The following is a 57,671-nucleotide window of genomic DNA, read 5'->3' as shown; positions in this document are numbered from 1 at the left end:
CGAACCGTTCGCAGCGCTCGACGAGCAGACTCGCATGACCATGGGTGACGAGCTGCTGCGGATCTGGGCTGCGACCGGCAAGACCGTCGTGTTCGTCACGCACAGCCTCACCGAAGCGGTCTATCTCGCCGACGAGGTCATCGTGATGTCGGCGCGGCCCGGCCACATCGTCGACCATCTCCAGGTGCAACTGCCGCGGCCCCGCACCTACGAGATGCTGAGCGGCGATGCCTTCGGCAGCTTGCGCGACCGCATCTGGCGGCACATCCGCAAAACGGCATGAGGCGGAGATGAGCGCAAGGCTGAGTGCGAAGACGCTGCGACATCTGATCGTGATCGGCCTCATCGCGCTGTGGGAGCTGTTGCCGCGCACCGGTCTCATTCCCGAACTGTTCCTGCCGTCGCTGTCGTCGACGCTGATCGCCGGTTGGACCGACGCTGCCGAATACGGTCACGCGCTCGCGGTGACGCTGTACGAGGTCGTGGTCTCCATGGCGTTCGCCTGCGGCGGGGGCATCCTGTTCGGCGCCATCGTCGGCAGCCTGCCGCGCCCGCGCGTCCTGATCATGCCGATGGTATCGAGCCTCTATGCGGTGCCGCTGGTGATCCTCTATCCCGTCTTCACGGTGTGGCTCGGCATCGGCTCGGAGTCCAAGATCGCGTTTGCCTCGATCTACGGCTTCCTGCCGACCATGCTCGCCACCGCCGCCGGCATCCAGACCATCGACCCGCAGCTCCTGCTCGCCGCGCGCAGCATGGGCGCCACGCTGAGCCAGCGGCTGGTTCGCGTCATCATCCCCGCGGCAATCCCGACGGTGCTGTCGGGCCTGCGCGTGGGCGGCGCGCTGGTCATCGTCGGCGTCGTCGTCTCGGAAATGCTGATCTCCTCGGCGGGCATCGGCTATCTGATCTCGCGCTATCGCACCATCCTCGACAGCCCGCACGTGTTCGCGGGCGTGCTGCTCGTGCTGTTCCTTGCCATCGCTTTCAACGCGGCGATCCGGGGGATCGAGCGCAAGGCGGCGATCTGGCAGACCGGCACCCGTGCTGGCCAAGCCAATGACGAGATCGCGGTGAACGCGATGCAGCCGGCGACCTGAGGTATTGGCGTGTACAAGCTGACCCTGACATTCGACAACGGCCCCGATCCCGACGTGACGCCGCGCGTGCTCGACGTCCTCGCCGAGCGCGGCATCAAGACCACCTTCTTCGTCATCGGCGAGAAGCTCGCCGACACCGCGCGGCGCAGCCTTGCGGTGCGTGCGCAGGCTGAGGGCCACTGGATCGGCAATCACACCTTTACGCACAGTATTCCGCTCGGTGAGCAGCCGGATCGCAGGACAGCCGAGAAGGAGATCGGTCGCACGCAAGGCCTGATCGGCGACCTCGCGCATCCGCAGCGCTGGTTCCGGCCGTTTGGGGGCGGCGGCAATCTGGATACAAGGCTGCTGAAGCCCTCCGTCGTCGATTATCTCACCCGCAACAAGCACAGTTGCGTGCTCTGGAATTCCATTCCTCGTGACTGGGACGATCCCGATGGCTGGACCGCGCGTGCGCTCGACCAGTGCAGCCGGCAGCCCTGGACGCTGATGGTGCTGCACGATCTGCCGACCGGGGCGATGGACCATCTGGAGCGCTTCCTCGACCGCACGGCCGCGGCCGGCGCCCACTTCCGCCAGGACTTCCCGCCGCAATGCGTTCCGATCCGCAATGGCGAGATCGCACTTCCGATTAACGACTATGTTTCCACCATCGAAGAGAGTGTTTGACTGATGAAAGTTGCAAGCTTCACGATCGCCGGCACTGCAAGCTATGGCATCGTCACCGACAAGGGCGTCATCGATGCCGGCAAGCGCCTGAAGGCCTGGCCGACGCTGAAAGCACTGCTCGCGAAGGGATCGCTCGACGAATTGAAGAAGCTCGCCGGCGAACAGCCCGACTATGCGCTGCAGGACGTCGTGCTGCTGCCGACCATTCCCGATCCCGACAAGATCTTCTGCATCGGCGTCAACTATGCCACGCATCTGGCCGAGAGCGGCCACCCGACCCCGGCGCATCCGATGATCTTCACCCGTTTCGCCAACAGTCAGGTCGGCCATGGTCAGCCGATGATCCGGCCGCTGGAATCCGAGCGTTTCGACTACGAGGGCGAAATGGCCGTCGTTATCGGCAAGGCCGGCCGCCGCATCTCACGCGAAGCCGCGCTCGGCCATGTGGCCGGCTATGCCTGCTACAATGACGGCAGCATCCGCGACTGGCAGCGCCACACCTCGCAGTTTGCGCCGGGCAAGAATTTCGCCGGCACCGGCGGCTTCGGGCCCTGGATGGTCACGACCGACGAATTGACCGATGTGACCAAGCAGACCTTGATCACGCGTCTCAACGGCGTCGAGGTGCAGAAGGCCCCGATCTCCGATCTCGTCTTCGACGTGCAGGCCCTGATCGCCTATTGCTCGACCTTCACCGAGCTCGTTCCGGGCGATGTCATCGTCACAGGCACGACCGGCGGCGTCGGCGCCTACCGCACGCCGCCGCTGTGGATGAAGGGCGGCGACGTCGTGGAGATCGAGATTTCCGGCATCGGCGTTCTGCGCAACCCGGTGAAGGACGAGGGACGCGCGGCCTGAACAGCGCGCTCAACAATAAAAAGAAAGAGAACTCCCATGTCGATGCCCAAGCACATCCTCCCGACCACGGTGGTCGGGAGCTATCCGCAGCCCGAATGGCTGGTGAATCGCGCCATGCTGTCGAAGGTGGTGCCACGCACGCGCCTGCACGACATGTGGCGGCTGCCTGCGGAGCATCTGGAGGAAGCACAGGACGATGCGACCATCGTCGCGATCCGCGACATGGAGCGCGCCGGCATCGACATCGTCACCGATGGCGAGATCCGTCGCGAGAGCTACTCCAACCGCTTCGCCACTGCGCTCGACGGCATCGACGGCGACAATCCCGCCATGATCGTGGCGCGCACCGGCAACACCCAGACCCCGGTGCCGCGCGTCGTTGGTCCCGTGAAACGCAAGGGACCGGTGGAACTGCACGACATGCAGTTCCTGCGTGAGAATACCGATCGCGCCGCGAAGATCACTCTTCCGGGCCCGTTCACGATGAGCCAGCAGGCCAAGAACGAGTTCTACAAGGACGACGAAGAGCTCGCGATGGCGCTCGCCGAGGCCGTCAATGCCGAGGCGCTCGACCTGCAAAAGGCAGGCGCCGACGTGATCCAGCTCGACGAACCCTGGGTGCGCAACAATCCCGAGCTCGCCAAGCGCTATGCCGTCAAGGCGATCAACCGCGCGCTGAAAGGCATCACCGTGCCGACCGTCGTGCATCTGTGCTTCGGCTATGCGGCGGTCGTGCCGGGTTCGAACAAGCCGGCCGGCTATTCGTTCCTGGCCGAGCTCGACGACACCGTTGCCGACCAGATCTCGATCGAGGCGGCGCAGCCGAAGCTTGATCTCGGCGTGCTCAGGGATCTGTCGTCGAAGAAGATCATGCTCGGCGTGCTCGATCTCGGCGATCCCGCCGTCGAGAGCGTCGACACCGTCGCCGACCGCATTCGCAACGGGCTCAAATACGTCTCACCGGATCGTCTGGTTGCGGCGCCCGATTGCGGCATGAAATACATGCCGCGCGCAACCGCGTTCGGGAAGCTCAAGGCGATGTGCGACGCGGCGGCCAGGGTCCGGCAGGAAATCAGTTAGCGCCCCCGGGCGGCGATGGCGGTCATCTCGAGCTTGACGCCAGGCCCGAGATCGGCCACGCCGATCGCGGCGCGCGCCGGCAGATGGGCTTCTGCGAAGTGCGCCTTCCAGGCAGCATTGAACGCCGCCTTTTCCTTCAGATCCGTCATGTAGATGGTCACCTGCAGGACATTGGCCAGATTGGAGCCGAGGCCCTCCAGCAGGCGCGCCAGCTGTCCGAGCACGTCACTGGCCTGGCCCGACATGTCGAGGCTGGTGTCCTCGGGAACGATGCCGCCGATGTAGAGCACACCGTCATGCTCGACCACTTCGTGGAGAAGTCCTTCGTAGGGCAAGACGCGCTTGATCATGATGAGTCCGATGGTCCTGTGAGCATGGGGCCCGCTCCGCTTGCTGTAACACCGGCGATGCCAATAGGGAACCGGCTGGCCGCGTTGATCGCACGACGCACGGGAGCCCAGCGTTTGCGTGAGCCTCGTCACGATGACATGGGGATGTGGATCGGTATATTGCCACCTGAGCACCATGAAAACGGCCAGCCTCGGCCGGAACAGGATCAGACGATGGACGATGCGATTGGCTTCCCCGACCCCGGCCTCGACTTGTCGGACGGCTTCAAGCCGCACACCTCGCATTGGGGCGTGTTTTCCGCGCGTCAGGGCGAAGCCGGACTCGAGGTCAGGGCTTATGCGGGCGATCCTGATCCGAACGGCATCATCGAGAATTTTCCCGGTGCACTCCGCCACCAGGCGCGCATTGCGCAGCCCGCGATTCGGCGCGGCTGAGCTCGAGCGCGGTCCCGGTCCGGACCATCGCCGTGGCCGCGACGAATTCGTCCCGGTGAGCTGGGAGAAGGCGCTCGACCTGCTCGGCGACGAGCTCGGCCGCATCCGCGACACGCGCGGGCCCGGTGCCGTGTTCGGCGGTTCCTATGGCTGGTCGAGCGCGGGCCGTTTCCATCATGCGCAGAGCCAGGTGCACCGCTTCCTCAACATCGCGATGGGCGGCTATGTGCGTTCGGTGAACTCCTACTCGTCGGGCGCCTCCTCGGTGCTGCTGCCGCAGATCATGGCGGGTTACGAGGACATCACCAAGCGCAACGTCACCTGGGAACAGATCGCTGCCGACACCGAGATCGTGCTGGCGTTCGGCGGCATGGCGCTGAAGAACTCGATGGTGGCCGGCGGCTCGATCAGCAAGCATGTCGAGCGCGGTGCCATGGCAGCTGCGCGCCGGCGCGGCTGCGAATTCATCCTGGTCAGTCCGTTGCGTGAAGACCTGCCCGTCGAGGCCGGTGCCGAATGGATGACCTGCGTGCCCAGCACCGACACCGCGCTGATGCTCGGCATCGTTCACACCCTGGTCGCGGAGAACCTGCAAGACCAGGCCTTCCTCGATCGCTATACCGAGGGCTGGCCGGTCTTCCTGCGCTATCTCACCGGCGAGAGCGACGGACAGTCGAAGAGCGCCGAATGGGCCGCCGCGATCTCCGGTGTCGATGCGGACACGATCCGCACGCTCGCGCGCCGCCTTGCCGGAAAGCGCGCGCTCATCACCGTCTCCCATTCGCTGCAGCGCGCCGAGCATGGCGAGCAGCCGGTGTGGATGGGCATGGTGCTGGCGGCAGCGCTCGGCCAGATCGGCCTGCCGGGAGGCGGCTATGGCTACGCGCTCGGGGCGATCGGCTATTATGGCCGCCGCGTCAACGACGTGCCTGGGCCGACGTTGGGGCAGGGCCGCAATGGCGTGCGCGATTTCATTCCGGTGGCGCGCATCGCCGACATGCTGCTCAATCCCGGCAGCACCTATCGCTACAACGGCGAGACGCGCACCTATCCGGACATCCGTCTCGTCTACTGGGCCGGCGGCAATCCCTTCCATCACCACCAGGACATCAACCGCCTGCGCAAGGCAGTTGCGAAAGTGGACACGTTCGTCGTGCACGAACTCGCCTGGACTGCGACGGCGCGGCATGCCGACATCGTGCTGCCCTCGACCATGACGCTGGAGCGCGAGGACATCGGTTATTCCAGCAACGACCCTCTCACGGTCGCGATGCACCGGATCGCCGAGCCGTTCGGACTTTCGCGCGACGACTACGATATCTTCGCCGATCTCGCCGAACGTCTCGGTGCGCGCGAGCCCTTCACCGAGGGCCGTACGTCGAGGGAGTGGCTCGAACATCTCTACGAGCCGACCCGCGCCTCGCTCGAAGCGCGAGGTCTCGAAGCGCCGAGCTTCGAACAGTTCTGGCAGCGCGGCAGCCTGGTCGTGCCGCAACAGCCCGATGACGGCGGCCGGCTGCGCCATTTCCGCGATGATCCGGTCAATCATGCGCTGTCGACGCCGAGCGGCCGCATCGAGATTTTCTCTGCGAAGATCGCGGGCCATGACGACGCCGATTGTCCAGGCCATCCGGTCTGGCTCGACAAGACCGATATGCCGACGCCAGCGGCACCGTGCTTCCTCGTCGCCAACCAGCCGGTGACGCGCCTGCACAGCCAGCTCGATTTCGGCGGCCATTCGCTGGCCGCAAAACATCGCGGCCGCGAGGTGGCGCGCATGAACCCGGTTGATGCGGATGCGCGCGGCATCAAGGACGGCGACATCATTCGCCTGTTCAACGAACGCGGCGCCTGTCTCGCCGCGGTCCACGTCACAGACGGCGTCGCGGCCGGCGTGGTGCAGCTTCCGACCGGTGCGTGGTATGACCCGATGGACCCCGAGGACGACGCGCCGCTCTGCGTCCACGGCAATCCGAACGTGCTGACCCGCGACCTCGGCACCTCGTCCTTCGCACAGGGCTGCACCGGGCAGCTGACAACGGTCGAGGTGGAGAAATTCACCGGGAATCTGCCGCCGATACGGGCGTTCGATCCGGTGTAGGGAAGCGTCCATTTTTCCTCCGTCGTTGTGCTCGCAACGACGATGTGAAGAGGGAGGGTATCGCATATTCTGCTCTCGTGCGAATTCGAAATCCTCCTCGCAAGGCGAAAGAACCCCACCGCGTGGCACTGCTAAGGCTTCGTGACCTCATCAAAGGACACTAGACATGACCAAGGCAGACCTCCAGAGCCCGACCGATCTCGGCGCCAACGCCAACCGCGACATTCCCGCCGCGCTGCGCGCGCTGCTCGCCGACGTGTTCGCGCTCTATCTGAAGACCAAGAATTTCCACTGGCACATGTCCGGCAGCCATTTCCGCGACTATCATCTGCTGCTGGACGAACAGGCCGACCAGATCTTCGCGATGACCGACGACATTGCCGAGCGTGCGCGCAAGATCGGCGGTACGTCGCTGCGCTCGATCGGCCATATCGCGCGTGAACAGCGCATCCTCGACAACGATGCAGAGTACGTGGATCCTCAGGACATGCTGGCCGAATTGCGCAGCGACAACCAGCAACTGACGCGGGAGATGCGGCGCGTGCACGAGCTCTGCGACGAATATGGCGATGTCGCCACCGCAAGCCTGATCGAGAACTGGATCGACGAGTCCGAGCGCCGCATCTGGTTCCTGTACGAGTCCGGCCGCACCGGCCCGCACGCGTAACGCCTCGCGTTGCGATCAAAAAATGGGCCGTCCTGTGGGTGCAGGGCGGCCCAGAAGGCTCACGGGCCCGGGAGGAACAGGGCTCGAGCCGGCGCAAATGGCGGCACTTGCGCCAAGTTGAGAAACCTATGCGGCAGCACCGGCCAGCCAGTTGTTCTCCGACGCAGCACGCCGCCGCGGCAGCACCTCGGTGGCCGGCCGCTCGTTCTTGCTGGCGAGGCGCCAGCGCGCCGGAGACTGGCCGCTGATGCGCTTGAACACGGTCGAGAAATGCGCCTGGGTGCTGAAGCCGACGGCGAGCGCGATTTCGGCCAGGGGCCGGCCGGTCGTCGCGAGCATCCGCTTGGCATGCTCGATGCGGTGATTGAGCAGATATTCGCGCGGACGATAACCGGTCGCAGCGCGGAATTGTGCCGCGAAGTGCATCCTGGAGAGGCCCGCGACATTGGCGAGCTCGGACAGGCTGATGCAGCGGTCGAAATGCTCGGCGATGTATTGCTCGACGCGCCGCAGCCGCCATTTCGGCAAGGCATTGACTTTGGCGCGCGGCGGCTCCAGCCGGGTGAGATGCATCGCGAGGGTCTGGCCGACGCAGCGCGCGAACTCGTTGTCTGCGGCATGGCCGCGCTCCATCAGTGCTTTGGCGAGTTCGGCGGCAAGTGGATCGCGCAGCAGCACGAGGTCATTGAGGCTCTCGGCGGCGGATGGCTGCGCCGGAAAATGATCGGCCGAGATATGGAAGTGCAGGAAAGCGCCGGGAGCGTGGAACTGCACGGCGAGAGGCTTCGACGGCGCGCTGACATAGAGCGTGCCTGCGGGCATCGTGCCGTCGAAAATGAGTTGGCGTTCCCGGGTCAGCTTCGCGCGCGTGGTCTTCAGGGCGATGCCGACGAAATAGTGATCCTCCGGCGTCGTCGCCTGGTGCGACGAGCTGTCCCGAGCATCTTCCCATCGTGAGATGGTGATGTCCTCGGCGCCGCGTTCGACCTGACGCCATCCGCTTTCCAGGGCGATTGCCTGCGTCTGCGAGACCTCGCTGTCCCGCAGGCTGGCCGGAAGTTCAATCCAGGCATGCGCCGCTTGCAAGTCGTTGAACATCGCTCGTCCCCTCTCTTCGTGGCCGCTGGCGGCGACCGGCGATTTCTTTGAACCCATGCTGTCCATGGTCAGAGAATAGGCGTGAGCCGGACAAGAAGCCCGTTAGTGGTGATTAGGAGGTGTTAGATTTTGTGCGACGCAGATGGTGTGACAGCCCGCCGCAGAGCGTTTGATTTTGCCCAACTTTTCAATTGTTTGCGCGTATTGGCGCAGTGTGAGCACGCTGCAATGGATCAGGTGCGATTGATGCGCCGGTGCGAGCTGCGGTCGTCCCCCTGCTGGACCGCGCATCAATGGCGACTATAGTTGCCACGCATTTGAATGAAGTGGTCGTCAGAATGAGTCAGAAGTGACCGAGCTTCCGGCAGGCGCCGGAGCGAGCCCTGATCTCGATATCGTCTTGTTTGGACCGTTTTCCTTGCGGTCGCGGCTGCTCGAAAAGGACGGTGTTCCAGTCAAGCTTGGCAGCCGCGCGATGGATATCCTGCGCCTGCTCGTCAGCCGCGCCGGCGAAGTGGTGCCGAAGAACGAGATCCTCAGCTACGCGTGGTCGGGGCTCGCCGTCGAGGAGATAAGCCTTCGCGTCCATGTCGCGGAGCTGCGCAAGGTGCTTGGCGACGGCAGGGACGGAGCCCGCTACATCACCAACGTTCCGAGCCGGGGCTATTGCTTCGTCGCGCCCGTGCAACGTCGCGAGCGTAATGCGGCTCCGGTACCCGCGTCCCGTGCACCTGAAAGAACGGTCCCTGCTGCAGCCTTGCCGCACAGGCTGGACCGGATGATCGGTCGCGATGACGTGCTGCCGGAGTTGTCGGCCCGTCTGCTCGCCGACCGCTTCGTCACGCTGCGCGGGCCGGGCGGAATCGGCAAGACCACCGTTGCGACCGCGCTCGCCCACGAGATGTGGGAGGCTTTCGAGGGCAATATTCATTTCCTCGAATTCGGTCCGTTGAAGGACGCTGCGCTGGTCGCGAGCACGGTTGCCGCCGCCCTCGGTCTCGTCGTGCATCACGACGATCCCTCGGGCAGCATCGTCAATTTCCTGCGCGGACGGCGGCTGCTGCTGATCCTCGACAGTTGCGAGCACGTCATCGACGAGGTCGCGCGTCTGGCGGAGAACATCTACCGCGAGGCGCCCGCTATCGCGATCCTCGCCACCAGCCGCGAGTCGCTGCTGGTGGAAGGCGAGCAGATCTTCGAGCTGGTTCCGCTGCCGGGCCCGCCACAAGGTGCTCGCCTCAGCGCCGATGAGGTGCTGAATTATCCGGCCGCACGTCTGTTCGTCGATCGTGCCGCCGCCGCGGGCCATCGCGGCGATATCACCGATGAGGATGCCGAGGTTCTCGCCGAAATCTGCAGCAAGCTCGACGGCATTGCGCTCGCAATCGAGCTCGCCGCCGTCCGCGTCGGCGTCTATGGATTGCGCGAGATGGCCGCGCTGCTCGACTCCAGGCTCAAGCTCGAATGGCGCGGACGGCGGACGGCACCGCCGCGGCAGCAGACGTTGGGCGCCACGCTCGACTGGAGCTTCGGCCTGATCGGCGAGAGCGAACGCACGGTGTTTCAGCGGCTTGCCGTCTTCGCTGGCCCCTTCACGCTCAAGGGCGCGATCGCGGTTGCGACCGACGATGGCGCACCGGCTGACCGCGTCGTCGATGCTCTGGAGCAACTGGTGGCCAAATCGCTGTTGTCGGCGCAGCCGGATGGCGCCTCGCGGCGCTATCGCCTGCTGGACGCCACGCGCGCCTACGCCATGCAGAAGTTGGCCGACGGTGGCGAGGCGGACGCGATCGCACGCCGTCACGCAGCCTATGTTCAACGCACACTCGAAGCTGGCATGGCCGGGCAGGGCGGCGACCAGGCCGCCCGCCTGCAGGAGCGCGCGAGCCTGCTCGCCGATGCCCGCGCCGCGCTGGAATGGAGTTATGCCGGCGAGGACGGCACCACCTTGCGTCTTCCGCTTGCCGGCAGTGCCGCGAGGCTGTTCGTCGAGCTCAACCTGCTGAACGAGGCGCGGATCTGGTCCGGCCGTGCGCTTGCCGTGCTCGATGACGCCAATCGGGGTGGCCGATGGGAGCTTGAGCTGCAATCGACGCTCGGTCACGCCTTCATGTTCACGGAGCGCAACAGCGAGCAGGCCGAGGCGGCGCTCCGGCGCGGGCTGGAGATCGCGGAAGCACTTTCCGATCACGCCAATGCGTTCAGGCTGCTGTCGCGACTGAATATGTTCTATCGCCGTACCGGCGACTACCGGCATCTGGTGCCGACCGCGCTTCAGGCCGAGCGCATCGCGCGACGGATCGGCGATACCGCGGGCATTGCCGGCAGCAAGGCGTTGCTCGGCGTATCCTATCATCTCGCGGGGGACCAGGCCGAGGCGCAGGCCCATCTTGACGAAGGCGTGCGTGACGATGCCGCGCTGCGCGGGACGCAGCCCGGGCATTTCGCCTATGCGCGCACGCCGCAGATTCCGCTGGCGCGCGTATTATGGCTGCGCGGACTTCCCGATCGGGCGCTCGACTGCGTCCGCCCGCTGGTCGGCGCCGCCGCGCCGCGCGACGTCGTGATGCATTGCATCGCTTTATGCTGGTCGTCCTCGGTGTTCGGCTGGACCGGCGACTGGGCCGCCGTCGAGACCATGACGGGGCGCCTCGCGACGCACGCAAACGTGCATGGACTTGCACCTTACGAGGCCGTTGCGGCCGGCTTTCGCGCCCAGACCATGATTGCCCGTGGCGAGGTGGCCGGAGGCATCGACCTGCTGCGGAGCGCGCTGCCGCGCCTGCACGCGGATCGCTACGAACTCTACGCTTCAGCGTACGCTGCCGACCTTTCGCAGGGACTGACCGCACTGGGACGCGTGACGGAAGGCCTCCGTGTCCTGCACGAGACCATCGCGCGCGTCGAGCAGGGCGGCGGCGGTTTTGACATGCCGGAGCTGCTCCGCAGGCGCGGCGACATCGAGACGCTCACCGGCGATTTCGATGCCGCCGAATCGAGCTTTACGTCGTCACTCGTGCTGGCGGAGAAGCAGGGCGCATTGTCCTGGCGACTGCGGACCGAGATGTCGCTTGCAGCGCTTCGGCGTCAGCGCGGCGCCAGGAACCCGCTCGGGGATCTCGCCGCGACCTATGCGCGCTTCACAGAAGGATTCGAGACAGCCGACCTGAAGGCGGCGCGGCTCATGCTGGAGGAGCCGTGTATCTAAGCTCGTTCAGTCAAATCGAAGATCTGAAAGATCGATCGACACCATCAGCTCATCGCGTAGTGGCGTCAGGTCGTCGCCGCGCAAATAGATACGGCGGCGCGTCGGCAGCGTCAAGCCGTCAACACTGACGGGCTCGGACACATATTGCGCCGCCGGAAAATTGCCGGCGATCTCGACCCGGTAGTCGTGCCGGCGGATCAGCATATCGGGGCCGAAATAGAAGTCCTGCTCGCGGCCATGGCTTGCGATCATGGCCGGGAACGTCGCGCGCAATCCGCGCCAGACTTCGGTGCCCTCGCGCCACGGTTTGATCTCGCGGACCTCGAACCCGTCCAAGGCGAGCAGGAAAGGCGTCGTCACGTAGGTCCACAGTGCATAGGCGTTGAAATAGGCGCGATGCAGCAGGTCCCAATGTGTCCGCATGTCATGTCGCGCAAACGCGGCGCGTGGATTGTTGCGCATTGCGACGACGCGTCCGTCCGCGGCGACGATGGCGATCCGCTCGGGGCTGAACTCGGTGTGCTGGCCCGGCTTGCCGAACGGCTCGATCGATGCCCGCTCGCGCTGCAGCTCGATCCGCATCGTCCGCGGCCCCTGGTCCTGGTCGACGCCCTTCAGCGCCCAGAGATCGCCTCCCGTCACGATCGTGGCGGTGAGCCGCTGATGAGCATTCCATCGATCGAGGCCGCCATGGGCCTCGATCGCATTCGCCAGCAGCGGAATCATCCGGCCATTTCCTCCCGCGTCGGTGGTGTCGCCGCAATGGAGATACCGCCGCGCGCAGACGATCGCCCGTTAAGCGTTGTTAAAGGCCGTTTGCTGGCCCCATGCTATGCCTCTGCCATGACGTCGAGCACCGCGTCGGCAAAGGCCTTCGGCGCCTCCTGCGGCAGATTGTGCCCGATGCCGCCCTTGATGGTCCGGTGCGAATAGCGCCCGGTGAACTTCTTGGCGTAGGCGGACGGCTCCGGATGTGGCGCCCCGTTGGCATCCCCCTCCATGGTGATGGTGGGCACCGTGATGACGGGCGCCTGCGCCAGCCGCGCCTCGTCATCGGCGTATCTTGCTTCACCCTCGGCAAGACTGAGCCGCCAGCGATAGTTGTGGATCACGATTGCGACATGGTCCGGATTGTCGAACGCCCCGGCGCTGCGATCGAAAGTGGCGTCGTCGAAGTGCCATTGCGGCGAGGCGAGCTGCCAGATCAACTTCGAGAAATCGTGGCGGTACTTGTCGTAGCCTTCTCGGCCGCGCTCGGTCGCGAAGTAAAACTGGTACCACCATTGCAGCTCGGCCTTCGGCGGCAGCGGCATCTTGCCGGCCCGCTGGCTGCCGATCAGATAGCCGCTTACAGAGACCATCGCCTTGACCCGCTCCGGCCGCAGTGCTGCAATGACGTTGGCGGTCCGCGCGCCCCAGTCGAAGCCGGCGATCGTGGCCTTGTCGATCCCAAGTGCGTCCATCAGCGCGACGATGTCCGCGGCGATCGCGGCCGGCTGGCCGTTCCGCATCGTCGCGTCCGACAGGAAGCGCGTGCTGCCGTAGCCGCGCAAATAAGGTACGATCACGCGGTGGCCGGCTGCAGCGAGCAGCGGCGCGACATCGACGAAGGCGTGGATGTCGTAGGGCCAGCCGTGCAGCAGGATCACCGCCGGGCCGTCGGCGGGGCCTGCCTCGGCATAGCCGACATTGAGCAGGCCGGCGTCGATCTGCTTCATGGACGCGAACGCGGTGTTGGCGCCCGGCTTGGCGGCGCCGGACGACTTCGCGGGCTTGGCGGCGGCCGTTGCGCTCAGCGGCATCTGGGCCGCGGCAAGTGTCATGGCGGCGCGTCCCAAGAAGCGGCGGCGTTCACTGTTAATGGTGTCGGACATTTGTCCCTCCTCGTTGCGGACTTTTTGCAGCGCGCCACCCGGAATTCGACGGCAGCCGCGCTCGCCGTTGGCGAACTCAATCTGCACGCAAGGCCGACCGTTGGCTCGTTATGTATTGTTAGACGTTGAAAGCGGGAACCTTGTGGTCCGGCTCTCGCCTGTGGCCGCTACTCGAAGACGGCGTCGAAGATCTCGACATCCATCAGCACGGGTTTTGCGATCACGGTTCCGTCAGGCCGCAGAGTTTGCGCGCGTCGAAGTGTCGGCACGACGATGCCGCCAAAACTGTCATGAGCCCATGAGTAATGCGCGACCTTCATTCCGAAGAGATCGTGATCGGTCCGCCGTTGCAGGGCGTTCTCGTCGAAGTAAAAGATCTGCTCGGGCGCGAGCGTGATCACGCTCGGCGGGAACTGCGCCCGCAGCCGTCGCCATGTTTCGGTGTTCTCACGCCACGGCGCCAGTTCCTCCACCACGACATCGGGGTGGGCGAGCAGGAATGGATTGGTCAGATAATTCCAGATCGCGACACCGCAGAAGAAGACGAGGTGCAGTTCGTCCGCCAGCGACGCAGAGCCGGCCTCGGGAAACGCAAGGCTGGGGTGGGGCCAGGACCGCAGGACTTCGCCCTCGAGGCTTTCGATGGTGATCGCGTCGGGTTGGAAGGAGCCGGAGTGTTCGCCTCCCGTAATGCCGGTGAAGCGGACCGACTGCGTGAGGGTCGAACCTTCCGCGGTCACATCCTTGAATTCACTGGCGTGCCCGGCGCTGGTGAACAGCGTTCCGGCAACGGAGAGGTGGAGCGTGAAGCGGCTCAAGCTATTCCAGCGGGCCATTCCGCCGCTGGCATCAATTACGTCGTCAAGCAGCGCCATGTCCCGCCATATCCACCATGAAGTGCAACCACCATGGCGGGGCGGATGCGGCTTGGCGTGTTAGAAGTTGTTAGGACTTGCGAGCGGGGATTCTGGCGGTATCCCGTTGAAGATACTGTCAATTCAGCGCGCCAAGCAGCTCTTTGGCGGCGACCAGATCGCGGGTCTGGAGGCCCTCCTGGTATCGCGCGACGAGCGGGGCGAGCAGGGCGCGTGCGTCGCCGGCTTTTCCGGCCTCGCGCCAGACCCGGCCGAGGCTGATGGCGCCACGCAATTCCCAGCCGAGCGCGCACTGCCGGCGTGACAGATCGAGCGCTGTCCGCAAGCAGCTCTCGGCCGCCGCCGCGTTGCCCGACCGGGCCAGGATGTCGCCCCTGACCCTGAGCATCTCCGGCATGTCGAAGGATTCGCCGTGATCGGGAACCTCCGCGATGGCCTCGTCGATCGTGCGCAAGGCCTCATCGGGCTGGTTCTGCGCCGCGAGACCCTCCGCGAGCGCGGTCGCGAACACCGTCGTCATGATCCGGTGCCGCGTTGCGTACAGCGTTGCCTGACTGCGGCGAAGGTGCTCGATTCCGCCGGCGATATCGCCACGACGAAGCAGCAGCTCGCCTTTCTGGCCGAGGCCGACGGCGTGGTAGGGGCCGAGGAAGTGCCGCGCCGAATGATCGATCAACCGCTCGATCAGGATTTCCGCGTTGGCCCAATCGCCGACCCACAGGAACACGTAGATCGTCCAGATCAGGGAGATGCCGAGGGTGAGGGGCTGTTCGAGCAGTTCGGCCTCGCGCACCGTGTATCTGGCCGCCTCGACCGCACGATCGGGCCGGCCGGTGAGCCAGAGCCCGCGCGCCAGCGCCACCAGCGCGACGATGCGGTCGTCATAACCGAGATGGCCGATATTGAGCCGCTGCGAGCCGGGATTGTGCACCATCGCGCTCTCGCAGAACTGCACGGCCTTGTCCTGGTTGCCGATCAGATGATGCGCGACGCCCAGCATCCATTCGACGTTCAGCGCGGCGGCGGGGTCGTTCAGCTTGCGCGCGACACTCTCGCCCTGCGTACCGGTCCCCAGCGCCCCGTGAAAGTCGCCGACCCTGGTCAGGTAGATGTGCAATCCGCGCAGCAGCCAGAGCTGCCAGTGCAGATCCTCGAGCTCCTGCGCGAGCTGGAGGCTGCGCGTGAACGCAGCACGGACCGCTTCGGTATTGCCCTGCGTGAACATCACGGAGACGCCGAGCGCGGCCTGCAGCGTCATCTCCTGACGGCTGTCGATGGCGTTCGTATCGAGGGACGTCAATGCCTGCTGGGTCCAGCGATAGCATTCCGTCAGCAATGTCAGCTCGAGGAAGAACTGCGCCGCCGAAGCTGCCAGGTCGACGCCGATCGACCGGTCGCCGCCGTCCGAAAAGCTCCAGGTCAGTGCGGCCCGGACATTGGGCAGGTGGTCGGCATAGGGAAGGAAGCCGCCCGCGGTCTGCATGCCCGAGAATTTCAGCGCAATGTCGCGAAGGACGTCGCGGAAGTAGTCGGCGTGCGCCCGCGCCACGCGGGGCACTTCTCCGTGTTCGACGAGCTTGTTGCCGGCGAAGGCGCGCGTGGTGTCGAGCAGGCGGTAGCGCAGCCGCCGCTCCGCTGGCGAGGTCGCGATCAGGGATTTGGAGAGCAGGTTCGAGATTGCCTCGACCGCCTCGGGCTCGCTGATGCCCTGGCTGGACGCAACGGCAAGTGACGCCTCCAGCGTGAACGGCCCGACGAACACCGACAATCCGCGCAGTGTTGCGCTTTCCGCGGGCGGCAGCAGATCGTAGCTCCAGGCGAGCGCCGCGCTCAGGGTCTGGTGCCGCGGGATCGCTGTTCGCCGCCCGCGCCACAGCAGCGAGAACCGGCTGTCAAGCAGCGAGGCGGTCCCGGCAATGCCGTAGGCGTCCACGCGTCCGGCCGCGAGCTCGATCGCGAGCGCGATCCCGTCCAGGCGCCGGCAGATCTCGGCGACGAGCGGCGCGTCCTCTTCGCTCAGCTCGAATTCGCCCAAACTCTCGGCAATGCGTTCCACGAAGAGCTGGCTTGCGGGATAGGCAAGGATATCGGCAATGCTGAGCCCGTCGCCCTGCGGCGGACAATCCAGCGGAAACAGCCGGTGGACGCGCTCACCCTCGGTGCGAAAGGACTCGCGGCTGGTGGCGAGAATATGCAGCTCCGGCGCCTCCTGGACGATGCGTTCGGCCAATGGCGCGAGCTCGTCGAGGATGTGTTCGCAACTGTCGAAGACGAGCAACGTTCGCCGGCTGCGCAGCACTCGTCAGCAGGCCTGGCATCGGGTCGTCTGAATTGACGGTCAGCCCGAGCGTGGTCGCGATGGTGCCGGGAATCAGCCTTGTATCCGTCAGGGCGCCGAAGTCGACGAAATTCACGTGGCCGTCGAAGGCCTGGAGCTCGCCATGCGCGACGGCGAGGGCGACCGAGGTCTTGCCGATGCCGCCGGGGCCGACGATCGTGACGAAGCGATGCTGGGCCAGCTCGGCGCAAATCCTGGCAACCGCATCGTCCCGTCCGATCATCTTCGCGAGCGGCGAAGGGAGTGAATGCGGGGCCGGGACAAGCGGGCTCGTCCGTCTCTCTGCGGATTCCGCCCGAAGCAACGGGGCCGCCAGGCAATAGCCGCGCCCGGGGACGTTGACGACGTAGCGGGAGCCTTCGCCGGCATCCCCCAAGGCCTTGCGCAGTGTCGTGATGTGGAACCGCAGGCTGCCTTCGTCGACGGTTACGTCGGCCCAGACGCGTTTGATCAACTCCCGCTTGTCGATGACCTCGCCGGCGCGCTCGGCAAGGAAAATAAGGATATCGAGCGCGCGGCCGCCGAGGTGAAGCGGAGCGCCGTCCTTCTCGAGCAGGCGCGACTTTGGCAGCAGCCGGAATGGCCCGAAGGAAATGGCCGAATCCTGATCGTGAGTGTCCGGCACGCGCCAATGATTCCAGGTGGAAGGGCTAGTGTCTGTCGATTGATCTACCAGAACGAGGTCGGGAGTAAACTGTCCGAAAGTGGCGAAATCGCGCGGCAACCGGCCGACCGCCACGGCAATAACCGTGATAAATTTTGCTTAAACGCGAGCGGCTTACGGAGCAGGTGAGACAATTTGTCAGCTTGGCTGACCGTCGAGATCGCGGTCACGCCGCCAAGTTGCGCTGCAGCCGATCATAACAGAATCTTGCAACGTCTAACGAGCAAAACACGCGCGGTGGATCCACTATAGCCTCAGACTTAGGTCCTACGTTCAACGGGGAGGCTAATATGTCCGCCATCGGCTCCAGGCCCAACGACGACGTCGTGCGATCCCAGTATCTCGCCAGTCTCGATGAACAGTCGCGTGATTGGGAACTCGTGTTGCGGGAATCCCACCATCGGATGAAAAACACGCTGACGCTGCTGGGCGCGTCAGTCCGCCGCGACTTCACCCGGGCCGGCGCCAGAGACGTGTCGGTCGCGGTAGATCGCTTCGAGCGGCGCCTGGTCGCCTTCGGCAGGCTCTATCAGCTTTTGTCCGATAGCGACGATGTGTCCGCCGTGGATGTCCGGGCCTTCTTCGAAAACCTGTGCGCAGCGCTCTCGGAGGCGGTGCTGGAGCCGGCGGGCATCCGCTGCGAAGCTGCGATCGAAAGCGGCGCGCTGTCGGCGTCGCAATGTCACCGGCTCGCGCTCATGCTGACCGAGCTGGTCACCAATGCGGCAAAGCACGCCTTCCCGACCAGGAAAGGTGCGCTGATCCGCATCGAGGTCGCCAATCATGACGACGCCTGGTTCTGCACGGTGGCCGACAACGGGATCGGCGCGACCGGTCCGCTTCAGGGCACTGGCAGCCGCATCCTCGAGGGGCTCGCCCGCAGCATCCATGCACGGTTGCAAGGCGAAACCGGGCAGGGCGGCACGCGGGTGACCATCGTGATGCCGGCCGCCGCTTGAAGACATGTATGCCCGCAACCGCTCACGCGCCATCACTTCTCATCAAGAGCAACAGTCGGCGGTCTGCGCGAGACCGCGCTTCACGTCAGGGAGTTCGACATGGCCACACCAGACATCGACCGGAACAGCGCGGCCAAATCCTCGAATGAGCCTTCGACATCACGTAGGGTCGACCTGAAACTCGAAGTGGTCGTGATCCCGGTGTCGGATGTCGATCGCGCCAAGGCGTTTTACACACGCCTCGGCTGGCGATTGGATGCCGATTTTGCCTCCGGCGGCGAATGGCGCGTGATCCAGTTCACGCCGCCGGGCTCGGCCTGCTCGGTGATCTTCGGCAGGAACGTCACGGCGGCGGCGCCGGGTTCGGCGCGCGGGCTTTACCTGATCGTCTCCGATCTGGAGGCTGCGCGACAGGATCTGCGCGACCGCGGCATTGAGGTCAGCGGCCCCTTCCACGGGGGCGGTGACGTTCACGCCGGGCCGGACGAGCCCTATCTGTCCGGCAGCCTTCGGGTCAGCGGAGTCGATCCGAACCGCGGCAGCTATGGTTCGTTTGCCTCGTTCAGCGATCCCGACGGCAACGGCTGGCTGCTCCAGGAGATCACCGCGCGACTACCCGGACGCATCGAGGGCGGCAGCACGACATTCGCGTCAACGACCGATCTGGCCGCGGCTGTGCGCCGCGCGGCGGCCGCTCATGGCGAACATGAGACACGGACGGGCGGACACGACGAGAACTGGGCGGACTGGTACGCCGACTACATCGTCCGCGAGCAGGCCGGGCAGCCGCTGCCTTCCTGAGTAGCCCACCAAAAGAACACATCTCATGATGCGGCGCGCGATGGTTCAATACCTCGCGCGCCGCCTCGCTTTTGTAGCGCGCGCATCGTCATCATCACGCGCCACCTTGCATCGCGCAGACTCGCAACGGCTAACGCGGCCTAACAATGCATAACGAGCAAATGTTCGGTGCCTGCGTCAATCTCTGTGCATGAGGAAACGGCGCGTTGATTTCGAAATCGGTCGGCGTCGCCGATCAAAGCCAGGGAGATCCAGCATGACCACGCAAGCACGTACCGACGTTCTGAACCCCGACCGTCGTCAACTGTTGAGCCAGGCCGCGATGACCGCGGTTGCCGCCAGCGTCGCGAGCCTGCTGCCGCTTCATCGGGCAGAGGCCGCAGCCAGCGGCGTGATCCGGCCGTTCCATGTCAGTGTGCCCGAGGAAGATCTACTCGATCTGCGCCGCCGCCTCGCGGCAACGCGCTGGCCGGATCGCGAGATCGTCGCCGACCAGTCGCAGGGCATTCGGTTGAAGACGGTGCAGCAGCTCGTGCGCTACTGGCAGAACGACTATGACTGGCGCAAGATGGAAGCGCGGCTCAACGCGCTGCCGCAATTCGTCACCGAGATCGACGGCGTCGACATCCACTTCATTCACGTCCGTTCCAGGCACGAGAATGCGCTGCCAATGATCGTCACGCATGGCTGGCCGGGCTCGATCATCGAGCAGATGAAGATCATTGGCCCGCTTACCGATCCGACCGCGCATGGCGCGAAGGCGGCGGACGCCTTCGATCTCGTGATCCCCTCGCTCCCCGGTCACGGTTTTTCCGGCAAGCCAACAGCGCTCGGCTGGGATCCGCAGCGCATCGCGCGCGCCTGGATCGTGCTGATGAAGCGCCTCGGCTATAGCCGCTATGTCGCACAGGGCGGCGATTGGGGCAATGCCGTCACCGAGCAGATGGCGGTGATCGCGCCGCCGGAATTGCTCGGCATTCACACCAACATGCCCGCCACCGTCCCCGATGATATCGCCAGGGCGCTCCAGCCCGGCGGATCGCGGCCGGCGAATCTCTCGGTCGAAGAGCGGATTGCCTACGATCAGCTCGATGATTTCTACAAGCACGGCCTTGGCTATGCGATCGAGATGTCGAACCGGCCGCAGACGCTCTACGGCTTGGTCGACTCGCCCGCGGGCCTGGCGTCCTGGATGCTCGATCACGATGCGCGCAGCGCCGCCATGATTGCCCGAGCGTTCGACGGCAAGACCGAAGGCCTGACGCGGGACGATGTGATCGACAACATCACGCTTTATTGGCTCACCAACACAGCGGTGTCGTCGGCACGGCTCTACTGGGAGAACAAGCTGGTGTTCTTCGAACCCAAACACATCAAGATTCCGGTCGCCGTCAGTGTCTTCCCGGACGAGATCTATGCCGCGCCACGCAGCTGGGCCGAGAGGGCCTATCCGAAGCTGATGCACTACAACCGCCTCGACAAGGGCGGCCACTTCGCGGCCTGGGAGCAGCCCGCGCTGTTCACCGCGGAAATGCGCACCGCATTCCGCCCACTGCGGCAGTCGATCTGAAACCCGCATGGATATGCGGTGCCGCGCGTCCCTTCATTTCCCCCAACATCAGGAGCCAATCATGAATCGCCCCGAACGCGCCTTCACGACCGACGAGATTCGCCTGGAACGCTTGCTGCCGACATACTGGCGTGTCACCTTTGACATGCCGCCGGTCAACATCTTTGGTCCGAGGCAGCTTCCCCTCCTCAATGACGTCATCACCGCGATCGAGAGCGATCCGCAGGTGAAGGTCGTCGTGTTCGACAGCGCGGTCGAAGGCTTCTTCATCACCCATTACGACTTCCTCGCGCCGCTGGAGGACTCGCTGAGCATTCCACCGGGACCGACCGGCCTGCAGGCGCTGCCTGACATGCTGGTGCGCCTCAGCCGAGCGCCTGTCGTCTCCATCGCCTCGATTCGGGGCCGCGCAACCGGTGTCGGCAGCGAGCTTGCCCTTGCGAGCGACATGCGATTTGCCAGCCGTGAGAAGGCGATCCTGTCGCAATGGGAGGTCGGTGCGGGCCTTGTGCCCGGCGGCGGCCCGATGGCGCGGTTGCCGCGCTTGATGGGTCGCGGTCGGGCGCTCGAAGTGCTGCTCGGCGCCGACGACATCCACGGCGATCTCGCCGAGCGCTACGGCTATGTGAACCGGTCGATGCCGGATGCCGAGCTCGACGGTTTCGTCGAGGCGCTCGCGATGCGCATCGCCTCGTTCGACAAGGAGGCCATCGCCGAGACCAAGCGTCTTGTCGACGTCGCCAGCCTGCCGCCGGATGACGAGATCAAGCCGGAGTGGGACGCGTTCCTGGCCGCGCTCGGCCGCCCCGCGAGCGAGAGCCGCATCAAGGCGCTGATGGCGCGCGGCTTCCACCGCGCTGGCGACGTCGAGAACCGGCTGGGCTTCCACGTCGGACAGATTGGGTCCTAAAGCGTTTTCGAGCGAAGTGGATGCCGGTTCGCGTGAAGAAAGCCCGTCAAAACAAGAATCAAGTCCTGTTCCGATTTCATCGGAACGGGACTTGACGGAACCGCTGCGGCGTTCGGCCGGTTGGAACAGTGTCAGCCGGTCGTGCCAATGTCGTTTTCCCGCGGTACCGAGCGCCGGTGCTGAGATCAAACAAGGAGTATTGAGATGATCCGCAAGGCAACAGCAGTCTGGAAGGGCACCGGTCGCGATGGCACCGGCCATTTGTCGAGTGAATCCGGTGTGCTCGCCGGGACGCCCTATTCGTTCAAGACCCGTTTCGAGAACGAGAAGGGGACCAATCCCGAGGAATTGATCGCAGCGGCTCACGCCGGTTGCTTCACAATGGCACTGGCGTTCGGCCTTCAGATGGCTGGTTTCACGCCGGACGAGTTGTCGACGGAAGCCGCTGTCACGCTCGAGCCCGAAGGCAAGGGCTTCAAGATCAGCAAATCCGCGCTGACCCTGCGTGCCAAGGTGCCGAACCTCGACGATGCCGGTTTCGCCAAGCTCGCCGGCGAAGCCGAGAAGAACTGTCCGGTGTCGAAGGTGCTCAACGCCGCGATCACGCTGGACGCCAAGCTGGGCTGATGGAGCAATCGATCTCTGTCCATCCGGCTCCCGGGTCGGGTGGACATGTCTGTATGCCGCCGGCTTTCAGACAGGCCGCCGAGACCCTATATTGCGGAAGATCTAAAAGCGGACAGTGCCAGCAAGCGGGAGAGGACAGATGACGACAGAGCGTGCAGTTTTGGCGGGAGGCTGTTTCTGGGGCATGCAGGATCTCATTCGTCGGCAGTCCGGCGTGATCTCCACCCGCGCCGGTTACACCGGCGGGCACGTGAAGAACGCCACCTATCGCAATCACGAAGGCCATGCCGAGGCGATCGAGATCGTCTTTGATCCCGCGAAGACGAGCTTCCGGACCATGCTGGAGTTCTTCTTCCAGATTCATGATCCGACCACGCTCAACCGCCAGGGCAATGATCTCGGCACGAGCTACCGCTCGGCGATCTTCTATACCAGCGACGAGCAGAAGCGGATCGCGAAAGACACCATCGCCGACGTCGAGGCATCCGGCCTGTGGCCGGGTAAGGTCGTGACTGAAGTCGCGCCCGCAGGAGAGTTCTGGGAAGCCGAGCCCGAGCATCAGGATTATCTCGAGCGTTATCCCGACGGCTACACCTGTCACTTCATCCGGCCCGACTGGAAGCTGCCGCGCCGCGCGGCGGTGGCGGGAGGGTAGAGCGGGATTGTGATGCGAACCCGGGCTCACCTCTCCCCGCCGGGGAGAGGTGAGCCACGACAACCGGCCGGCCCTGACTCTATCACTCTCCGGGGCGTGGACTCACAAAGGCGCAAACGTCGGCTTTGAGCGTTGTTGGAGTAAGAGCGGACCCAAGCACGTGCTGGGCTCGACCGCCGCTTGTGACCTGAAGCGGACCAAGTGATCGATTCAATCTACGCAGAATTTTGATCGGTCGTTTTCATCGATGATAGTAATTTTGCGCCCGCCTTCGAATAGGAAGACAACTTTGCCCCCGGCGGCAGTGATTTCCATCTGATACCCTTCGAGACGAAGGCCAACTACGCCAGAAATGGCACCCACATCTACGTGAGGCGATTCCCACCCCTCGCTCGCAACGTTCCACGGGTTAGGTCGCCCCTCCGATTGCCGCCAGATGATTACGCCGCAGTCGAGGACAAGTTTGTGCCAAGCGCCCGCGAAACAGACGTGAACGACATTGGCGTTTGCTATGAGCGCTCCGTTTTGAGCAAACCCCTCACAGACGAATGCGTCACACCGGAGCCCCGCCAACGCAGGTGGTTGTCCAATAATATCCAAGCGACTAGGGGCCCTTTGCTCATCTAGGACGCTTCGTATATCAAGACGAGCCGACAATGTCGCCTTTTTGGCCCTTCTCGGACCTCGTGCGATGTCCTCTTCTGCGCCGCTGTTGGAACATAAGCGGAAATCGTTTTGAGGACATGCCCCCTGATTGCTTCGAAACGCGGTCAGTTCCGCAGTCGCGCCATCAACTCCCGGGCGGTGCGCATGTCGGCGATGTCGGCGCCTTCCGGGAACGACCCGGAGACATTCTCCAGAACCGCCAGAGCTTCCGCATTCTGGCCGGCACCGCTCATCAGACGCGCGAGGCTGGTGGCACAGCGCAGCTCCCAGAAGCGTGCGCCCTGTTGTGAAGCAATGGCCATGGCTTCGCGAAAATGCGCTTCGGCCTCGCCTGCATGCCGCGCGCCGCTCAGCATCAACTCGCCCTTGATGCGGATCAGCTCGGGCAGATACCACAGCTCCTGCCGGTCGTTGCAGCGGGTCAGCACGTCCTCGATCACGTCGAGGCCACGGTCGACCTGGTTGGCCTCTCCGGAGCATGCGGCAAGCTCGCCGAGCAGGGGAAGGAAGCGCGGCAGGAAGCGCGCATCGCCGGCGCGATTGAGCTCTTCGCGCAGCAGCGGCACGCCCGTCTCGATATCGCCGCGCCTGGCCATGACCGCGGCGTTGAAGGCCCGCGCCCACAGACCCCAGAGACGGATCGCGTGGCGCTCGGTGTGTTCGAGCAGCTCGGCGCCGTGGCGCTCCGCGGCCTCGAAATCGCCGGCCCAGAACGCGATGGGGCAGGCGGCCTGTCCGAGCACGCTGCTGAACGTCAGCGCGTGGCCGTTGGCGCGGCCTTCCTCGATGTTTCTGGCGGCGAGCGCCTGGGCCTGGTCGGCCTGGCCTTGCAGCCACAGGATGCGGGCGCGGAAGTATTGGGTCGATATCCTGAGGTCGAGCGGGAAGATCTTCGGCTTCTCCGCCAGTAAGTGCAGCGAGGCATTCACTCTGTCGATGCGCAGCCGGGCTTCGGTCTGGTCCCCGAGGAAGTGAAGCGCCACGGCCATCAGCCGGTCGCTCAACATGACGTCGGTGCTATCAGGCGAGTTCGCGGCGACACTGGCAAAGCGATCGGCCAGAGCTCGCGCCTTGCCGAACTGTCCGTTGTTGAACTGGTCGATCGACAGGCCCCAGAGCGCGCGCAGGCGAAAGTCCTTGTCGTCGAGCTTGTCCGCCAGTTCGAATGTCGTCTCGAGGATCGGGCGCGCCTCACGGGCGCGGCCCTCGCCATACATCAGCGACCAGCCGAGTGCCGCCAGAAGCTGCATGCGGGTCCGGTCGTCGCTGGTGTCACGGAGCGCGGCGAGCGCCGTCCGGGTGCGCTCACGGCATTCGGCGAACAAGGAGAGGCGGACCCACAACGTGACCGCGGCAACCGTCAGCCTGATTCCAAGCGCCGTGTCGCCGTCGGGCGCGAAGGCCCAGTCCAGCGCCGCGCGAACATTGTCGAGCTCTGCGCCATAGATGCCGAGCCATTCGGGCAGCGGCGTCGAGGTGTCGGCGTCGGCGCGCTCGAAGAACTCCCGAAAATGCTCCGCATGGCGCCGCGCGACCTGCCTGGTTTCGCCGCGTTCGTTGAGCTTTGCGTGTGCGTAGGTGCGCGTGGTATCGAGCAGGCGATAGCGCAGCGTCCGCGAACCTGACGGTGCGATGAGCGATTTGGCGACCAGGCTGTCGATCCCATCGAGCGTTTCCGCTGCGCTGAGCCCGTCGCCGGCCGCGATCGTGGCAGCCGCTTCCGGTGCGAAGGGGCCGGCGAACACCGAAAGGCGCCGCAGGGTGGTACTCTCGGCGGGAGACAGCAGATCATAGCTCCAGTCGAGCGCTGCGGCGAGCGTCTGGTGACGCGGCACGGCGGTGCGTCGCCCTCGCCATTGCAGCGAGAAACGGCTGTCGAGCAGCGAGGCCGTGCCGGCGATGCCGTAGGCGTTGACGCGGCCTGCCGCAAGCTCGATCGCGAGCGCAATGCCGTCGAGGCGCCGGCAGATGCTGGCGACCAGCGGCGCTTCTTCCGCGCTGAGCTGGAACGGACCCGAGCTCTGTGCGATGCGCTCGACGAAGAGCTGAGCCGCGGGATAGGCGAGCACCTCGGCGACATCCAGGCCCTCGCGCTCGGGCGGACAGTCCAGCGGGAACAGCCGGAAGATGCGCTCGCCCTCGCTTCGGAACGACTCGCGGCTGGTCGCGAGCACGCGAAGCTGCGGCGCTTCGCGGACGATGCGCTCGACCAGCGGCGCCAGCGCGTCCAGCACGTGCTCGCAACCGTCGAAGATCACCAGGGTCGGGCCGCTCTTCAGAAATGTCAGCAGGGCCGGTGTCGGATCCTCCGCGCTGATGGTCAGTCCGAGCGCGGAGGCGATGGTGGTGGCGATATGGCTGGCATCCCTGAGCGGACCGAAGTCGACGAAGAAGACGCGCCCGCCGAAATCCTGGGAACGGCGATGCCCGACGGTGACGACGACGGCGGTCTTGCCGATGCCGCCCGGACCGACCACGGTGATGAAGCGATGCAGCGACAGCCCGTTCGAGATCTTTTCGACGATCTCCTCCCGCCCGACCATCTTCGAGAGCTGTGCGGGAAGGGAGCGGGGCGGCAGGATGTCGACGGTCGGCTGCGCGGCGGCCGCGACCGGCTGAGCCAACGAGGCGACAAAGCAATAGCCGCGTCCGGGCACGTTGACGACGTAGCGGGCCGATTTGCCGGTATCGCCCAGCACCTTGCGCAAAGCTGCGACATGAAAGCGCAGGCTGCCCTCGTCGACATTGACGTCGGCCCAGATGCGCTTGACCAGCTCGCGCTTGTCGACGACTTCGCCAGGACGTTCGGCGAGGAAGATGAGAATGTCGAGCGCGCGGCCGCCGACATGGAGCGGCGAGCCCTCCTTCTCCAAGAGCCGGGACTTCGGAAACAGTCGAAATGGCCCAAAGGAAATGGCCGGGTCTTCGTGATGGTCTGGCACGCGCCATTGCCCCCGCAACGGGAGTCCAAAGGTATTACTTTCTGGTCTATCAGAACGAGGCGTACAGTAAACCGGCGGAAAGCAGTGGGCAGGGCTGACAGCCCTGCGCGCATGGCTTGGGTCGGTCGATCCGCCGAAATAATGCTTGAAACGGAATGGGTTAGCCTCGCGTGACCGCCTCGACAGTGACCACCGGCTTCCGGAGCTCGATGATGCCTTCTCTCTCGCGCCGGCAGGTCGTCCATGCCTTATCGGGCGCAGCGGCGCTGGCAGGACTGTCGCGTGGCGCACATAGTGCGGATTATCCGTCCCGCCCCATTCGCCTGGTGCATCCGTACGGGGCCGGCGGCGCGGGGGACCAGATCGGGCGTCCCTGGGTGGACAAGATGTCATCGCTGCTCGGGCCGACCTTCGTCGACTATATCGGCGGTGCCGGCGGCGCGATCGGGACGGCTGCGGTCGCACGCGAGGCGCCCGACGGCTACTCGCTGCTGCTCGGCAACGGCTCCACGCAGGTCATCATTCCCCTGACCACGGCAAATCCCGGCTATTCCGTCGACGATTTCCGCGCCATCTACCGCTTGATCAGCACTGCGTTGGTTTTCGCCGTGCATCCGTCGCTGCCGGTCACAAACCTGCGCGAGTTGATCGCCTACGCCAGGGCCAATCCGGGGAAGCTCTCCTATGGGACGCCCGGCATCGCCACCGGAAACCATCTGGTCGGCGAATCCTTCAAGCAGCAGGCCGGCGCGCTGGATATCGTCCACGTGCCTTATCGGGGGATGTCGCAGGCGGCCAACGACCTCGTCAGCGGACAGATCTCGCTCATCATCGGCGTGATGTCGGTTCAATTGAAGGAGCTCGGCGAGGCCGGGAAGATCAGGCTGCTGGCGGTCACCACCGAGAATCGGCTCTCCGGTGCGCCGGAGATTCCGACCGCCGTCGAATCCGGCATGCCGGATCTTCGCTACGAGGGATGGTTCGGCATCTTCGCACCCAGGCGCACCGACGATGCGATCATCGACCGGATCGCGCAGGCGACGCGGCTGGCCATGTCCGATCCGTCGCTTCTGGCGAGCTACCGCGCCCAGGGCCTTGAGCCCGACAGCGATTCAAGCCCGGACAAATTCCAGCGCATCGTCGAGGCGACGACGGCGAGCCTGGCCCCGGTGATCAAATCGATCGGGCTGAGCAAATTGTGAGTCTCAGGCGCGCTGGCGCGTGACGATGCGGGCTGACAGCGTGACGAGACCCATCAGCGCAGCCAGCATCCAGAATGCCATCGGCAGTCCGCCGAGACGTGCGACGAAGCCGACACCGGCAGGACCGACCAGTATGCCGGCGTAGCCCGCAGTGGTGATCGCCGCGACGGCGAGTCCCGTCGGCATCACCGTTTGCCTCGCGGCCCGGCGGAACAGCACCGGCACGAGGTTCGAGGCGCCGAGCCCGATCAGCAGGAAGCCCGCGACGGCGACCGCGGCTACGGGCGCCATGAGCAGCACGATAAAACCGGCGATCGCAATCAGGCTGCCCCAGAACAACGTCGTGCGATCCCCGATGCGCGCGACGACGGCGTCGCCGCCGAGCCGCCCCACCGTCATCGCGATCGAGAACACGATGTAGCCGATCCCGCCCTGCGTCTCGGAGACGAGGCCCGCGCCGATCACGAGCAACGCGCCCCAGTCGAGCATCGCGCCTTCGACGAGGAAGGTGATGGCGCCCAGCAGCGCCAGCAGCAGCACCGAGCCGTGCGGCAGCACGAACAGCGGCCCGTCCTGGACCTGCACCGAGGAAAGCAGGCGTGGCCAGCTGATCAGCATCGCGATCAGCATCAGGAGCGAGCAGGCCAGCGTGCTGGCGAGCGCGCCTGTTTGCAGCGACAGCAGTGCGGTCATCAGCGCCGATCCGGCGAAGCCGCCGATGCTGAACAGGGCATGGAAACCGGACATCAGCGGACGTCCCGCGTCACGCTCCACCTCGACCGCATGGATGTTCATGGCGACGTCGATCGAGCCGAGCGCCGCGCCGAAGGCGAACAGCGCGAGCGCCAGCGTGGCCGGCGTGCTCGCGACAGCCAGCAGCGGCAGCACCAGCGCCAGACCGAGCCCGCCCGCGATGATGATCGGCTTGCTGCCGTAGCGCGCGCTCATCACGCCGGTCATGAGCATCGCGACGACCGAGCCGATGCCGAGGCTGAGCAGCAGCAGCCCAAGCATGCCGTCGTCCACGCCGAGCCGCGTCTTCGCGAACGGCACCAGCGGCGCCCAGCACGCGATGCCGAAGCCGGCGACGAGGAAGGCGAGCCGCGTCGCAAGGCGCGTCGCCGGCCGGTCGGCGGAATGCATGGGAACTCCGGAGGAAGCAGGGGCGGGGCGTTCGATGAGCCCTGCGATTGCCGCGACTTTATGTCCGGGGCGTATGTGGGCCGGCGCTGGTCGCGGCGAGCTGCAAGCGGACGCGCAGGCCTTTTGGCGCGTTGTCGAGCAGCACCAGCGTTCCGTCATGCGCGGTCACGATCGCCTGCGCGATCGACAGACCAAGGCCAAATCCCGCCGTCTCGTCCATGGTGCGTGCCTCTTCTCCCCGCACGAACGGCTCCAGCATTGCCGCCTTCCTGTCATCGGGAATGCCAGGTCCGTCGTCGGAAACGTCGATGACGAGCTGATCCCCCGATATCAACAGTGCGACATCGACCCGGGTTCCGAACCGCGTTGCGTTCTGGACCAGGTTCGTTACCGCGCGGATGATCTCGTCGGGCCGCAGCACGAAGGCGGCCCGGTCGGGGCCGGTATAGGTCACGGCATATCCCGAATCCGAGAACTGCTCGCAGACCATCTGCAGCAGCGCGGCGACGTCCACCAGTGTCGGCTTGGCCGGGCTCTCGTTGCGCAGCAGCGACAGCACCGATTCCAGCATCGACTGCATCTGGTCGAGGTCGCGCACGGTCTGCATGCGCTGCGCCGGATCCTCGATATATTCGGAGCGCAGCCGCAGCCGCGTGATCGGGGTGCGCAGGTCGTGGCTGATGGCCGCGAGCATGCGCGTCCTGTCGTTCATCAGCGTGGTGATGCGTTCGCGCATCCGGTTGAGCGCCCGCGCCGCGGACCTGATCTCCTCGGGGCCGTTTTCGGGCAGCGGCGCGGACGACCGGTTCAGGCTGAAGTTTTCCGCCGCCCGCGCGAAGCCCGACAAGGGCGAGGAGAGCGCACGGCCGGCCCAGATGCCGAGCAGCGTCATGCTCGCCACCAGGAACAGCAGCGTCGAGGTCCAGAGGCCGCTGACGAAGGCCGGCATCTTCGGCGAGCCGATGGTGGCTTCGAGCACGTCGTCGTTGCCGAGGTAGTACCAGACGCGATTGTCCTCGGGCGCGGATCCGCGGATGAGATCGATCTTGCCGCCGGGCGGCGTCGGGATGTTCAGAGGCGTCCGCTCCGGCAGCGGCACGCTGGAGCTGGAGACGTTGTCCTGTAATTGCAGCTTCAGTTCCGGATAGGTGCGGCTGATGCTGTCCAGGACGGCGGCACGCTCCGCCTTCGGCGTATTGGCGATGATCCGCGTGATCAATTCGAACTGCTCCAGCGGTCTGTCCGCCAGCAGTTGCGGCCGGTTGAGCAGGAAGTACCCGGCGATCAGCACATGGATCAGGATTAGTGAGACCAGGATCAGAGCCGCGATCTGGCCGCTGATCCGCCTCAAGCTGAACAGTGCGACGATGTCGCGGGCGCGGCTCATGCTTCCTTCACCACCGGCGTGAAGATGTAGCCGCCGGTACGGACAGTCCGGATCACGGATGAGCCTTCGGCCCGGTCGAGCTTGCGGCGCAGACGGCTCACCAGCACGTCGATGCTGCGGCCAAAGCCGCCGCCCGGACGGCCGCGCGTCATGTTCAGAAGGCTGTCGCGCGTGAGTATGCGGCCGGCCCGCTCGCAGAAAGCTTGCAGCAGGTCGAACTCGGCGCTGGTCAGCGGCACCTGCGCGCCTTCAGGGTCGCGCAATTCCCGCATCCGGAGATCGACGATCCAGCCCTGGAACGTCAGGCGCGTTGCAGCAGATCCGGCCACGAGCCCGCTCGATTGCCGGCGCAGCACGGCGTTGATTCTGGCGAGAAGTTCGCGCGGGTTGAACGGCTTTGGCAGATAGTCGTCGGCGCCCATCTCGAGGCCGAGGATGCGGTCGAGGTCCTCGCCCTTCGCGGTGAGGATGATGATCGGCGTCGATGAACCCGCGCGCAGCCGCCGGCACAGGCTGAGGCCGTCCTCGCCGGGCAGCATCAGGTCGAGCACGATCAGGTCGACCCGGTTCTGCGACAGATAGCGGTCCATCTCCTTGCCGTTGGTGACCGCCCCAACCGAAAGCGAGTGCTCGCGCAGATAGCGCGCGATGAGGTCGCGGGTCTGCTGGTCGTCTTCGACGATCAGAACGGTCTGTGTGGTCTGCGTCATGACTGAAATCGCATCGAGGGTGCCGGTCGTTGATCCATTTGCGGGCGATTGTCTCGTCCGAAGAACTACGGTCATGGTGCAATCCTACGGTCAGTCACGGCTCAAGGCCACTACGGGGTCGAGGAAGGCGGCGCGGCGGGCGGGGAAAAAGCCGAAGGCGACCCCGATCCCGGTTGAGGTCAGGAACGCCGCGCCGATCGAGAACATGGAGTAGCTGACCTGGAAGCCGGGCACAGCGATGTTGATGGCGACGCCGAGCAGGATCGCGATCAGGATGCCGGCGATGCCGCCGATCGACGAGATCAGCGTTGCCTCCACCAGGAACTGCTGGAGGATGTCGCTGCGCCGGGCGCCGACCGCCATGCGGACGCCGATCTCGCCGATCCGCTCGGACACGGACACCAGCATGATGTTCATCACGCCGATGCCGCCGACGACCAGCGAGATGACGGCGATCGCCGCCACGAGGAAGGCAAGCGTCTGCGTGGTGCTGGTAATGGTCCGGCGGATATCGTCGGTGTTGAGGATGACGAAGTCCCTGGTGTTGTGCCGCTGTGTCAGCAGCGTGGTCACCGCGTCCTGCGCCAGATTGGTCGAGACCTCGTCGTTGATCCGCAGCAGCACGCTGCGCAGCGCGCGGTCGCCGGTGAACTGGGCCTGCACGGTGGTGTAGGGCAGGTAGACCGAGAGGTTCTGGTTCGAGCCGAATCCGCCCTGCTGCTGCGCGATCACGCCGACGATGCGGCAGGGCACCTTGCCGAGCCAGATCACGCGGCCGATGCCGGAGTTCTGGTCGTCGGAAAAGAAGGTCTTGCGGGTGTTGTCGTCGATGACGGCCTGCCGTTCGATGTTGCGGACTGCGTCGGCATCGAACAGGCGGCCCTTCGCGAGCTTGGCGCCCTTGACCTGGAAATAGCTCTCGCCGACGCCGTTCACCAGCACGTTGGACTCGTTGCCGCGATAGCGGACCGTCGTGCTGGTCGAGACCGTCGGCGTGACGCCGGCGATGAAGGTCTGCCGGTCGAGCGCGCGGGCATCGTCGACCACCAGTGTCTTGATCTTGCCGGCGCGGGCATCGCCGAAATCCTTGCCGGGAAACACCTCGATGGTATTGGTGCCGAGGCTGGAGATATCGGAGAGCACCTTGCGCTGGGAGGCGTTGCCGAGCGCGACGACGGACGACACCGCGGCGATGCCGATGATGATGCCGAGCATGGTCAGGAACGCACGCAACCGGTGCGCGGCCATTGCGGCCAACGCCATACGCGATGCCTCCCTCAGGCGTCCCATCGCGCTGAACCAGCCGGCACCGCTATTCCGTGCGGATCGGGAGACCTTGGCGGCCGGTTCTGCCGCGGCGGCAGTTTCAGTGCGGCGATCGGAGGCGATTTTGCCGTCCCGCAATTCGATAATGCGCTCGGCCCGTGCGGCGACATCGGCATCATGAGTGACGATGATGATCGTGCGTCCCTCGCGATGCAGCTCCTTCAGGATCTTCAGGACTTCCTCGCCGCTGCGCCGATCGAGGGCGCCGGTCGGTTCATCCGCCAAGATAACTTCGGCGCCGTTGATCAGGGCTCGCGCGATCGAGACACGCTGCTGCTGGCCGCCGGAGAGCTGGTTCGGCCGGTGACCGCTTCGGGTTGCCACGCCAAGTCGTTCGAGCAGTTCGTTCGCGCGCGTTCGGCGCTCGCGCGCATTGATGCCGGCATAGACGGCGGGAATCTCGACATTGGCGGCGGCGGAAAGGTCTCCGAGCAGATGATAGCGCTGGAAGATGAAGCCGAAATGCTCGCGGCGGAGCGCCGCCAGCGCATCGGCGTCGAGCTCCGATACGTTCTTGCCGGCGACGCGATAGGTGCCGGATGTCGGGCGGTCGAGACAGCCGAGGATGTTGAGTAGCGTCGATTTGCCAGATCCCGACGAGCCGATGATCGCGACCATCTCGCCGGGCTGGATGCTCAGCGAGGCGTCGTCGAGCGCAACCACGCGTGTGTCGCCGGCCGCGAACTCCCGCCGGACATTCTCGAGCGCGATGATCGGATCGGCCAGCTGAGGGATCATGTCAGGGACCTCCCCTCCGGGCGAACCGCCGCCCGGCGTGCCGCGCGATGCGGTCTGCTCGCTCGCCTCTCCGGTGACGACGCGCTCGCCCTCGTCGAGGCCGGACTTGATCTCGACGGTGGTGCGATCGTTGAGGCCGGTCTTGACCTCACGCTCGGCGACGTCGCCGGACGCAGTGAGGGTACGCACCGTGCTGCGTCCGTCCGATTTGCGCATCACGGCCAGCGCCGGGATGACCTTCACGCGCTTGGCCTCGCCGGTGATGATGTGCACCTCGGCGGTCATGTAGGTCCGCAGCGCATAGTCCTTGTTGGGGACGTTGAAGACGCCGATGTAGTAGATCGCGGTGCTGGTCGAGCTCGACGAACTCGAGCTCGAACTGGAGGATGACGTCGTGGTCGAGGAGAAGCTGGCGTCGGTCTTGATCGATTCGGGCGCAGGCTCGATCTGCGCCAGCCGGGCTTCGTAGCGATGATCCTGGTCGCCGAGGATGGTGAAGTAGAGCGACTGCCCCGGTTTGACCTTGACGATGTCGGTCTCGGAAATTTCCGCCCGCACCGTCATCGTCTCGAGCTGGCCGAGCACGACGATGGTCGGGGCGGACTGCACCGCGTTGACCGTCTGTCCCTCCTGCGCCACGGTCGCAAGCACCGTGCCGTCGATCGGAGCGGTAATGCGGGTGTATTCGAGGTTCACCCGCGCGGTCTCGACGCTGGCCTCTGCGCCCACGATCAGGGCGTCCAGCGCTGCGATCTGGGCGCGGGTCTGGCGCACGGTCGAGTCCGCGCTGTCGAAATCGCTGCGCGAGGTCGCGCGCTGCGCCAGGGTCGCCTGCTGGCGTCCAAGATTCGCCTCGGCCAGCACCAGCGCGGCCTCCTTCTCGGTCTTCTGTGCGCGATAGTTCTTGAGCGAAGCCTCCGAGCTGCGCAGATCGTTCTGCTTGGTGATGGGGTCGATCTGGGCGATGACATCGCCGGCCTTGACGGTGTCGCCGACGCGCACGTTGAGCGCGGTGATCCGGCCCGAGACCTGCGCACCGACGGCAGTCAGCCGCGCCGGCTTGAGCGTGCCGCTGGCGAGCACTTCCTCGCGCAGATCGCTGACCGTGACAGGCGCCGTGATGTAGGATTGCGCCTTGCTCGACGTCCCCGTGAAACGCGTGGCCGCGGCCACGCCGATCACGACCACCGCGATGATTGCAGCGCCGATCTTCGCGCGCTTGACGGTGATGATCCCGGTCACTTCAGCGCCTCCCGCCCATGCGGTCCCGTATTGGTGTCCACGATAACAGGCGTCGAGACGTCGACCGGGTCGACCCAGCCGCCGCCGAGCGCCTTTGCCAGTGCGATGTAGTCCTTGGCCGTCGAAACCTTGCTCTGGATCAGCGAATCCTCTGCCGAATAGAGCGAGCGTTCGGCGTCCAGCACGTCGATGAAGCTGGCGCTGCCGGTCTCGAACAGCGATCGCGACAGCTTTGCCGCCTCGCGGTAGTTCTTCGCCGCCTCCGTCAGCTTGGTCGCGCGCACCCGCTCCTGCGACAACGACACCAGGGCGTTCTCGACGTCCTCGAACGCGGTGAGCAGGGTCGAGTGGAACGTCGCGAACGCCTGGTCGCGCTGTGCCTCCGCGATCCTGACCGTCGCAAGGCGCTTGCCGGCGTCGAACACGGGCACGGTGACCGAGGGGCCGACCGACCAGCTCACGCTGGAATATTTGGCGAGGTCGCCGGCGCGTAGCGCCGAGGTGCCGACCGATCCGGTCAACGATACCGCCGGATAGCGATCGGCCTCGGCCGCGCCGATCTTGGCGGTCGCCTGGGCCAGCTTGCGTTCGGCGCTGGCGACATCAGGACGGCTCAACAGGAGATCGGCAGGCAGTCCCGTCGGCAGCGGCATGCGCGGAGCCGGCACGGGCGCGGACCGCGCCATCAATGAGGCGACGCCGTCGGGCGGCCGGCCGAGCAGGATGCCGAGTCGATGAATGTCGGCGGCGAGCGCGGCCCGATAGGTTGGAACATTCGCCTCGGTGCTGGCGGCTTGTGCCGTCGCCTTGGCGAGATCGACGGCGTTGCCGCTGCCGGCGTCGTATTTGCTGCGGGTCAGCTTTTCGGTGTCGCGCTGCGAGACCGACGTCCGCTGCGCCAGCGCGATCCGGGCCTGATAGCCGCGCGCGTCCACGTAATAGGCCGCGACGTCGCCGATCAGCGTGACCAGGCTGTCGCGTAAGTCCTCCTCGGCCGATTGCGCGCCGCGGACCGCTGCCTCGATGTTCCGCTGCGTGCCGCCGAACAGGTCGAGCTCCCAGCTGGAATCGAAACTTCCCTGGTGCAGCGTGTAGGGCGCGCTGTCGGCGACGGCCGAGGCAGAGCCCGAGCTGGTCTTGTTGTCGGTCACTGATGCGGTGCCGCTGACGGAGGGGAACAGGCCCGCGCTGGTCTGCTGGACCGTTGCTCGCGCCTCACGCACGGCCGCCTTGGCTTTGGCGACATCGGGGTTGGCCTCGACGGCCTGTTCGATCAGCCGGTTGAGCAGGGGATCGCGCAGGCGCAGCCACCAGCGATCAAGCGTGCCGGTCTGTCGCCGGGACGCCGATTTGGCGTTCCAGTGCGCAGGCATATCGAGCCTGGGCGGCCCGGCGTAATCCGGACCAACCGCGCAGCCGGCCAGCATGCCGCCCAGCATCAGCGCGAGGCAGGCTGCTCCGGCGCGCAACTGCGTGGGCGTCGGATGATGAGTCTCCTTTGCGGATGGCACGGGGATTACGACGAGCAGGTGTGACGGCATCAAATCGGCTGAAATCCATTGGCCTGGCCCCGGGAGGGGCGCCCTTGGCCCACGGAGGGGCAGACGAGGCAGGAACCACTAGCCGGGTGATCGTGGCCTTTCGGCAGCCCGAATGTTGCTGGATGTAAACAGATGTTGCGGAGCTTCTCGACGCCGGCGGCAAGCCGTCTGCTGGACGGGACATCGGTCCTGTTTCGCGGCCCTGTCAACCCATCCCTGCAAAAATATTCCACTTTACCGAAATTCGGATTTGTCGTATGTATTTGCCCATCCCGGCTCATCCTTGAGGGGCGATCGTACGTCGTCACGAGTTGCGAGCCGGGCCTGCGGTGGACGCGGCAGCGTCGTGCGCGAGAGGTGCGGGCAGGGCAGGTAGTCCCTGTGAGCCCGAGGCTTCGTGCGGACGAGCGGCGCTGAAGCGTACGGCAAAACCGTGTGGTCCTGGCCGTCGTTGCTACGGTCAAGCCCTTTGCGGAGATGTGCGCGAGCCCAACCGGGCGGACAGCATCGTCAATTCGCGGGGCGAGGGAGGCCAGAAGGAAAGTTCGGCTCCCGGGAGAGCACGGCATAAGCCGTCCAACCATCGCGCAGGGAAGGCCGAGTGATCGGCGACACCTGTATGCTGCTGTGCGGTTTTCTCTGCGTGTGCTTTTCGCGCAGTGGACCGCGGGTGCCCGCCGGCACCCGGTCTTCCCTGCGCCCTCTTGGATTGGAGAGGGCCGCAAGATGAAGCAAAACTCGGGCGAAACGCGCCGCGAGAATGAAAAGGCGTGTCTGCAACCACACACTCACTGTCATCGTCCGGCCAGTGCGCTATTGCGCACCAGGACCGGACGATCCAGTACTCCGAGACAGTTGTGGTTTAACCGAGCGGCCGCGGCGTACTGGATTCTCCGCCGGAGCCTGTCATCGGGCTCGCCGAAGGCGAGGCCCGGTGGCGGGGAACGACAGCGGTAATTGGAGAGCGAGCTGTCGCCTCATACTCCGTCATTGCGAGCGCAGCGAAGCAATCCAGAGTCTTTCCGCGGAGGGATTCTGGATTGCTTCGATGCGCTCGCGCAATGACGAGGAGTGCGCGCGCCAGAAGGCCTGCTCACCACGAGATCGGAATCCTCTGTGCAAATCCGCCGAGATCCGAGTCGGGGTAGAGCGGCTGGCGGTCCAGCGGCCGGTTGTTGTTGCCACGCGCGAACGAGGTGCCGGGTGGGAAGGCGTAATCGGTGAACTTGCGTTCGCCGGGCAGCACCTCGGTGCCGCCATCCAGCCACGACCGCTTGCTCACATAGAGGCGGGTGCGCGGACCCGATTGGTAGGTCCGGTTGGGACCGCGCGGGCCGTAGTCGTAGACGGCATTCCGCGTCGTCTGCGGCCGATCGCGCTTGCCTGTGGTTGCGGCATGCGCGGCGAAGGTCGAGGCGAGGAAGGCCAGCAATACCGTTCTGGTCAATAGGATCGTGCTCATCGCGAATACCCCATGCGAGTTCCTGATGTGGTGGCCTCTCGCACCGGCCCTCGCGCCTGTAAACAATCCGCGCGTTGCGCGATGTTGCTGTGTGCGGGGTCGGAAGGAGCGAGTGCGATGGCTGCAATACCGGGGCACTCGACGCTGACCGTTCGCACGGCCGGTCCGGCCGTCCCGCCCACGCGGCTGATCCGCCAATGAAATTCAACGACCGGAAACAGTACAGCAATCTCAAAGCCACACCGCGGCCACAGCCATTTCGTTTCAGAGCAGGTGCGTGCTTTTGAGGTGTGGAATGTCGGTTTTGCGGGCCTGGCTGATCGCGGTGGCGATGAGCGGTATGTCGATTGCGAGTTCAATTCCCGTCGTGCTGCTGCCGCAGCCCGCGGCCGCGCAAGTCGCGGAGGCGATCGTGGTCGAAGGTAACCGCCGCGTGGAGGCCGAGACGGTTCGCTCCTACTTCAGGCCCGGCCCCGGCGGGCGCCTCGATCAGCCTGCCATCGACGACGGACTCAAGTCCCTGATCGGGACCGGCCTGTTTCAGGATGTGAAGATCAATCAGGCCGGCGGCCGCCTCGTGGTGTCTGTGGTCGAGAACGCCGTGATCGGCCGCGTTGCCTTCGAGGGCAACAAGAAGATCAAGGACGAGCAGCTCTCGGCCGAGATCCAGTCAAAGCCGCGCGGAACCTTCTCGCGGGCGCTGGTGCAGTCGGACACGCTGCGCATCGCCGAGATCTACCGGCGCTCGGGCCGCTATGACGTGCGCGTCACGCCCGAAATCATCGAGCAGCCGAACAACCGCGTCGACCTGATCTTCACGGTCGAGGAGGGTGCCAAGACCGCGGTCAAGTCGGTCGAGTTCATCGGCAACAGCGCCTATTCGGCAGCGCGCCTGCGCGACGTCATCAAGACGCATGAGAGCAACCTGCTCAGCTTTCTCGGCAGCAACGACATCTACGATCCCGATCGCGTCGAGGCCGACCGCGACCTGATCCGCCGCTTCTATCTCAAGAACGGCTTCGCCGACGTCCAGGTCGTGGCCGCGCTGACCGAATACGATCCGGAGAAGAAGGGCTTTCTCGTCACCTTCAAGATCGAGGAAGGCTCGCAGTATCGCGTCGGCTCCGTCGACTTCCGCTCCAGCATTCCGAATTTCGACGCGAGTTCGCTGCGAAGCCTGTCGCGCGTCGGCGTCGGCTCGCTCTACAATGTCGAATCGGTCGAGAAGTCGACCGAAGAGATGCAGATCGAGGCCTCGCGCCGCGGTTATGCGTTCGCCCTGGTGCGGCCGGGCGGCGATCGCAACTTCGAGGCGCATACGGTGTCCGTCGTGTTCAACGTCGACGAGGGCCCGCGCACTTACATCGAACGGATCAACCTTCGCGGCAACACGCGGACCCGGGACTACGTGATCCGGCGCGAATTCGACATCTCCGAAGGCGACGCCTACAACCGTGCGCTGGTCGACCGTGCCGAGCGCCGCCTGAAGAACCTCGACTACTTCAAGAGCGTCAAGATCGTCACGGAGCCGGGCTCATCCAGCGACCGCGTGATCCTGATCGTCGATATGGAAGAGAAGTCGACCGGCGATTTCTCGATCTCGGGCGGATACTCGACGAGCGACGGTGCGCTGGCCGAGGTCTCGGTCTCGGAGCGCAACCTGCTCGGCAAGGGGCTCTATGCCAAGGCGTCCGTCAGCTACGGGCAGTATTCACGCGGCATATCGCTGTCGTTCGTCGAACCCTATCTGCTCGACTACCGGCTCGCCCTCGGGTTCGATACCTATTGGAAGCAGCAGAAATCGAATAGCTATACGAGCTACGGTGTGACGACGCTGGGCTTCTCGCCGCGCCTCGGATTTGCGCTGCGCGAGGACCTCTCGCTGCAGCTTCGTTACTCGCTGTATCAGCAGAGCATCACGCTCGCCAGCGCCTACAACAACTGCAACAACAACGCGGCCAACACCTCGCTGGCCTTCAACCCGACGCCGTCCTACATCAAGAACGTCCTCGGCGGTGTGGACCCCACCAACGCCACGGATTCGGGCGTTTACGGCTATGGCTGCTACGGCGACGGCGAGTCGAGCTTGCCGGTGCGCAAGGAACTCGCGAACGGCGCGACCTGGACATCGGCGCTCGGCTACACGCTGAACTACAACACGCTCGACAACAACAAGAATCCCACTGATGGTCTGCTGGTCGACTTCAGGCAGGATTTCGCTGGCGTGGGCGGCGACGTTACGTACCTGAAGACGGTGCTTGACACCAAATACTACACGCCGCTGGTGTCCGACATCGTCAACGTGATCCATCTTCAGGGCGGCATCCTCAACAAGATAGGCAACAACGATCTGCGTATGCTCGACCATTTCCAGATGGGCCCGAACCTCGTGCGTGGCTTCGCTTCCAACGGCATCGGTCCGCGCGACATCACCTACCTCGACTACGGCGCCACCGGCGATGCGCTCGGCGGCACGAAGTACTGGGGCGCCTCCATGGAGCTGCAGATGCCGTTCTGGTTCCTGCCCAAGGAGGTCGGGTTGAAGGGCGCTGTCTACGCCGATGCCGGCTCACTCTGGGGTTATCAGGGGCCGACGTCGTGGTCGGCCACGGGCGAGGTCAACACCAAGGCCTGCCCGACCTGCGGCCTGCAATATGACGACGGCAACGTGGTGCGGTCGTCGGTCGGCGTCGGCCTGATCTGGGCCTCGCCGTTCGGCCCGCTGCGCTTCGACTACGCGGTGCCGCTGTCGAAGGGCAAATACGACACGGTTCAGGAGTTCAGGTTCGGCGGCGGCACGTCGTTCTAGCCACTCAGTATCCGCCTGCAGGCATCGACGAACACCTGCGCGCCGGTGACGATGTCGGCGTCGGCGGTGTTCTCGGTCCAATGGTGGCTGATGCCGCCGATCGACGGCACGAACAGCATGGCTGCCGGCATCACGGTCGCAAGCATCTGCGCATCGTGGCCGGCGCCGCTCGGCATCCTGATCGATCGTCCGTCCGCCATGGCCTTGCTCGCGGCTTCGATGGCGTCCTGGAAGCCGGCGTCCATCATGGCGGGAGCACCGGTGCGCAGCTTCGTCACGGTGACGGCGCAAGGGCCCTTTGCGTTGACTTCGTTCGCCATCGTCCGCAACAGGTCCTCCAGTCGCGCGATGACGGAAGGATCATCGTCGCGGATCTGGAACAGCATTTCGGCTCCGCCCGGAATGATGCTCGGCGCGCCCGGGTCGAGCGTGATGCGGCCGGTGGTCCAGACCGTGCGCGGTCCGCAGGCGGCGGGGAAACGCTGGTCGATCGCCACGCAGAATTTGGCCAGCGCCAGCCCGGCATCCTTCCGCACGGCCATGCGAGTGGTGCCGGCATGGTTCTGCTCGCCGACGAAATTGATGCGATACTGCCAGATGCCGACGATCGAGGTCACGACCCCGATCGCGAGCTTGCCGCTCTCGAGCCGTATCACCTTGCTCGATGTGCGCCTCGAGATACCCGATATGCCGTCCCTTCTCGACGGCGATTCGCGTACGTGCGGCGAGACCCATGTCGGCGAGGGCATCCCGCATGGTGCGGCCGTTGGTGCGGTCGCGCGCGGCGTCGATCTCGGCTTCGCTCACTTGCCCGACATAGGAGCGCGAGCCGAGAAAGCTGCCGAAATGACCTTCCTCATCGCACCAGGCGGCGACCTCGACCGCGCCCTTGAACGAGGGATCGGCGTTGAGGACGCGGGCGGCTTCGAGCGCGTAGACGACGCCGAGCGGGCCGTCGAGCCAGCCGGCGTAGTTCTGGCTCTCCAGATGCGATCCCGCCAGCAGCTTCGGTCCGGATTTGCTGCTCGTGCCGAGGACATTGCCGATGCCGTCAATCCCTGCGCTGAGGCCCGCATCGGGCAGCTTCTGCACCAGCCAGTCCAACGAGCGCTTGTGCGGCTCGGAGAAGGTCGGCTTGTGCACGCCGGTCTTGTAGGCGCCGATGGCCCGGAGCGCATTGAGATCGGCGAGAACGCGCTGGCCATCGGCGCGTGATTTGGTGTCAGGCATGTTCGGCGACCTTCAGCGCCTCGGTGCGGATTTCCTCGACCAGCCGTTCCTTCAGCTGGACGAATTCGGGCGTGGTCTTGATCCTGTAGGAGCGCGGATGCGGCAGGTCGATCGCAATATCGGCCTTGATCCGCCCGGGACGCGCGCTCATCACGATGACGCGGCTGCCGAGAAAGATCGATTCCTCGATATCGTGGGTCACGAACAGCACGGTCTTCTGGTCGCGTTCCCAGATCCCGAGCAGCATCTCCTGCATGAGCGCACGCGTCTGGTTGTCGAGCGCGCCGAAGGGCTCGTCGAGCAGCAGGATCTTCGGATCGTTGGCGAGCGCGCGCGCGATCGCGGTGCGCTGCTGCATGCCGCCGGAGAGCTGCTTGGGCCAATGGTTCTCGAAGCCGGACAGCCCGACCTGGCGGATGAACGCGTCGGCAATTTTGTTACGCTCCGCCTCGGAAACGCCGCGCTCGCGCAGGCCGAACGCGATGTTCTCGCGCACCGTCAGCCAGGGGAACAGCGTGTAGGACTGAAACACCATGCCGCGATCGGCGCCCGGTCCGGTCACCTCGCGGTCGTCGAGCACCACACGTCCGCTGGTCGGGCGGTCGAGGCTGGCGACGATGCGAAGCAGCGTGGACTTGCCGCAGCCGGAGGGGCCGAGGATCGTGACGAAGTCGTTGTTGCCGATGGTAAGGTCGGTCGGCTCGAGCGCCCGGGTCGGCGCGTTGCCGTGGCGGGCGGGGAAGGTTCGCGAGACCTGCTCGATCTTCAGAGTGGTCATGCGAGCCTCCACGGAAACAGCCAGGCGTTGAACGCCTTGAACAGGAAGTCCGAGATGAGGCCGATCAGTCCGATCACGATGATGCCGAAGATGATCTGACCGGTGTTCAGCAGCGCCTGGCTGTCGGTGATCATGTGGCCGATGCCGGAGGACGAGCCGATCAGCTCGGCGACGATGACATAGGTCCAGGCCCAGCCCAGCACCAACCGGAGGATTTCGGCGATCTCGGGTGCGGAGGAGGGCAGCAGCACGCGGCGGATGATGCCGCGGTCACTGGCCCCGAGCGTATAGGCCGCCTCGACCAGATCGCGCCGTGTCGCGCCCACGGTCACGGCGATCATCAGGATGATCTGGAATACCGAGCCGATGAAGATGACGAGCAGCTTTTGCAGCTCGCCGATGCCGGCCCACAGGATCAAAAGCGGAATGAAGGCCGAGGCCGGCAGATAGCGCGCAAAGGACACGAAGGGTTCGAGGAACGCCTCGACCGGCTTGTAAGCGCCCATCAGTACGCCGAACGGCACCGCGATGATGGCGGCCAGTGCAAAGCCGCCGACGACGCGCCAGATCGTCATGCCGATATCGTACAGGAAGCCCTGCTTGGCGAGCAGGTCGTAACCCTCCTGCACCATGGTCAGCGGGTTGGCGAGGAACACTTTCGACACATGGCCGCCAAAGGTCGCCCAGGACCAGAGGGCAACGAACACCGCGAAGAACGCAAGGCCGTAGGCCACGCGTTGCTTCGATGTCACGGGATCAAGGGGGCGCATCAACGGTCTATCCGGGGGAACAAGCTTGCCGGTCCCGCCGCTAGACGGGACCGGCATGTCTGTTGGGGAGGTTACTTGATGTAGCTGGCGTCGTAGAGGTCCTCGACCTTCGGCGCGGCCTTGATGATGCCGATCTCGAGCAGGAGGTCGGTGGCCTCCTTGTTGAAGGTGAGGAAATCGCCGGCGAAGAATTTCTGGTTCGCGGCCTTGTCCTGCCAGCGCAGATATTTGGCCGAGTTGCCGAACTGCTCGCCGGTCTGCTTCACGTCGGCGCCCATGATCTCGTAGGCCTTGGCCTGGTCCTTGGCGATCATGTCGAGCGCCTCGAAATAGCTGTTGGCGAGCGCCTGCGCGGCTTTCGGATTCTCGCTAAGGAATTTCGGCGTGCAGCCGAACGTGTCCATCACGATCGGGTAGTCCAGCGTGGTCGCGATGATCTTGCCCTTGTCGGGCGCGGCGCGCACGGTCGACAGATACGGTTCATAGGTCATCGCGGCGTCGTTCTGGCCGGACACGAAGGCCTGGGCGGCGGCGGCCGGCTCGAGGTTCACGATGGTGACGTCCTTGGTCGTGAGGCCGTTCTTCTTGAGCATCCAGGCCAGCGCGAAGTACGGCGACGTGCCGGGCGCGGAGGCTGCGACAGTCTTGCCCTTCAGGTCCTTGATCGCGGCGACGTCGTTGCGCACCGCCATGCCGTCGGCGCCGAAGCTCTTGTCGAGCTGGAAGATCTGCTTGGTGGCAACGCCATTGGCGTTCCAGGAGATCCAGGTCTCGACCGTGGTGGCCGCGCACTGGATGTCGCCGGAGGCGATCGCGAGGTGACGGTCCTTCTGCGGGATCTTCTTGATCGTGACGTCGAGGCCGTTCTTCTTGAAGATGCCAGCCTCCTTCGCCAGCGTCAGCGGCGCGAAGCCGGTCCATCCGGAGATGCCGACGCCGACCTTGACGTCGTCGGCGAGCACCGGAGTGGAGGCCGCAAGTGCAATGATTGTCGCAAAAACTTTTGAGCTACGCATGATTGTCCTCTTGCCCAGATGGATTGACGTCCTGTTGATCATTGTCGGTCCTTGCGGACCGTTGCCCGAAAGCGTTGCACGATTTGTGCCGACATCGTCCTCTCAACCTCCCTTGAATCGGGCGACAAGGCGGTGAGAGTCACCGGGATAGAGCAGTCGCACCGCGGTAATGGTGCGCGCGCTGCGCCAGGTATAGCGGTCGATCACGAGGCAGGGGGCGCCGACGGCAATGTCGAGCGCTTCCGCCGTGCGATCATCCGCAACGATCGCGCTGATCGTATGCTCGGCTTCTGTCCATGGGACATGATGAAGCAGCCAGGAACCGGGAGGCTCGCGCGAGAAATCCGCGGTCGCGGCATCCGGCACGGATGACAGATCGATCAGCCTGTCCTCGACGGCAAACGGCACGTTGTCGGCGCTATGGCGGCAGGCGATCGCGACCACCTTGCCCGCCTTCTTGACGCCGAGGCGCTCACGGTCAGCGGCCGTCGCCGTGCGCAGCTTGCGGTGCATCAGTTCGTAGCCATAGCTGCGGCCGAGCGAGGTGATCTCTGCGCGCATGTCCGCGATCTTCAGCACTGCCGACTGATGTTGCGGACGACGCACGAAGGAGCCGGCGCGCCGGCGTCGCTCGATCAGGTCGGCTTGTGCGAGCTCGGACAGCGCCTTGTTCACCGTCATCCGCGAGCAGCCGTAGCGCGCGACCAATTCGTGCTCGAAGGGAATGCGGTGACCCGGCGGCCACTCGCCGGTCAGGATCCGCTTCTCGATGTCGGCGCGGATGCGCTTGTAGAGCGTCGGCTGGTCGGCTGCGTCGGTCGCGAGGCTCATGCGACGAGCCTCCGCACCGATGCGTTGAAGCGCTCGCGCGCAGCTTGCCGCAATCTGTGCCGGCCGCCTTCGACGACCTTGTCGCCGCCCGCCCAGACGCAATCGATCACGCCGCCGCCGGCGGCAAAGATCCAGCCGTCGATCACGGCGTCGCGCGTGCGCCCCGCCAGTGATGGATGCGAAATGTCGAGCGTTACGATATCGGCGCGCGCTCCCGGCATGAGGCCGATGGTCGGCTGCGCCAGCGCTCGTGCGCCGCCCGCGAGCGCGTGGTCGAACAGCGTGCGCCCTGTCGAGCGACCCGCGCCGCCGGAGAGCACGTTGCGCTGGCGATGCTTGAGGCGCTGGCCATATTCGAGCTGGCGCAGCTCGTCGGCGACGCCGACCAGCACGTTGGAATCTGTGCCGATACCGAATGCGCCGCCGGCCGCGAGAAACTCACGCGCCGGAAAGATGCCGTCGCCGAGGCTCGCTTCCGTGACGGGGCAGAGACCCGCCACCGCACCGGTCTTCGCGAACGCAGCGATTTCCGCGTCGGTCGTGTGGGTGGCGTGAATGAGGCACCAGCGACGATCGAGAGGCGCGTGCTCCAGCAGCCATTGCACTGGACGCCGGCCCGACCAGGCGAGGCAATCCTCGACTTCCTTCACCTGCTCGGCGGCGTGAATGTGCACCGGCCCGCCATCCGCAAGCGGAACGATGGCCGCGAGTTCGTCCGGCGTCACCGCGCGCAGGCTGTGCGGAGCGACGCCGATATTGGCGCCCGGTAATGACGCGATCGCCTTGCGCGAAGCGCTCATCAGTCTCGCGAATTGATCGACGGAGCAGATGAAGCGACGCTGGCCGTCATGCGGGGCTGCGCCTCCGAACGAGCCATGCGCATAAAAACTCGGCAGCAGCGTCAGCGCGATGCTTGAAGCTTCGGCAGCCTGCGCGATGCACGCCGCCATCTCGCCGATGTCGGCATAATGCGAGCCGTCGCGATCGTGATGCAGGTAATGGAATTCGCCGACGCGGGTAAACCCCTGTTCCAGCATCTCGACATATAGAAGTGTTGCAACGGCAGTCATGTCATCCGGCGTCATCGCCAGCGCGAAGCGGTACATCGTCTCGCGCCAGGTCCAGAACGTGTCGGTGGAGTCGCCGCGCAGCTCTGCAAGGCCCGCCATGCCGCGCTGGAAGGCGTGGCTGTGCAGGCTCGCCAATCCCGGCAGCGCGATTGCGTGGCGCTCGTCGCCGGCGGCAGGCAGCACGCCCGGCGTCACCTCCGCGATCGCGCCGGCGGTGATCAACACCTGCACGTCATTGGCCCAGCCCGAAGGCAGGAGCGCGGAGGCGAAATGCAGTCGGGTCATGCTTACACCGGCTGGACAGAACCGCCCCACGATTATATGTCTAGACATATAAGTCAAGCATCCCAAGACGCAGGCATATTGGCGAAGGGAGACCTTCATGGCAGAGCGCTTCGACCGGATCTGGCACAACGCCCGGCTCGCCACAATGCGGGCCGACCGTCCCGATCTCGGCGCGATCGAGCATGGCGTGATCGCCGCGCGCGGCGGTCACATCGTCTATGCGGGTGCCGCGGCGGATTTCCCTATTGATGCGGATGCGATCAAGCGCATCGATTGCGAGGGGCGCTGGGTCACGCCGGGGCTCGTCGATTGCCATACTCATCTCGTCTATGGCGGCAACCGTGCGCACGAGTTCGAGCTGCGCCTGAAGGGCGCGAGCTACGAAGAGATCGCGCGCGCCGGCGGCGGCATCGTCTCGACGGTGGCCGCGACCCGCAAGGCAAGCGAGGCCGAACTGGTCGCGAGCGCGCTGCCGCGGCTCGATGCGCTGATAGGCGAGGGCGCCACCACGGTCGAGATCAAGTCCGGCTATGGCCTCGATACGCAGACCGAGATGCGCCAGCTCGCTGCCGCGCGGAGCCTCGGCCGTCAGCGTCCGGTTGCGATCCGCACCTCGTTCCTCGGCGCGCATGCGCTGCCGGTGGAAGCCGATGGCGATAAGGACCGCTACATCGATCTGGTGTGCAAGGAGATGCTGCCGGCCGTTGCAAAGCTCGGCCTTGCCGATGCCGTCGATGCCTTCATGGAAGGCATCGCGTTTTCCGGTGAGCAGACCGCGCGTGTGTTCCAGGCCGCAAGGGCGCTTGGACTACCGGTCAAGCTTCATGCGGATCAATTGTCGAACCTCGGCGGCGCGGCGCTCGCCGCAAAATTCTCCGCACTATCTGCCGATCATCTCGAACACACCGACGAGACCGGCGCTGCCGCGATGGCGACCGCCGGAACGGTGGCGGTGCTGCTGCCGGGTGCCTTCTATTTCATTCGCGAGACGCAGAAGCCGCCGGTCGAGGCGTTTCGCAAGCACGGCGTGCACATGGCGCTCGCGACCGACTGCAATCCCGGCAGCTCGCCGCTGACGTCGCTGCTGCTGGCGATGAACATGGGTGCGACGCTGTTCCGGATGAACGTGGCCGAATGCCTTGCGGGCGTCACCCGCGAAGGTGCACGGGCGCTCGGCGTGCTCGCTGAGACCGGCACGCTTGAAGCCGGCAAATGGTGCGATCTCGCAATCTGGGATATCGAGCGGCCGGCGGAACTCGTTTACCGCATCGGGTTCAATCCGCTGCATCGGCGAGTGTGGAGGGGACAGTGAGGGAGCAGGGCGCAGCAATCGTCGTCAAGCCGGGAACGGTCAGCCTCGACGATCTCGCGGGCGTGCTGGCGGGCGCACCCGTCGCCCTCGATCCATCGTTCTGGCCGCGCGTCGACGCCGCAGCCGAGATCGTCGCGAAGGCCGCGCAAGCCAGCCAACCTGTGTACGGCATCAACACCGGTTTCGGAAAGCTGGCGTCAAAGCGCATTCCGCCGGATCAGACCGCGCTGCTCCAGGGCAACCTCATCGTCTCGCATTGTTGCGGCGTCGGTGCGGCGACGCCGGAGCCGATCGTCCGGCTGATGATGGCGCTGAAGATCGTATCGCTCGGGCGTGGGGCTTCTGGCGTGCGCCGCGAGGTGGTCGAACAGCTGCAGGCCATGCTCGGGCGCGGTGTCTATCCGCTGGTGCCGCAGCAGGGATCGGTCGGCGCATCCGGCGATCTCGCGCCGCTCGCGCACATGACGGCCGTGATGATCGGAGAGGGGCAGGCGATCGTTGGCGGCAGGATCGTGCCCGGCCACGAGGCGCTCGCCGCTGCCGGCCTCGCGCCGCTGACGCTGGGTCCCAAGGAAGGGCTCGCGCTGATCAACGGTACGCAGTTCTCGACCGCTTACGCCATCTCCGGCGTGCTGCGCGCATTTGGCTTGGCTCGCGCCGCACTCGTGACCGGTGCGTTGTCGGTGGATGCGGCGATGGCCTCGACGGCGCCGTTCCGTCCCGAAATCCAGGCGCTGCGCGGTCATCCCGGGCAGATCGCCGCGGCCGCTACGTTGATGGCGCTGCTCGATGGCAGCGATATCCGCTTGTCGCATCTCGAAGGCGATGAGCGCGTGCAGGACCCTTATTGCCTGCGCTGCCAGCCGCAGGTCACGGGGGCGGCGCTCGATCTGATCACGCAGGCCGCACGCACGCTGATCATCGAAGCCAATGCGGTCACCGACAATCCTCTCGTACTGGTCGAGACCGGCGAGATCGTCTCCGGCGGTAACTTCCATGCCGAGCCGGTTGCGTTTGCCGCCGACTCTATCGCGCTCGCGTTGTCGGAGATCGGCGCGATCAGCGAGCGGCGGATCGCGACGCTGGTTGACCCGGCGCTGAATTTCGGACTGCCGCCATTTCTCACGCCCGATCCTGGCATCAATTCCGGCTTCATGATCGCGGAGGTGACCGCGGCCGCGCTCTATGCCGAGAACAAGCAGCGTGCGGCGGCCTGCTCGATCGATTCGACGCCGACCAGCGCCAACCAGGAAGACCATGTTTCGATGGCCGCGCATGCCGCGCGACGCCTGTCCGATATGGCTGATAATCTCGCCGCCATCTTGGGTATCGAGCTGCTGGTCGCCGCCCAAGGCGTCACGCTGCGAGCGCCGCATGCGACCAGCGCGCCGCTCGTTGCAGTCATTGCCGCCCTTCGCGAGCAGGTGCCAGCACTCGGCGCTGACCGCTACATGGCCGGCGATCTCGCCAGGGCCGCGGCGCTGATCGAGGCCGGTGTCCTGCCGGCTGAGGCGATCGCTGCGCTGTCAAATGATCCGTTTCCAGAACTTGATTGAACAAGGCTCGCCGAAGAGGTCCTCATGAACCGCCGACTGGACAACGACCGCACCATCCGCTCGCCGCGCGGCAGCGAGATCAGCGCCAAGAGCTGGCTGACGGAAGCGCCTTTGCGCATGCTCATGAACAATCTCGATCCCGATGTGGCGGAGCGCCCGAGCGAGCTCGTGGTCTATGGCGGCATCGGCCGCGCCGCGCGCGACTGGGAGAGTTTTGACCGGATTACGGACGCGCTGCGCAAGCTCGAAGGCGACGAGACGCTGCTGGTGCAGTCGGGCAAGCCGGTCGGTGTGTTCCGCACCCATGCCGATGCGCCGCGCGTGCTGATCGCGAACTCCAACATCGTGCCGCATTGGGCGACGCTCGATCATTTCAACGAACTCGATCGCAAGGGCCTGATGATGTACGGGCAGATGACCGCGGGCTCGTGGATCTATATCGGCAGCCAGGGCATCGTGCAGGGCACCTACGAGACGTTTGTCGAGGTCGGCCGTCGTCACTATGGCGGCAGCCTCGCCGGCAAATGGATTCTCACCGCCGGCCTCGGTGGCATGGGCGGCGCGCAGCCGCTGGCGGCGACCATGGCGGGGGCCTCGATGCTCGCGGTCGAGTGCCAGCCGAGCCGCATCGAGATGCGCTTGCGCACAGGCTATCTCGATCGTCAGGCGGCAACGCTCGACGAGGCGCTTGCGATCATGGCGGAGGCCGCGAAGACGAAGAAAGCGGTCTCTGTCGGCCTGCTCGGCAATGCCGCCGAGATCTTTCCCGAGTTGGTGCGGCGCGGCGTCAAGCCCGACATCGTCACCGACCAGACCAGCGCGCATGATCCGATCAACGGCTATTTGCCGAAGGACTGGACACTGGCCGATTGGGAAGCCAGGCGCGCGTCCGATCCCAAGGCGGTTGAGCGCGCATCGAAGCTTTCGATGGTCGAGCACGTGCAGGCCATGCTGGATTTCCACGCGCAGGGCATTCCGACGCTCGACTATGGCAACAACATTCGCCAGATGGCGCAGGACATGGGCCTGAAGAACGCCTTCGATTTCCCCGGCTTCGTGCCTGCTTACATCCGCCCCCTGTTCTGCCGCGGCATCGGGCCATTCCGCTGGGCTGCGCTGTCGGGCGATCCCGAGGACATCTTCAAGACCGACGCCAAGGTCAAGGAGCTGATGCCTGACGACAAGCATCTGCACAATTGGCTCGATATGGCGAGGGAGCGCATCAAGTTCCAGGGCCTGCCGGCGCGGATCTGCTGGGTCGGTCTTGGCGATCGTGATCGCCTCGGCCTTGCCTTCAACGAGATGGTGGCGCGCGGCGAGCTGAAAGCGCCGATCGTGATCGGCCGCGATCATCTCGACAGCGGCTCGGTGGCGAGTCCCAACCGCGAGACCGAGGCGATGAAGGACGGATCGGATGCGGTGTCCGACTGGCCTCTGCTCAACGCGCTGCTCAATTGCGCCAGCGGTGCGACCTGGGTGTCGCTGCACCATGGCGGCGGCGTCGGCATCGGCTATTCGCAGCATGCGGGCATGGTGATCGTTGCGGACGGCACGCCTGAGGCGGCAAAGCGGATCGAGCGCGTGCTGTGGAACGATCCCGCCAGCGGCGTCATGCGCCATGCGGATGCGGGCTATGAGACCGCGATCGATTGCGCCCGTGACAAGGGGCTCGATCTGCCGAGCCTGGCGAAATAGCTAGCCGCCCTCCAGCAGCTTCGGCATCGTCGTCTTCGCGCCCTCCATGAAGGTCTGGACGGCGTCGCGGACGATCGCGTCGAGATCGGACGGGATCGGCGTCTCGTAGATGAATTTGCGGATGGCGAGATAGAAGATGCGGCCGTGCAGGCCCCAGAACAGCTCGGTCTCGCGCTCGCTCAGTGGATGGGCCTTCGCATCCGGGAGCTTCAGATCGTGGCGCAGCTCGGCTGCCGCCGGCTCGATGATCTCGCGGCGGACGATGTCGAGATAGCGGCCGGCGATGCCGAACGACTTCATGCCGGAGAAGACGAAGATCCGCACCCAATTGTACTCAAATACGCGCTCGACGTAATCGAGATAGAAGCGCGTCAGCCGCGCTTCCAGCGGCAGCGCGCGGTCGCGGATCATCGGACCCCAATCGGGCGACCAGCGGCTGAGATAGACCTCCTGGTAGACGCGCTCGATCAGCGCTTCCTTGCTGGGGAAGTGACGATAGATCGCCGAGTGCGTGATGCCCATGCGCTTGGCGAGCTCGCGAGTCTGGCCCTCGAAGCCGCGCTCGGCAAAGAAGCGGATCGCCTCGTCGACAATCGCGCGCTCGCGGTCGGCGGCGCGCATGTTGCGGCGCTTTGGCGCGGACTTGCCGGTCTGGGTCCGCTTCCGGATCGGTCGCTTCGCTGGTTTGTGCGGTTTTCGGGCCATTTCGTCGCTGAATCGAACGTCTGGCTGCCTTCATAGCTCAAGGCGCATTTGTGACCAAATGGTCATTTCCTGTTGACCGCTCCTTGGCGCCGTGTCAGGATTTTGAGACCAGATGGTTACAAATCTGGCATCCCGGCTGGTGAGCCGATGGATATCGAGGAAACGGCAGTGAAGGCGAGGGCTTTCAGCTATTTTCGTGCGGCGACGATCGACCAGGCGCTCGACGCTCATGCGCGCGCCGGCGACGATGCGCGTTTCATTGCCGGCGGCCAGAGCCTGGTGCCGGCCCTGTCGCTACGGCTGCAGGCGCCGCGGCTGCTGATCGACATTACCCACATCGACGCGCTGCGCGGCGTCAGGCGCGAAGGCAGCTATCTGCGCATCGGGGCACTGACGCGCCATTGCGAGATGCTGAGCGAGCCGCTGATCGCCGAATTCGCGCCGCTGCTGCACGCCGCGGCCCCCTACGTCGCCCATCCCGCGATCCGCAACCGCGGCACGCTTGGCGGCAGCGTCGCACTGGCCGATCCGGCGTCTGAATTTCCGGCGATGATTCTGGCGCTGGATGCCGAGATCGAGATCGTGGGCCCCGCAGGCCACCGGCGCGTCAAGGCCGACGACTTCTTCATCGACCTGTTCGAGACCGCGTTGCAGCCCGGCGAATTGATCACCGCGATCCATGTCCCGCTGTTCAGGGCGGACCAGCGCTTTGCGTTCGACGAGCTGGCGCGGCGGCGCGGCGACTACGCGCTGGTCGGATGCGGCCTGCTCGCGACTTGCGCCGGCAACCGCATCGACGATATCCGCATCTCCTTCTTCTCGGTCGGCAATACGCCGACGAGGGTGAAGGGACCGAGGCAACTCTGATCGGCGCCAGCCTCGATGCGGGCCGTATCGCTGCCGCGCAAGCCGCGCTCGAAGGGGATCTCGCGCCGCCTGACAGCGATGAAGTGCCGTCCGCGATGCGGCTGCATCTCGCCCGCGTGCTGCTTGGTCGCCTGCTCGGGCGTCTTGGTGAGGGCGCATGAGCGGCTTCGACGAGACGCTTCTGGATGATGTGGACGAGACCGTGCGGGTCCGCTTCGTCGTCAATGGCAGAAAGGTCGCATGCGAGGTCGCGCCGCGCGAGACGCTGGTCGATTGCCTGCGCAACTCGCTCGAACTGACGGGCACGCATGCCGGCTGCGAGATGGGCGCCTGCGGCGCCTGTCTGGTGCAGCTCGACGGCCGGGCCGTGCATTCCTGCCTGATGTTCGCGGTGCAGGCCGATGGCGCGAAGATCGACACCATCGAAGGCCTGACCGAGAGCGGGGCGATCGCCGATCTCCAGGACGAATTCCATCGCCGGAACGCGCTGCAATGCGGCTTCTGCACGCCGGGCATGCTGGTCAACGCCCATGAGCTGCTGTCGCAAGTCGCGCGGCCGAGCCGCGAAGAGATCCGCGACGCGCTGTCGGGCAATTACTGCCGCTGCACCGGCTATGAGGCAATCATCGACGCCATCGATGCCGTCGCCAAGGCACGCAGCGAAGAGGGAGGCGCGACATGAGTGCGCCGCTGATCTCGCTCGATCGGCCGAATTCTTACATTGGCCGCTCCGTGCCGCGGCCCAACGCGAAGCGGCTCCTTGCCGGGCGCGGGTGCTATATCAGCGACCTCCGGCTGCCGCGCATGCTGTATGCCGCCTTCCTGCGTAGTCCCTATGCGCATGCGAAGATCGTTGCCATCGACGTCGAGCAGGCGCGCGCCCTCGAAGGTGTGCATCTCGTCGCCGTCGGCGCTGATCTCGCCAAGATCTGCACACCCTGGACCGGCACGCTCGATCATTTCAAGGGCATGACCTCGGCACCGCAATTGCCGCTGCCGCTGGACCGCGTGGTCTGGGCTGGGCAGGCGGTGGTCGCCGTCGTCGCCGACAGCCGGGCGGTCGCGGAAGACGCTCTGGAATTGATTGAGGTCGGCTACGAGGAGCTGCCTCTCGTCGTCGACATCGACGGCGCACGAGAGCCCGGCGGACCGCGGATCAATCCCGATAGCGTCAACAATGTCTGCTTCCGCAGCGAGCTGGACAGCGGCGCGGTCGACGAGGCCTTTGCGCATGCGGCCCATGTGGTGGAGGAGGAGCTCTCCTTTGGCCGCCATACCGCGGTGACGCTGGAGCCGCGCGCGATCGTCGCTGATTATGATCCCGCCGCCGGCGCGCTCACGGTGCATCACGGCACGCAAACGCCCTATCAGTTCCAGGACCTCTATTCGCGCCACTATGGCATCCCGGAAGCCCGCGTTCGCGTCATCGCGACCGATATCGGCGGCTCCTTCGGGATGAAGCTGCATGTCTATCACGAAGACATGGCGGTGGTCGGCCTCTCGATCCTGCTCGGCCGTCCCGTCAAATACGTCGCCGACCGCATCGAGTCCTTCGTCTCCGACATCCACGCGCGCGACCATCGCGTCCATGCCCGCATGGCGCTCGATGCCAAGGGCGAGATCCTGGCGATGGACGTCGTGGACCTCACCGCGATCGGTGCGTTCTCGACCTATCCGCGCACCAGCGTGGTCGAGGGCAACCAGGTGATCCGCCTGATGGGCGCGCCCTACCGCTTCAAGAACTACCGCGCCACGCTCGAGGTGATCTTCCAGAACAAGGTTCAGACCAGCCAGTACCGGGCGGTCGGACATCCCATCGCCTGCGCCGTCACCGAGCGGCTGGTCGACATCGCCGCGGCGAAACTAAGCCTCGATCCCTTCGCGATCCGTGCGCGGAACGTGATCGCCGACGACGCCTATCCGCAGACCTCGCCGACTGGCTACCGCTTCGAGGCGCTGTCGCATCAGGCCTGCCTGAAGCGCCTGCACGAGATGATGGATTATGACACGCTGCGCGCCGAGCAGGCGGAGTTGCGCAAGCACGGGGTCCACCGTGGCATCGGCATCGCCACTTTTGTCGAGATCACCAATCCGAGCCCGGCGTTTTACGGCGTCGGCGGCGCGCGCATCTCCTCGCAGGACGGCGCGATCCTCAGCCTGACACCGTCGGGCGAGGTGCGCTGCCTGATCTCGGTCACCGAGCAGGGGCAGGGCACCGAGGCCATCATCAGCCAAATCGTGGCCGACCAGCTCGGCCTCGCGCAGGAGCACGTCAAGGTCATCACCGGGGATACCGAGGTGACGCCGCATGGCGGCGCGACTTGGGCCTGCCGCGGTGCCGGCATCGGCGGCGAGACCGCGCTGCAGGCCACGCGCGCGCTCAAGCGCAACATTCTGGAGATCGCCGCGCTGATCCTCCAGGAGCAGCCGTCGTCGCTCGACATCATCGACGGCGAAGTCGTCGATGCGGTGACGCGGAACCAGCGCATGCCGATCTCCGAGATCGCGCGCATCGCCTATTTCCGCTCCGATACGCTGCCGCCCGGCACGCAGGCGCAGCTCACCGTCAGCCATCACTTCGCCCCGCAGGGCTATCCCTTCGCCTTCACCAACGGCATCCAGGGCTGCTCGCTCGAGGTCGATGTCGAGACCGGCTTCATCAAGGTGCTGAAGCATTTCATCGTCGAGGATTGCGGCCGCGTCATCAATCCGATGCTGGTGGACGAGCAGCTGCGCGGCGGCATCGTGCAGGGGCTGGGCGCGGCGCTGTTCGAGGAGTGCCGCTACAGCGAGACCGGCCAGTTGATGAACGGCTCGCTGGCCGACTACCTCGTGCCGATGCCGATGGAAATGCCCGACATCGTCATCGGCCACGTCGAGACGCCGACCGCAGACACTGAGCTCGGCGCCAAGGGGTTGGCGAGGCCGGCACGGCGGCTGCGTCCGCCTGTGTGCTCAACGCCGTCAACGACGCGCTCTTGCCGTTCGATGCGACGATCAATTCGATTCCGATCACGCCGACAAAAGTCCTGAAAGCCCTGAAGCGTTTCTAGAAAAAGACAATTGGAGGAACTCATGCCAAAATCCGGTTCGACTTCGAAGATCACCCGCCGCACCGCGCTCGCCGGCCTGTCGGCCGGCGCGGCCCTGCTCGCCATGCCCCGTCTCGGCCGCGCCGCTGACGAGACGATCCGAATCGGCTTTCCGACCCCGCTCACCGGCCCGTTCGCTGCTGAAGCGCGCGACCAGGTCAAATGCGCCGAGCTCGCCGTCAAGCTCGTCAATGACAAGGGCGGCGTCGGCGGCCGCAAGGTCGAGCTCCTGGTGCGGGACGACAAGCTCAACGCGGGCGAAGCCGCGACCCGTACCCTCGAGTTGATCGAGAAGGACAAGGTTCATGCCGTGGTCGGCGCGCTCTCCAGCGCCGTGCAGCTCGCGGTCAACGAGGTCACGCGCGCCCGTGGCGTGATCTACGTCTCGATCAGCCAGTCCGACACCATCAACGAGGCCAAGGATTTCAGCAAGTACACCTTCCACGAGGCGCTCAATCCGCACATGACCACCGCCGCCGTGGCGCGGCAGACCCTGAAGAAGGGTATGAAGGTCGCCCACCTCGTCGCCGACTATGCCTATGGCCACGAGATGCTGCGTGGCTTCAAGCGCGCGCAGACAGCGATCGGCGCCGATACCGTCGGCGAGATACTGCATCCGTTCGGTGCGGCCGACTATTCCACCTTCATGCCGCGCCTGATGTCGCTACGGCCGGATGTGCTCTGCATTTCCAATTTCGGCCGAGACCAGGCCAACGCGATCAAGCAGGCGGTGGATTTCGGCGTCAAGCAGCAGATGAAGATCGTCGTGCCCGTCATCCTGCACAACCAGCGCCTTGCGGTCGGCCCCGACGTGTTCGAGGGCGTCGTCGGCGGCTCCAACTATTTCTGGGGCCTGGAGACGCAGAGCAAGTCGGCAGCCAGCTTCAACGCGGCGTTCAAGGCCGCCAATGGCGGCGCGATCCCGACCGACTACGGCGCCTATGGCTATTCCGGCGTCGGATCGTTGCTGGCTGCGATGCAGGCCGCCGGTGGCACCGACACAGACAAGGTCGTCGATGCCCTGGAGAAGTTGCAATATGATTTGACCAAGGGGCCTCAGCATTACCGCAAATGCGATCACCAATCGGTGCAGTCGGTGCTGGTGCTGGAATCCAAGAAGAAGTCCGCCATGGCCAACGACAACGATCTGTTCGCGATCCTGGCCAATGACGCAGGTTCCGACGACATGCTGCGCAGCTGCAGCGAGCTCGGTCACGCGACCTGAAGCCTGTTACCATGGACCTGTCGCTGATCATTATGCAGCTTCTCTCCGGGATCGCGCTTGGCGCGGTCCTCGTGATCACTGCGCTTGGACTGACGATCGTGTTCGGCATGTTGGGGGTGGTCAATTTCGCCCATGGCGCGCTGTTCATGATCGGGGCCTATGCGGGGCTGTATCTGGCATCGCTCACCGGCAGCTTCTGGTGGGGGCTCTTGCTCGCCCCCATCCTGATCGGCGCCTTCGGCATGCTGATCGAGTTCGTCCTGATCCGCAGGCTTTATGGACGTTCGATCGACGATCCGCTGCTGCTCACCTTCGGACTGAGCTACATCCTGGTCGAGGGCGTGCGCATCGTGTTCGGCAGCGACGGCATTCCGTTTCCGACCCCGCCGCAGCTGGTCGGCGTGCTTGATCTCGGCATCGGGTTCTTCCCGCGCTACCGGTTGTTCGTCATCGCGCTGGTCGCGGTGGTGCTGCTGGCGCTCTGGCTCACGCTGGAGAAGACCCGCGTCGGCCTGATCGTGCGCGCCGGCGCTCGCGATCCCACCATCATGCAGGTGCTCGGTGTCGATATTGGCCGGGTCTGGCTGGCGATCTTCGGGCTCGGCGTCGGCCTTGCCGCGCTCGGCGGCGTGCTCGCGGGGCCCATGCGCAGCGTCCATCCGGAGATGGGCTCGCTGGTGCTGGCGGAGGCCTTCGTGGTGACCGTGATCGGCGGGCTCGGCTCGATCGTCGGCGCGGTCGTGGCCGGCCTGATGGTCGGCATTTCCATCAGCCTGGTCGCGCTGTTTGCCCCTGAAATGGCGACCATCGTGATGTTCGCGCTGATGGCGGTGGTGCTGCTGATCCGTCCGGAGGGCCTATTCGGCGTGAGAGGGAGGACCGCGTGACGTCACCATCGAGCGGCGAAGCGGTCGCCAAACCGGTGTCCAGCGGACTCGGCTGGCTGCTTGAGCAGCGCGTGCTGCTGTCGATTGCGGTGCTGGCGGTGCTCCCCTGGCTGCTGCCGTCGCAGGCACTCGCCGTCAACGTCCTGATCTACGGTGTCGTGGTGATGGGCTACAATCTTCTGTTCGGCTACACCGGGCTGCTGTCGTTCGGCCAGGCGGCGTTCTTCGGCGCCGGCGCCTACTTCACCGGCATTGCCATCGGCCGCTACGGCATGCCCTGGTTTGCTGCGGTACCGATCGCCGTCCTCCTCAGCACCTGCCTCGCCGCCGCGATCGGCATGGTCT

Annotated in this window: 40 protein-coding genes and 6 pseudogenes (2 of these 46 running past the window's edge); 25 read left to right on the top strand and 21 right to left on the bottom strand. The window is 65.3% G+C overall.

Translation table 11 applies throughout. The annotated features are described in order from the left end of the window. The 5 genes in view from ACQ86E_RS05350 to ACQ86E_RS05330 are tightly spaced (at most 36 nt apart) and all read left to right on the top strand, a layout consistent with a single transcriptional unit that may run on beyond the window. A protein-coding gene (locus tag ACQ86E_RS05350; protein ID WP_431204519.1) for an ABC transporter ATP-binding protein crosses the window boundary here: on the top strand, positions 1–283 show its final stretch. Its footprint begins 524 nt before the window's first position; only the last 283 of its 807 coding nucleotides appear in the window; the start codon falls outside the window, past its left edge; it ends in the stop codon at positions 281–283. A 7-nt stretch (positions 284–290) separates the two neighbouring features. Further along, on the top strand, positions 291–1,100 hold the full coding sequence (locus ACQ86E_RS05345) for an ABC transporter permease (RefSeq protein WP_431204518.1): 810 nt from the start codon (positions 291–293) through the stop codon (positions 1,098–1,100). 9 nt (positions 1,101–1,109) lie between these two features. Beyond that, a complete protein-coding gene (locus ACQ86E_RS05340) occupies positions 1,110–1,769 on the top strand; it encodes a polysaccharide deacetylase family protein (RefSeq protein ID WP_431204517.1) in 660 nt (219 codons plus the stop codon). A 3-nt stretch (positions 1,770–1,772) separates the two neighbouring features. Further along, positions 1,773–2,627: a fumarylacetoacetate hydrolase family protein gene (locus ACQ86E_RS05335; protein ID WP_431204516.1), complete on the top strand. Its 855-nt coding sequence runs from the start codon at positions 1,773–1,775 to the stop codon at positions 2,625–2,627. A 36-nt stretch (positions 2,628–2,663) separates the two neighbouring features. Next, a complete protein-coding gene (locus tag ACQ86E_RS05330; RefSeq protein WP_431204515.1) occupies positions 2,664–3,707 on the top strand; it encodes a uroporphyrinogen decarboxylase family protein in 1,044 nt (347 codons plus the stop codon). Here the strand turns inward: ACQ86E_RS05330 and ACQ86E_RS05325 are convergent. Further along, positions 3,704–4,057, bottom strand: coding sequence for a RidA family protein (locus ACQ86E_RS05325; RefSeq protein ID WP_431204514.1), 354 nt, complete (start codon positions 4,055–4,057; stop codon positions 3,704–3,706). The two genes, ACQ86E_RS05330 and ACQ86E_RS05325, sit on opposite strands and share 4 nt — an antisense overlap. A 213-nt stretch (positions 4,058–4,270) precedes the next feature. Between ACQ86E_RS05325 and ACQ86E_RS05320 the strand changes: the two are divergent. Both ACQ86E_RS05320 and ACQ86E_RS05315 read left to right on the top strand, forming a co-directional pair. Next, positions 4,271–6,593 (top strand): annotated as a pseudogene (locus tag ACQ86E_RS05320) (molybdopterin guanine dinucleotide-containing S/N-oxide reductase). Between the two features lie 166 nt (positions 6,594–6,759). Beyond that, positions 6,760–7,260, top strand: coding sequence for a Dps family protein (locus ACQ86E_RS05315; RefSeq protein WP_431204513.1), 501 nt, complete (start codon positions 6,760–6,762; stop codon positions 7,258–7,260). A 126-nt stretch (positions 7,261–7,386) separates the two neighbouring features. Here the strand turns inward: ACQ86E_RS05315 and ACQ86E_RS05310 are convergent, their stop codons facing one another. After that, positions 7,387–8,358: a helix-turn-helix domain-containing protein gene (locus ACQ86E_RS05310; RefSeq protein WP_431204512.1), complete on the bottom strand. Its 972-nt coding sequence runs from the start codon at positions 8,356–8,358 to the stop codon at positions 7,387–7,389. Between the two features lie 349 nt (positions 8,359–8,707). Between ACQ86E_RS05310 and ACQ86E_RS05305 the strand changes: the two genes are divergently transcribed. Then, entirely contained in the window at positions 8,708–11,566 is a 2,859-nt protein-coding gene (locus tag ACQ86E_RS05305) for an ATP-binding protein (RefSeq protein WP_431204511.1), read from the top strand. A 6-nt stretch (positions 11,567–11,572) separates the two neighbouring features. Here ACQ86E_RS05305 and ACQ86E_RS05300 read toward each other — a convergent pair whose 3' ends face one another. The 4 genes and pseudogenes from ACQ86E_RS05300 to ACQ86E_RS05285 all read right to left on the bottom strand — a co-directional run bounded on the left by ACQ86E_RS05300 (position 11,573) and on the right by ACQ86E_RS05285 (position 17,278). Continuing rightward, complete coding sequence (locus tag ACQ86E_RS05300; protein ID WP_431204510.1) at positions 11,573–12,292, bottom strand: hypothetical protein; 720 nt, start codon at positions 12,290–12,292, stop codon at positions 11,573–11,575. A gap of 104 nt (positions 12,293–12,396) precedes the next feature. Then, positions 12,397–13,440, bottom strand: a complete 1,044-nt coding sequence (locus ACQ86E_RS05295; RefSeq protein ID WP_431204509.1) for an alpha/beta fold hydrolase — start codon at positions 13,438–13,440, stop codon at positions 12,397–12,399. Positions 13,441–13,607: 167 nt separating this feature from the next. Continuing rightward, positions 13,608–14,315, bottom strand: coding sequence for a hypothetical protein (locus ACQ86E_RS05290; protein WP_431204508.1), 708 nt, complete (start codon positions 14,313–14,315; stop codon positions 13,608–13,610). A 118-nt stretch (positions 14,316–14,433) separates the two neighbouring features. Beyond that, positions 14,434–17,278, bottom strand: a pseudogene (locus ACQ86E_RS05285) (ATP-binding protein). 329 nt (positions 17,279–17,607) lie between these two features. Between ACQ86E_RS05285 and ACQ86E_RS05280 the strand changes: the two are divergent. The 6 genes from ACQ86E_RS05280 to msrA all read left to right on the top strand — a co-directional run bounded on the left by ACQ86E_RS05280 (position 17,608) and on the right by msrA (position 22,839). Beyond that, the gene (locus ACQ86E_RS05280) at positions 17,608–18,276 is read left to right on the top strand and encodes a sensor histidine kinase (protein ID WP_431204507.1); all 669 of its coding nucleotides are present in this window, start codon (positions 17,608–17,610) and stop codon (positions 18,274–18,276) included. A gap of 99 nt (positions 18,277–18,375) precedes the next feature. Further along, complete coding sequence (locus ACQ86E_RS05275) at positions 18,376–19,077, top strand: VOC family protein (RefSeq protein WP_431204506.1); 702 nt, start codon at positions 18,376–18,378, stop codon at positions 19,075–19,077. Between the two features lie 256 nt (positions 19,078–19,333). Further along, the gene (locus ACQ86E_RS05270) at positions 19,334–20,647 is read left to right on the top strand and encodes an epoxide hydrolase family protein (protein ID WP_431204505.1); all 1,314 of its coding nucleotides are present in this window, start codon (positions 19,334–19,336) and stop codon (positions 20,645–20,647) included. Positions 20,648–20,708: 61 nt separating this feature from the next. Further along, positions 20,709–21,557 carry an enoyl-CoA hydratase/isomerase family protein gene (locus ACQ86E_RS05265; RefSeq protein WP_431204504.1) on the top strand — a complete coding sequence of 283 codons (849 nt, stop codon included), beginning with the start codon at positions 20,709–20,711 and terminating at the stop codon, positions 21,555–21,557. 204 nt (positions 21,558–21,761) lie between these two features. Next, a complete protein-coding gene (locus tag ACQ86E_RS05260; RefSeq protein ID WP_431204503.1) occupies positions 21,762–22,184 on the top strand; it encodes an OsmC family protein in 423 nt (140 codons plus the stop codon). Positions 22,185–22,323: 139 nt separating this feature from the next. Continuing rightward, positions 22,324–22,839, top strand: coding sequence for a peptide-methionine (S)-S-oxide reductase MsrA (gene msrA / locus ACQ86E_RS05255; protein ID WP_431204502.1), 516 nt, complete (start codon positions 22,324–22,326; stop codon positions 22,837–22,839). A gap of 770 nt (positions 22,840–23,609) precedes the next feature. Here the strand turns inward: msrA and ACQ86E_RS05250 are convergent. Next, complete coding sequence (locus tag ACQ86E_RS05250; protein ID WP_431204501.1) at positions 23,610–26,447, bottom strand: ATP-binding protein; 2,838 nt, start codon at positions 26,445–26,447, stop codon at positions 23,610–23,612. Between the two features lie 212 nt (positions 26,448–26,659). Here ACQ86E_RS05250 and ACQ86E_RS05245 point away from each other — a divergent pair, with 212 nt between their 5' ends. Further along, entirely contained in the window at positions 26,660–27,649 is a 990-nt protein-coding gene (locus ACQ86E_RS05245; protein WP_431206405.1) for a Bug family tripartite tricarboxylate transporter substrate binding protein, read from the top strand. A 3-nt stretch (positions 27,650–27,652) separates the two neighbouring features. On the opposite strand, the gene ACQ86E_RS05240 is transcribed toward ACQ86E_RS05245, so the two are convergent. The 7 genes and pseudogenes from ACQ86E_RS05240 to ACQ86E_RS05210 form a co-directional block, all read right to left on the bottom strand. Next, on the bottom strand, positions 27,653–28,792 hold the full coding sequence (locus tag ACQ86E_RS05240; RefSeq protein WP_431204500.1) for an MFS transporter: 1,140 nt from the start codon (positions 28,790–28,792) through the stop codon (positions 27,653–27,655). 58 nt (positions 28,793–28,850) lie between these two features. Beyond that, positions 28,851–30,179, bottom strand: coding sequence for an ATP-binding protein (locus tag ACQ86E_RS05235; RefSeq protein WP_431204499.1), 1,329 nt, complete (start codon positions 30,177–30,179; stop codon positions 28,851–28,853). Next, positions 30,176–30,889, bottom strand: a complete 714-nt coding sequence (locus ACQ86E_RS05230; protein WP_431204498.1) for a response regulator — start codon at positions 30,887–30,889, stop codon at positions 30,176–30,178. Before ACQ86E_RS05230 ends, ACQ86E_RS05235 begins: the two co-directional genes overlap by 4 nt. 90 nt (positions 30,890–30,979) lie before the next feature. Beyond that, positions 30,980–32,941, bottom strand: coding sequence for a MacB family efflux pump subunit (locus ACQ86E_RS05225; RefSeq protein WP_431206404.1), 1,962 nt, complete (start codon positions 32,939–32,941; stop codon positions 30,980–30,982). 93 nt (positions 32,942–33,034) lie between these two features. Next, positions 33,035–34,126, bottom strand: a pseudogene (locus ACQ86E_RS05220) (efflux RND transporter periplasmic adaptor subunit); the annotation flags it as partial. A 65-nt stretch (positions 34,127–34,191) separates the two neighbouring features. Further along, on the bottom strand, positions 34,192–35,736 hold the full coding sequence (locus ACQ86E_RS05215) for an efflux transporter outer membrane subunit (protein ID WP_431204497.1): 1,545 nt from the start codon (positions 35,734–35,736) through the stop codon (positions 34,192–34,194). 1,093 nt (positions 35,737–36,829) lie between these two features. Further along, a complete protein-coding gene (locus ACQ86E_RS05210; RefSeq protein ID WP_431204496.1) occupies positions 36,830–37,198 on the bottom strand; it encodes a hypothetical protein in 369 nt (122 codons plus the stop codon). Positions 37,199–37,529: 331 nt separating this feature from the next. On the opposite strand from ACQ86E_RS05210, the gene bamA reads away from it, so the two are divergent. Beyond that, the gene (gene bamA / locus ACQ86E_RS05205; protein ID WP_431206403.1) at positions 37,530–40,007 is read left to right on the top strand and encodes an outer membrane protein assembly factor BamA; all 2,478 of its coding nucleotides are present in this window, start codon (positions 37,530–37,532) and stop codon (positions 40,005–40,007) included. Here bamA and ACQ86E_RS05200 read toward each other — a convergent pair. The 6 genes and pseudogenes from ACQ86E_RS05200 to ACQ86E_RS05175 form a co-directional block, all read right to left on the bottom strand. Continuing rightward, a pseudogene (locus ACQ86E_RS05200) lies at positions 40,004–41,237 on the bottom strand (Zn-dependent hydrolase). The gene bamA and the pseudogene ACQ86E_RS05200 sit on opposite strands and share 4 nt — an antisense overlap. Then, complete coding sequence (locus ACQ86E_RS05195; RefSeq protein WP_431204495.1) at positions 41,230–42,015, bottom strand: ABC transporter ATP-binding protein; 786 nt, start codon at positions 42,013–42,015, stop codon at positions 41,230–41,232. Before ACQ86E_RS05195 ends, ACQ86E_RS05200 begins: the two are co-directional and overlap by 8 nt. Beyond that, on the bottom strand, positions 42,012–42,785 hold the full coding sequence (locus ACQ86E_RS05190) for an ABC transporter permease (protein WP_431206402.1): 774 nt from the start codon (positions 42,783–42,785) through the stop codon (positions 42,012–42,014). Before ACQ86E_RS05190 ends, ACQ86E_RS05195 begins: the two co-directional genes overlap by 4 nt. A 71-nt stretch (positions 42,786–42,856) precedes the next feature. Beyond that, positions 42,857–43,801, bottom strand: a complete 945-nt coding sequence (locus tag ACQ86E_RS05185) for an ABC transporter substrate-binding protein (protein ID WP_431204494.1) — start codon at positions 43,799–43,801, stop codon at positions 42,857–42,859. Between the two features lie 102 nt (positions 43,802–43,903). Next, positions 43,904–44,632 (bottom strand): histidine utilization repressor, encoded by a 729-nt coding sequence (gene hutC, locus ACQ86E_RS05180; protein WP_431204493.1) that lies wholly within the window; start codon positions 44,630–44,632, stop codon positions 43,904–43,906. Next, the gene (locus tag ACQ86E_RS05175; protein ID WP_431206401.1) at positions 44,629–45,987 is read right to left on the bottom strand and encodes a formimidoylglutamate deiminase; all 1,359 of its coding nucleotides are present in this window, start codon (positions 45,985–45,987) and stop codon (positions 44,629–44,631) included. Before ACQ86E_RS05175 ends, hutC begins: the two co-directional genes overlap by 4 nt. Positions 45,988–46,084: 97 nt before the next feature. Between ACQ86E_RS05175 and hutI the strand changes: the two genes are divergently transcribed. From hutI to hutU, 3 genes are read left to right on the top strand one after another with little or no spacing between them, the layout of a single operon-like run. Then, positions 46,085–47,299: an imidazolonepropionase gene (gene hutI, locus ACQ86E_RS05170; protein ID WP_431204492.1), complete on the top strand. Its 1,215-nt coding sequence runs from the start codon at positions 46,085–46,087 to the stop codon at positions 47,297–47,299. After that, positions 47,296–48,855, top strand: a complete 1,560-nt coding sequence (gene hutH, locus ACQ86E_RS05165) for a histidine ammonia-lyase (RefSeq protein WP_431204491.1) — start codon at positions 47,296–47,298, stop codon at positions 48,853–48,855. The genes hutI and hutH overlap by 4 nt, the downstream gene beginning before the upstream one ends. A gap of 24 nt (positions 48,856–48,879) precedes the next feature. Further along, positions 48,880–50,550 carry a urocanate hydratase gene (gene hutU, locus ACQ86E_RS05160; RefSeq protein WP_431204490.1) on the top strand — a complete coding sequence of 557 codons (1,671 nt, stop codon included), beginning with the start codon at positions 48,880–48,882 and terminating at the stop codon, positions 50,548–50,550. Here hutU and ACQ86E_RS05155 read toward each other — a convergent pair whose 3' ends face one another. Then, positions 50,551–51,171 carry a TetR/AcrR family transcriptional regulator gene (locus ACQ86E_RS05155; protein ID WP_431204489.1) on the bottom strand — a complete coding sequence of 207 codons (621 nt, stop codon included), beginning with the start codon at positions 51,169–51,171 and terminating at the stop codon, positions 50,551–50,553. Positions 51,172–51,423: 252 nt separating this feature from the next. Here ACQ86E_RS05155 and ACQ86E_RS05150 point away from each other — a divergent pair. The 6 genes and pseudogenes from ACQ86E_RS05150 to ACQ86E_RS05125 all read left to right on the top strand — a co-directional run. Then, positions 51,424–52,283, top strand: a pseudogene (locus ACQ86E_RS05150) (FAD binding domain-containing protein). After that, on the top strand, positions 52,280–52,804 hold the full coding sequence (locus tag ACQ86E_RS05145; protein ID WP_431204488.1) for a (2Fe-2S)-binding protein: 525 nt from the start codon (positions 52,280–52,282) through the stop codon (positions 52,802–52,804). The pseudogene ACQ86E_RS05150 and the gene ACQ86E_RS05145 overlap by 4 nt, the downstream one beginning before the upstream one ends. Next, a pseudogene (locus tag ACQ86E_RS05140) lies at positions 52,801–55,175 on the top strand (xanthine dehydrogenase family protein molybdopterin-binding subunit). The gene ACQ86E_RS05145 and the pseudogene ACQ86E_RS05140 overlap by 4 nt, the downstream one beginning before the upstream one ends. 22 nt (positions 55,176–55,197) lie before the next feature. Further along, complete coding sequence (locus ACQ86E_RS05135) at positions 55,198–56,439, top strand: ABC transporter substrate-binding protein (protein ID WP_431204487.1); 1,242 nt, start codon at positions 55,198–55,200, stop codon at positions 56,437–56,439. Positions 56,440–56,450: 11 nt separating this feature from the next. Next, a complete protein-coding gene (locus tag ACQ86E_RS05130; RefSeq protein WP_431204486.1) occupies positions 56,451–57,326 on the top strand; it encodes a branched-chain amino acid ABC transporter permease in 876 nt (291 codons plus the stop codon). Further along, positions 57,323–57,671 carry the beginning of a branched-chain amino acid ABC transporter permease gene (locus ACQ86E_RS05125; protein WP_431204485.1) on the top strand. It continues 650 nt past the right edge of the window, so only the first 349 of its 999 coding nucleotides appear in the window; it begins with the start codon at positions 57,323–57,325; its stop codon lies beyond the right edge, outside the window. The genes ACQ86E_RS05130 and ACQ86E_RS05125 overlap by 4 nt, the downstream gene beginning before the upstream one ends.

Source organism: Bradyrhizobium betae, from assembly GCF_050632175.1.
GTDB classification, from domain to species: domain Bacteria; phylum Pseudomonadota; class Alphaproteobacteria; order Rhizobiales; family Xanthobacteraceae; genus Bradyrhizobium; species Bradyrhizobium betae_B.
Note: the sequence above shows the minus strand (reverse complement) of the source record. Positions and strands in the feature narration are given on the sequence as shown.

Coding starts and splice junctions, on each gene's coding strand:
- ACQ86E_RS05345 (WP_431204518.1), top strand. CDS start 291: ATGAGCGCAAGGCTGAGTGCGAAGACGCTGCGACATCTGATCGTGATC.
- ACQ86E_RS05335 (WP_431204516.1), top strand. CDS start 1,773: ATGAAAGTTGCAAGCTTCACGATCGCCGGCACTGCAAGCTATGGCATC.
- ACQ86E_RS05330 (WP_431204515.1), top strand. CDS start 2,664: ATGTCGATGCCCAAGCACATCCTCCCGACCACGGTGGTCGGGAGCTAT.
- ACQ86E_RS05325 (WP_431204514.1), bottom strand. CDS start 4,057: ATGATCAAGCGCGTCTTGCCCTACGAAGGACTTCTCCACGAAGTGGTC.
- ACQ86E_RS05315 (WP_431204513.1), top strand. CDS start 6,760: ATGACCAAGGCAGACCTCCAGAGCCCGACCGATCTCGGCGCCAACGCC.
- ACQ86E_RS05310 (WP_431204512.1), bottom strand. CDS start 8,358: ATGTTCAACGACTTGCAAGCGGCGCATGCCTGGATTGAACTTCCGGCC.
- ACQ86E_RS05300 (WP_431204510.1), bottom strand. CDS start 12,292: ATGATTCCGCTGCTGGCGAATGCGATCGAGGCCCATGGCGGCCTCGAT.
- ACQ86E_RS05295 (WP_431204509.1), bottom strand. CDS start 13,440: ATGTCCGACACCATTAACAGTGAACGCCGCCGCTTCTTGGGACGCGCC.
- ACQ86E_RS05290 (WP_431204508.1), bottom strand. CDS start 14,315: ATGGCGCTGCTTGACGACGTAATTGATGCCAGCGGCGGAATGGCCCGC.
- ACQ86E_RS05280 (WP_431204507.1), top strand. CDS start 17,608: ATGTCCGCCATCGGCTCCAGGCCCAACGACGACGTCGTGCGATCCCAG.
- ACQ86E_RS05275 (WP_431204506.1), top strand. CDS start 18,376: ATGGCCACACCAGACATCGACCGGAACAGCGCGGCCAAATCCTCGAAT.
- ACQ86E_RS05270 (WP_431204505.1), top strand. CDS start 19,334: ATGACCACGCAAGCACGTACCGACGTTCTGAACCCCGACCGTCGTCAA.
- ACQ86E_RS05265 (WP_431204504.1), top strand. CDS start 20,709: ATGAATCGCCCCGAACGCGCCTTCACGACCGACGAGATTCGCCTGGAA.
- ACQ86E_RS05260 (WP_431204503.1), top strand. CDS start 21,762: ATGATCCGCAAGGCAACAGCAGTCTGGAAGGGCACCGGTCGCGATGGC.
- msrA (WP_431204502.1), top strand. CDS start 22,324: ATGACGACAGAGCGTGCAGTTTTGGCGGGAGGCTGTTTCTGGGGCATG.
- ACQ86E_RS05245 (WP_431206405.1), top strand. CDS start 26,660: ATGCCTTCTCTCTCGCGCCGGCAGGTCGTCCATGCCTTATCGGGCGCA.
- ACQ86E_RS05240 (WP_431204500.1), bottom strand. CDS start 28,792: ATGCATTCCGCCGACCGGCCGGCGACGCGCCTTGCGACGCGGCTCGCC.
- ACQ86E_RS05235 (WP_431204499.1), bottom strand. CDS start 30,179: ATGAGCCGCGCCCGCGACATCGTCGCACTGTTCAGCTTGAGGCGGATC.
- ACQ86E_RS05230 (WP_431204498.1), bottom strand. CDS start 30,889: ATGACGCAGACCACACAGACCGTTCTGATCGTCGAAGACGACCAGCAG.
- ACQ86E_RS05215 (WP_431204497.1), bottom strand. CDS start 35,736: ATGCCGTCACACCTGCTCGTCGTAATCCCCGTGCCATCCGCAAAGGAG.
- ACQ86E_RS05210 (WP_431204496.1), bottom strand. CDS start 37,198: ATGAGCACGATCCTATTGACCAGAACGGTATTGCTGGCCTTCCTCGCC.
- bamA (WP_431206403.1), top strand. CDS start 37,530: ATGAGCGGTATGTCGATTGCGAGTTCAATTCCCGTCGTGCTGCTGCCG.
- ACQ86E_RS05195 (WP_431204495.1), bottom strand. CDS start 42,015: ATGACCACTCTGAAGATCGAGCAGGTCTCGCGAACCTTCCCCGCCCGC.
- ACQ86E_RS05190 (WP_431206402.1), bottom strand. CDS start 42,785: ATGCGCCCCCTTGATCCCGTGACATCGAAGCAACGCGTGGCCTACGGC.
- ACQ86E_RS05185 (WP_431204494.1), bottom strand. CDS start 43,801: ATGCGTAGCTCAAAAGTTTTTGCGACAATCATTGCACTTGCGGCCTCC.
- hutC (WP_431204493.1), bottom strand. CDS start 44,632: ATGAGCCTCGCGACCGACGCAGCCGACCAGCCGACGCTCTACAAGCGC.
- ACQ86E_RS05175 (WP_431206401.1), bottom strand. CDS start 45,987: ATGACCCGACTGCATTTCGCCTCCGCGCTCCTGCCTTCGGGCTGGGCC.
- hutI (WP_431204492.1), top strand. CDS start 46,085: ATGGCAGAGCGCTTCGACCGGATCTGGCACAACGCCCGGCTCGCCACA.
- hutU (WP_431204490.1), top strand. CDS start 48,880: ATGAACCGCCGACTGGACAACGACCGCACCATCCGCTCGCCGCGCGGC.
- ACQ86E_RS05155 (WP_431204489.1), bottom strand. CDS start 51,171: ATGCGCGCCGCCGACCGCGAGCGCGCGATTGTCGACGAGGCGATCCGC.
- ACQ86E_RS05145 (WP_431204488.1), top strand. CDS start 52,280: ATGAGCGGCTTCGACGAGACGCTTCTGGATGATGTGGACGAGACCGTG.
- ACQ86E_RS05135 (WP_431204487.1), top strand. CDS start 55,198: ATGCCAAAATCCGGTTCGACTTCGAAGATCACCCGCCGCACCGCGCTC.
- ACQ86E_RS05130 (WP_431204486.1), top strand. CDS start 56,451: ATGGACCTGTCGCTGATCATTATGCAGCTTCTCTCCGGGATCGCGCTT.